This window comes from Stenotrophomonas sp. GD04054 (genome assembly GCF_029836955.1).
In the GTDB taxonomy this organism is placed as follows: Bacteria; Pseudomonadota; Gammaproteobacteria; order Xanthomonadales; family Xanthomonadaceae; genus Stenotrophomonas; species Stenotrophomonas maltophilia_A.
Genome location: NZ_JAOECR010000016.1, coordinates 1 through 54,806, shown reverse-complemented (window position 1 = coordinate 54,806; position 54,806 = coordinate 1). Strand labels below are relative to the sequence as shown.

The 54,806-nt window shown below is 65.7% G+C and carries 56 protein-coding genes and 7 tRNA genes (1 of these 63 running past the window's edge); 36 read left to right on the top strand and 27 right to left on the bottom strand.

Annotation, left to right across the window (positions count from 1 at the left end; translation table 11 throughout):
• From N7573_RS09935 to N7573_RS09825, 23 genes are all read left to right on the top strand, one after another.
• Nucleotides 1-292: the 3' portion of a hypothetical protein gene (locus N7573_RS09935; protein WP_279912427.1), read on the top strand. 134 nt of this gene lie to the left of the window's left edge; only the last 292 of its 426 coding nucleotides appear in the window; its start codon lies off the left edge, out of view; it ends in the stop codon at nt 290-292.
• Nucleotides 225-1,973 carry a terminase TerL endonuclease subunit gene (locus N7573_RS09930; protein ID WP_279912428.1) on the top strand — a complete coding sequence of 583 codons (1,749 nt, stop codon included), beginning with the start codon at nt 225-227 and terminating at the stop codon, nt 1,971-1,973. The genes N7573_RS09935 and N7573_RS09930 overlap by 68 nt, the downstream gene beginning before the upstream one ends.
• A complete protein-coding gene (locus N7573_RS09925; protein ID WP_279912429.1) occupies nt 1,970-3,259 on the top strand; it encodes a phage portal protein in 1,290 nt (429 codons plus the stop codon). Before N7573_RS09930 ends, N7573_RS09925 begins: the two co-directional genes overlap by 4 nt.
• Before the next feature lie 3 nt (nt 3,260-3,262).
• A complete protein-coding gene (locus N7573_RS09920) occupies nt 3,263-4,129 on the top strand; it encodes a head maturation protease, ClpP-related (protein WP_279912430.1) in 867 nt (288 codons plus the stop codon).
• A gap of 11 nt (nt 4,130-4,140) precedes the next feature.
• Nucleotides 4,141-5,352, top strand: a complete 1,212-nt coding sequence (locus N7573_RS09915) for a phage major capsid protein (RefSeq protein WP_279943143.1) — start codon at nt 4,141-4,143, stop codon at nt 5,350-5,352.
• A gap of 54 nt (nt 5,353-5,406) precedes the next feature.
• On the top strand, nt 5,407-5,766 hold the full coding sequence (locus tag N7573_RS09910) for a hypothetical protein (RefSeq protein ID WP_279943142.1): 360 nt from the start codon (nt 5,407-5,409) through the stop codon (nt 5,764-5,766).
• Between the two features lie 3 nt (nt 5,767-5,769).
• A complete protein-coding gene (locus N7573_RS09905; RefSeq protein WP_279912181.1) occupies nt 5,770-6,114 on the top strand; it encodes a head-tail connector protein in 345 nt (114 codons plus the stop codon).
• 1 nt (nt 6,115) lies between these two features.
• Nucleotides 6,116-6,454: a phage head closure protein gene (locus tag N7573_RS09900; protein ID WP_279912182.1), complete on the top strand. Its 339-nt coding sequence runs from the start codon at nt 6,116-6,118 to the stop codon at nt 6,452-6,454.
• A 5-nt stretch (nt 6,455-6,459) separates the two neighbouring features.
• A complete protein-coding gene (locus tag N7573_RS09895) occupies nt 6,460-6,951 on the top strand; it encodes a hypothetical protein (protein ID WP_279912183.1) in 492 nt (163 codons plus the stop codon).
• Nucleotides 6,951-7,304, top strand: a complete 354-nt coding sequence (locus N7573_RS09890; protein ID WP_279912184.1) for a DUF3168 domain-containing protein — start codon at nt 6,951-6,953, stop codon at nt 7,302-7,304. Before N7573_RS09895 ends, N7573_RS09890 begins: the two co-directional genes overlap by 1 nt.
• Before the next feature lie 52 nt (nt 7,305-7,356).
• Nucleotides 7,357-7,854 (top strand): phage tail tube protein, encoded by a 498-nt coding sequence (locus N7573_RS09885; protein WP_279912185.1) that lies wholly within the window; start codon nt 7,357-7,359, stop codon nt 7,852-7,854.
• Nucleotides 7,855-7,917: 63 nt separating this feature from the next.
• Entirely contained in the window at nt 7,918-8,307 is a 390-nt protein-coding gene (locus tag N7573_RS09880) for a phage tail assembly chaperone family protein, TAC (protein ID WP_279912186.1), read from the top strand.
• On the top strand, nt 8,304-8,546 hold the full coding sequence (locus tag N7573_RS09875; RefSeq protein ID WP_279912187.1) for a hypothetical protein: 243 nt from the start codon (nt 8,304-8,306) through the stop codon (nt 8,544-8,546). The genes N7573_RS09880 and N7573_RS09875 overlap by 4 nt, the downstream gene beginning before the upstream one ends.
• 17 nt (nt 8,547-8,563) lie before the next feature.
• Nucleotides 8,564-10,723, top strand: a complete 2,160-nt coding sequence (locus N7573_RS09870; RefSeq protein ID WP_279912188.1) for a hypothetical protein — start codon at nt 8,564-8,566, stop codon at nt 10,721-10,723.
• Nucleotides 10,716-11,051, top strand: coding sequence for a phage tail protein (locus N7573_RS09865; protein ID WP_279912189.1), 336 nt, complete (start codon nt 10,716-10,718; stop codon nt 11,049-11,051). The genes N7573_RS09870 and N7573_RS09865 overlap by 8 nt, the downstream gene beginning before the upstream one ends.
• Nucleotides 11,052-11,060: 9 nt before the next feature.
• Entirely contained in the window at nt 11,061-11,972 is a 912-nt protein-coding gene (locus tag N7573_RS09860; RefSeq protein ID WP_279912190.1) for a hypothetical protein, read from the top strand.
• 1 nt (nt 11,973) lies between these two features.
• Nucleotides 11,974-12,435 carry a hypothetical protein gene (locus tag N7573_RS09855; protein WP_279912191.1) on the top strand — a complete coding sequence of 154 codons (462 nt, stop codon included), beginning with the start codon at nt 11,974-11,976 and terminating at the stop codon, nt 12,433-12,435.
• Nucleotides 12,432-13,682 carry a phage minor tail protein L gene (locus N7573_RS09850; protein ID WP_279912192.1) on the top strand — a complete coding sequence of 417 codons (1,251 nt, stop codon included), beginning with the start codon at nt 12,432-12,434 and terminating at the stop codon, nt 13,680-13,682. The genes N7573_RS09855 and N7573_RS09850 overlap by 4 nt, the downstream gene beginning before the upstream one ends.
• Before the next feature lie 62 nt (nt 13,683-13,744).
• A complete protein-coding gene (locus tag N7573_RS09845) occupies nt 13,745-14,485 on the top strand; it encodes a C40 family peptidase (protein WP_279912193.1) in 741 nt (246 codons plus the stop codon).
• Entirely contained in the window at nt 14,478-15,062 is a 585-nt protein-coding gene (locus N7573_RS09840) for a tail assembly protein (RefSeq protein ID WP_279912194.1), read from the top strand. The genes N7573_RS09845 and N7573_RS09840 overlap by 8 nt, the downstream gene beginning before the upstream one ends.
• Complete coding sequence (locus N7573_RS09835; protein ID WP_279912195.1) at nt 15,059-18,574, top strand: host specificity protein J; 3,516 nt, start codon at nt 15,059-15,061, stop codon at nt 18,572-18,574. Before N7573_RS09840 ends, N7573_RS09835 begins: the two co-directional genes overlap by 4 nt.
• Entirely contained in the window at nt 18,571-18,960 is a 390-nt protein-coding gene (locus N7573_RS09830) for a hypothetical protein (protein ID WP_279912196.1), read from the top strand. Before N7573_RS09835 ends, N7573_RS09830 begins: the two co-directional genes overlap by 4 nt.
• On the top strand, nt 18,960-19,697 hold the full coding sequence (locus N7573_RS09825; protein WP_279912197.1) for a hypothetical protein: 738 nt from the start codon (nt 18,960-18,962) through the stop codon (nt 19,695-19,697). Before N7573_RS09830 ends, N7573_RS09825 begins: the two co-directional genes overlap by 1 nt.
• 18 nt (nt 19,698-19,715) lie before the next feature.
• Here the strand turns inward: N7573_RS09825 and N7573_RS09820 are convergent, their stop codons facing one another.
• Together N7573_RS09820 and N7573_RS09815 are read right to left on the bottom strand one after the other, a co-directional pair.
• Nucleotides 19,716-20,801, bottom strand: coding sequence for an acyltransferase (locus N7573_RS09820; RefSeq protein WP_279912198.1), 1,086 nt, complete (start codon nt 20,799-20,801; stop codon nt 19,716-19,718).
• A 62-nt stretch (nt 20,802-20,863) separates the two neighbouring features.
• Nucleotides 20,864-21,529 carry an SOS response-associated peptidase gene (locus N7573_RS09815; RefSeq protein WP_279912199.1) on the bottom strand — a complete coding sequence of 222 codons (666 nt, stop codon included), beginning with the start codon at nt 21,527-21,529 and terminating at the stop codon, nt 20,864-20,866.
• A gap of 244 nt (nt 21,530-21,773) precedes the next feature.
• Between N7573_RS09815 and N7573_RS09810 the strand changes: the two genes are divergently transcribed.
• A complete protein-coding gene (locus tag N7573_RS09810; protein ID WP_279912200.1) occupies nt 21,774-22,274 on the top strand; it encodes a hypothetical protein in 501 nt (166 codons plus the stop codon).
• A gap of 89 nt (nt 22,275-22,363) precedes the next feature.
• On the opposite strand, the gene N7573_RS09805 is transcribed toward N7573_RS09810, so the two are convergent.
• Nucleotides 22,364-22,449, bottom strand: a tRNA-Leu gene (locus N7573_RS09805).
• A gap of 132 nt (nt 22,450-22,581) precedes the next feature.
• On the opposite strand from N7573_RS09805, the gene N7573_RS09800 reads away from it, so the two are divergent.
• Complete coding sequence (locus N7573_RS09800; RefSeq protein ID WP_032129385.1) at nt 22,582-22,962, top strand: response regulator; 381 nt, start codon at nt 22,582-22,584, stop codon at nt 22,960-22,962.
• Between the two features lie 69 nt (nt 22,963-23,031).
• Nucleotides 23,032-23,229, top strand: coding sequence for a hypothetical protein (locus N7573_RS09795; protein ID WP_010484956.1), 198 nt, complete (start codon nt 23,032-23,034; stop codon nt 23,227-23,229).
• A 45-nt stretch (nt 23,230-23,274) separates the two neighbouring features.
• On the opposite strand, the gene N7573_RS09790 is transcribed toward N7573_RS09795, so the two are convergent.
• Entirely contained in the window at nt 23,275-24,231 is a 957-nt protein-coding gene (locus tag N7573_RS09790; RefSeq protein ID WP_279912201.1) for an SOS response-associated peptidase family protein, read from the bottom strand.
• 77 nt (nt 24,232-24,308) lie between these two features.
• Here N7573_RS09790 and N7573_RS09785 point away from each other — a divergent pair, with 77 nt between their 5' ends.
• Nucleotides 24,309-24,725, top strand: a complete 417-nt coding sequence (locus N7573_RS09785) for a GNAT family N-acetyltransferase (protein WP_010484960.1) — start codon at nt 24,309-24,311, stop codon at nt 24,723-24,725.
• A 165-nt stretch (nt 24,726-24,890) separates the two neighbouring features.
• Here the strand turns inward: N7573_RS09785 and N7573_RS09780 are convergent.
• From N7573_RS09780 to N7573_RS09750, 7 genes are all read right to left on the bottom strand, one after another.
• A tRNA-Glu gene (locus N7573_RS09780) sits at nt 24,891-24,966 on the bottom strand.
• 47 nt (nt 24,967-25,013) lie between these two features.
• Nucleotides 25,014-25,089: transfer RNA gene (locus N7573_RS09775), tRNA-Ala, on the bottom strand.
• Nucleotides 25,090-25,135: 46 nt separating this feature from the next.
• A tRNA-Glu gene (locus N7573_RS09770) sits at nt 25,136-25,211 on the bottom strand.
• Between the two features lie 49 nt (nt 25,212-25,260).
• Nucleotides 25,261-25,336, bottom strand: a tRNA-Ala gene (locus tag N7573_RS09765).
• A 184-nt stretch (nt 25,337-25,520) separates the two neighbouring features.
• Nucleotides 25,521-25,596 (bottom strand) — tRNA-Glu (locus tag N7573_RS09760).
• Between the two features lie 54 nt (nt 25,597-25,650).
• Nucleotides 25,651-25,726, bottom strand: a tRNA-Ala gene (locus tag N7573_RS09755).
• A gap of 89 nt (nt 25,727-25,815) precedes the next feature.
• Nucleotides 25,816-26,229 (bottom strand): heavy metal-responsive transcriptional regulator, encoded by a 414-nt coding sequence (locus N7573_RS09750; RefSeq protein ID WP_032129382.1) that lies wholly within the window; start codon nt 26,227-26,229, stop codon nt 25,816-25,818.
• Nucleotides 26,230-26,415: 186 nt separating this feature from the next.
• On the opposite strand from N7573_RS09750, the gene N7573_RS09745 reads away from it, so the two are divergent.
• From N7573_RS09745 to N7573_RS09710, 8 genes are all read left to right on the top strand, one after another.
• Entirely contained in the window at nt 26,416-27,483 is a 1,068-nt protein-coding gene (locus N7573_RS09745) for a helix-turn-helix domain-containing protein (protein WP_032129381.1), read from the top strand.
• An 80-nt stretch (nt 27,484-27,563) separates the two neighbouring features.
• Nucleotides 27,564-28,367 carry a TlpA disulfide reductase family protein gene (locus tag N7573_RS09740; protein WP_279912202.1) on the top strand — a complete coding sequence of 268 codons (804 nt, stop codon included), beginning with the start codon at nt 27,564-27,566 and terminating at the stop codon, nt 28,365-28,367.
• 30 nt (nt 28,368-28,397) lie between these two features.
• Entirely contained in the window at nt 28,398-29,240 is an 843-nt protein-coding gene (gene dsbG, locus N7573_RS09735; protein WP_032129379.1) for a thiol:disulfide interchange protein DsbG, read from the top strand.
• Nucleotides 29,241-29,757: 517 nt separating this feature from the next.
• Nucleotides 29,758-31,191 carry a DcaP family trimeric outer membrane transporter gene (locus N7573_RS09730; RefSeq protein WP_279912203.1) on the top strand — a complete coding sequence of 478 codons (1,434 nt, stop codon included), beginning with the start codon at nt 29,758-29,760 and terminating at the stop codon, nt 31,189-31,191.
• A gap of 76 nt (nt 31,192-31,267) precedes the next feature.
• Nucleotides 31,268-32,620 (top strand): arginine/agmatine antiporter, encoded by a 1,353-nt coding sequence (gene adiC / locus N7573_RS09725; RefSeq protein WP_006461445.1) that lies wholly within the window; start codon nt 31,268-31,270, stop codon nt 32,618-32,620.
• 20 nt (nt 32,621-32,640) lie between these two features.
• Nucleotides 32,641-34,929, top strand: coding sequence for an Orn/Lys/Arg decarboxylase N-terminal domain-containing protein (locus tag N7573_RS09720; RefSeq protein WP_279912205.1), 2,289 nt, complete (start codon nt 32,641-32,643; stop codon nt 34,927-34,929).
• Nucleotides 34,930-34,957: 28 nt separating this feature from the next.
• Complete coding sequence (locus tag N7573_RS09715; protein WP_279912206.1) at nt 34,958-35,860, top strand: cation diffusion facilitator family transporter; 903 nt, start codon at nt 34,958-34,960, stop codon at nt 35,858-35,860.
• Between the two features lie 180 nt (nt 35,861-36,040).
• On the top strand, nt 36,041-36,475 hold the full coding sequence (locus tag N7573_RS09710) for a RidA family protein (RefSeq protein ID WP_107432351.1): 435 nt from the start codon (nt 36,041-36,043) through the stop codon (nt 36,473-36,475).
• Here the strand turns inward: N7573_RS09710 and N7573_RS09705 are convergent.
• The 9 genes from N7573_RS09705 to N7573_RS09665 all read right to left on the bottom strand — a co-directional run bounded on the left by N7573_RS09705 (nt 36,472) and on the right by N7573_RS09665 (nt 44,358).
• Entirely contained in the window at nt 36,472-37,185 is a 714-nt protein-coding gene (locus tag N7573_RS09705; RefSeq protein ID WP_277778532.1) for an energy transducer TonB, read from the bottom strand. The genes N7573_RS09710 and N7573_RS09705 overlap by 4 nt on opposite strands.
• Complete coding sequence (locus tag N7573_RS09700; RefSeq protein ID WP_279912207.1) at nt 37,178-37,978, bottom strand: ChaN family lipoprotein; 801 nt, start codon at nt 37,976-37,978, stop codon at nt 37,178-37,180. Before N7573_RS09700 ends, N7573_RS09705 begins: the two co-directional genes overlap by 8 nt.
• Nucleotides 37,965-40,436 (bottom strand): TonB-dependent receptor, encoded by a 2,472-nt coding sequence (locus N7573_RS09695; protein WP_253145304.1) that lies wholly within the window; start codon nt 40,434-40,436, stop codon nt 37,965-37,967. Before N7573_RS09695 ends, N7573_RS09700 begins: the two co-directional genes overlap by 14 nt.
• A 64-nt stretch (nt 40,437-40,500) precedes the next feature.
• The gene (locus tag N7573_RS09690; protein ID WP_279912208.1) at nt 40,501-41,427 is read right to left on the bottom strand and encodes a FecR domain-containing protein; all 927 of its coding nucleotides are present in this window, start codon (nt 41,425-41,427) and stop codon (nt 40,501-40,503) included.
• Entirely contained in the window at nt 41,424-41,933 is a 510-nt protein-coding gene (locus N7573_RS09685) for an RNA polymerase sigma factor (RefSeq protein ID WP_032129371.1), read from the bottom strand. The genes N7573_RS09690 and N7573_RS09685 overlap by 4 nt, the downstream gene beginning before the upstream one ends.
• A 127-nt stretch (nt 41,934-42,060) precedes the next feature.
• Complete coding sequence (locus N7573_RS09680; protein ID WP_279912209.1) at nt 42,061-42,567, bottom strand: hypothetical protein; 507 nt, start codon at nt 42,565-42,567, stop codon at nt 42,061-42,063.
• Nucleotides 42,568-42,665: 98 nt separating this feature from the next.
• Nucleotides 42,666-42,890: a hypothetical protein gene (locus N7573_RS09675; protein ID WP_279912210.1), complete on the bottom strand. Its 225-nt coding sequence runs from the start codon at nt 42,888-42,890 to the stop codon at nt 42,666-42,668.
• On the bottom strand, nt 42,887-43,588 hold the full coding sequence (locus N7573_RS09670) for a glutamine amidotransferase (RefSeq protein WP_279912211.1): 702 nt from the start codon (nt 43,586-43,588) through the stop codon (nt 42,887-42,889). Before N7573_RS09670 ends, N7573_RS09675 begins: the two co-directional genes overlap by 4 nt.
• Nucleotides 43,585-44,358 carry a YggS family pyridoxal phosphate-dependent enzyme gene (locus tag N7573_RS09665; RefSeq protein ID WP_121503549.1) on the bottom strand — a complete coding sequence of 258 codons (774 nt, stop codon included), beginning with the start codon at nt 44,356-44,358 and terminating at the stop codon, nt 43,585-43,587. Before N7573_RS09665 ends, N7573_RS09670 begins: the two co-directional genes overlap by 4 nt.
• 76 nt (nt 44,359-44,434) lie before the next feature.
• On the opposite strand from N7573_RS09665, the gene ptsJ reads away from it, so the two are divergent.
• Nucleotides 44,435-45,721: a transcriptional regulator PtsJ gene (ptsJ, locus tag N7573_RS09660; protein ID WP_279912212.1), complete on the top strand. Its 1,287-nt coding sequence runs from the start codon at nt 44,435-44,437 to the stop codon at nt 45,719-45,721.
• 135 nt (nt 45,722-45,856) lie between these two features.
• Here the strand turns inward: ptsJ and N7573_RS09655 are convergent, their stop codons facing one another.
• From N7573_RS09655 to N7573_RS09625, 7 genes are all read right to left on the bottom strand, one after another.
• Nucleotides 45,857-46,363 carry a hypothetical protein gene (locus N7573_RS09655; RefSeq protein ID WP_006373615.1) on the bottom strand — a complete coding sequence of 169 codons (507 nt, stop codon included), beginning with the start codon at nt 46,361-46,363 and terminating at the stop codon, nt 45,857-45,859.
• Between the two features lie 81 nt (nt 46,364-46,444).
• Nucleotides 46,445-49,555, bottom strand: coding sequence for an error-prone DNA polymerase (locus N7573_RS09650; RefSeq protein ID WP_279912213.1), 3,111 nt, complete (start codon nt 49,553-49,555; stop codon nt 46,445-46,447).
• Between the two features lie 6 nt (nt 49,556-49,561).
• The gene (locus tag N7573_RS09645; protein WP_279912214.1) at nt 49,562-50,971 is read right to left on the bottom strand and encodes a DNA polymerase Y family protein; all 1,410 of its coding nucleotides are present in this window, start codon (nt 50,969-50,971) and stop codon (nt 49,562-49,564) included.
• A gap of 9 nt (nt 50,972-50,980) precedes the next feature.
• Nucleotides 50,981-51,595, bottom strand: coding sequence for a translesion DNA synthesis-associated protein ImuA (imuA, locus tag N7573_RS09640; RefSeq protein ID WP_279912215.1), 615 nt, complete (start codon nt 51,593-51,595; stop codon nt 50,981-50,983).
• Nucleotides 51,596-51,891: 296 nt separating this feature from the next.
• On the bottom strand, nt 51,892-52,899 hold the full coding sequence (locus tag N7573_RS09635) for a cyclase family protein (protein WP_279912216.1): 1,008 nt from the start codon (nt 52,897-52,899) through the stop codon (nt 51,892-51,894).
• Between the two features lie 35 nt (nt 52,900-52,934).
• The gene (locus N7573_RS09630; protein WP_121503545.1) at nt 52,935-53,585 is read right to left on the bottom strand and encodes a DsbA family protein; all 651 of its coding nucleotides are present in this window, start codon (nt 53,583-53,585) and stop codon (nt 52,935-52,937) included.
• 92 nt (nt 53,586-53,677) lie between these two features.
• Nucleotides 53,678-54,628 (bottom strand): LysR family transcriptional regulator, encoded by a 951-nt coding sequence (locus N7573_RS09625; protein ID WP_279912217.1) that lies wholly within the window; start codon nt 54,626-54,628, stop codon nt 53,678-53,680.
• Nucleotides 54,629-54,806: the final 178 nt, after the last annotated feature.

Sequence of the window (54,806 nt, the reverse complement as noted above, 5' to 3'; positions counted from 1 at the left end):
ACACGCACGTAAGGAATGGGAGCGCTTAGCCCCAATCCTCCACGCAAACAAGCTCCTGACCGAGGCTGGCCTGTCGGCGCTCGGCCAGCTCTGCGCTCTTCATGGAAAGACCGTCCAGCTATACGCCGCCGGCGAGGCGCCGGTTGCATCGATGGTTGCCCAGCTGCGTGGACTGATGAACGACTTCGGCCTGACGCCAGTGGCGCAGGGAAAGGTGAAACCGAATGGCGACACGGAAAAGCCGGGCAACGCGTTCGCCGCGCTCGGAAAGCCCCGCGCCGCCGGAAAATGACTACGTCGATGTCGCGATCGGGTATGCGAAGGCGGCTGCGGCAGATAGGGGAGGGAGGTTCGGCCGGCTGATCAAGCTGGCAGCGAAACGGTTCCTGGACGATCTGAAGCGCGCAAAGAAGAAGGGGTCGCCGTTCTCCTTCTCGCGGGATCACGCCAATCACGCCTGCAGCTGGATCGAACTGCTCCCGCACGTGGAAGGCAAGTGGGAGACGCCGGAGATCCGGCTTCACCCGTCGCACGTCTGGTTCGTGGTTCAGCTATTCGGGTTCCGAAAGCCCGATGGAACCCGCCGCTTCACGTCCGCACTGTTCGCGGTCGCGCGCAAGAACGCGAAGTCGACGCTGTCGGCCGCGATCTTGCTGTACTGCGAATGCTGTGAAGAGGAAGAGGGTGCGCAGGTCATTTCCGCGGCTACCACTGGCAGCCAGGCGCGCATCATCTTCAACGTGGCCAAGCGGATGGCCGAGAAGAAAGCCGATCTTCGGGAGGCCTACGGGCTGGAGTGCTGGGCCAATGCGATCAGCCGGGTCGAGACCGGCGCGACGTTCAAGCCGATCAACGCGAAGGCATCGACGCAGGACGGTCTGAACCCATCCCACGTCGGTCTCGACGAGATCCATGCGCACAAGACCCCCGATCTGCTGAACGTGTTGCAGTCGGCGGCCGGTGCGCGCCGGAATCCTCTGTGGTTGTTCACGACCACAGAGGGGTACGCGAACCCCGGCCCTTGGTCGGAAATTCGGCAGTTCGCCACGCAGCTGTTGGAGGGGGTGTTCGGCGACGCCGCCGACCACTTCCTAGCGATCTTCTTCGCAGTGGACAAGGACGACGGGGACTTCGACGAGAGGGCCTGGCACAAGGCCAACCCGTTGATGGACGTTAACCCCCACCTGCTGGCGGCGATCAGGAAGGAATCGATCGAAGCGAAGGCAATGCCTTCGAAGCTCGCTGAGTTCCAGATCAAGCGGCTGAACCGACCTGCTGCAGCGGCAAACGGCTTCCTCCTGCTGCCAAAGTGGAATGCCTGCCATGGCGTGGTCGATCTGGACGCGCTGAAGGACGTTCCCTGCTGGGGTGGGCTTGACCTGGCCAGCACGCGCGACCTTGCATCGCTGCGGCTGGTCTGGCGCTTGGGCGACAAGATCATCACTTGGGGACGGCGCTGGGTTCCCGAGTCCGCGGTGGCACAGCGAACCGAGCGCGGCACCGTCCCGTATGCGGGCTGGGTCGCGGCCGGGCTGCTGGAGCAGACCGAAGGCGAGGTCACCGACTACGCGGTGATTGAGCAGGCGGTTCTGGACGTGCATGAGCGCTTCAACCTGCAGTCGCTTGCTTTTGATCGCTGGAATGCGACCGAGATGGTCAGCCGGCTGGTTGCCGCAGAGGTTCCGCTGGTTGAGTTCATCCAAGGCACGAAGTCCTACCACCCTGCGATGGTCGAGCTGGAGCGCGCCTACATCGGCAAGCGGTTGGTGCACGACGGCGACCCTGTGCTGGCTTGGTGCGCGGCAAACCTGGTCGCTCGCAAAGACGTGAACCTGAACATGGCGCCGGACAAGCGCCGGTCCGCCGACAAGATCGACGACATGACCGCATTGCTGATGGCCATCGGGGTGAGTTTGACCACCAGCACAGAGCAGTCGATTGATGATTTTCTCAATAGCCCGGTGATCGGATGAAAATGATGAATAAGCCGGGGCGCCTGCGCGCTGCTGCGCTCAAGTGGCTCGGCGTTCCGATCCACCTCACCGATGGCGACTTCTGGGCGGAGTTCTTTAGATCGAGTTCGGCCGCCGGTGTGCCGGTAAATCATCAGACTGTGTTGAAGCTGTCGGCCGTCTGGTCATGCGTTCGGTTGATATCTGAGACCATTTCGACTCTTCCGCTCTCCATGTACGAGAAGACGAGCAGCGGCAAGAGGGTGGCAAGCCAACACCCGCTGCAGTTCATCCTGCACGATCAACCAAACGCCGACACGACAGCCGCTGTCCACTGGGAAGCGAGCGTGGCGGCGATGTTGCTTCGTGGAAATGCGCGCTGCGAGAAGCTGATGATCGGCGGACGGGTGGTTGGCCTGCAGTTCCTGCACCCGGACCGGCTGACCTCGTTCCGCCGCGACGGGGTGAAGGTCTGGAGGTACACGGACGAGAACGGCCTGCAGCGGGAGATTCCAAACGACCGGGTGTGGGGCATCCCTGGCTTCTCGCTCGACGGGAAGGAGGGCGTCTCGGTGATCGGCTACGGTGCCGAGGTGTTCGGCGCCGCGATTGGCGCTGACATGGCAGCAAGTTCCACTTTCTCCAGGGGGTTGATGCCGACCACGGCGATCTCTTACCCCAGCACCTTGAAACCGGATCAGCGTAACGAAGCACGGCAGACCCTGGAGACACTGAGCGGCGCCGTAAATGCTGGACGACCAGTGATCTTGGAGGCGGGCTCAGAAATAAAGACCATCGGCATCAACCCGGCTGATGCCCAGCTGCTCGAATCACGCGCTTTCTCGGTAGAGGAGATCTGCCGCTGGTTTCGTGTACCGCCGTTCATGGTTGGCCACGCCGAGAAATCGACCAGCTGGGGGACCGGGATCGAGCAGCAGATGATCGGCTTCCTTACGTTCACCCTTGGACCATGGCTTCGCCGCATTGAACAGGCAATCAGCAAGGATCTGCTGACCCCGGCTGAGCGAACCCGGTACTACCCGAAGTTCGCGGTTGAAGGGCTGCTGCGCTCGGACAGCGCAGGGCGCGCCTCCTTCTACGCGGCCATGGTCAACAACGGAATCCTGACCCGCGACGAAGTGCGCGAGCTCGAGGACCGCGAACCAATGGGTGGCAATGCGGCGGTGCTAACGGTACAGACCGCGCTGGCGCCGCTGGACAAGCTTGGCCAGGCCGAAGACGGCAATGCCGCTCGCGCCTCGTTGCGGGCATTTCTTGGCGTTTCCGACGCCACCACCAGGGAGTAACCAATGACCATCCGTGCAACTCCGGGCGTTCCAAGCGGACGGCCGCAGATGGATGTGCGCAGCTACATCGCACCGTCCGCGTTTGAGCGCTGGGATTCCAGCATCCGGGCTGCGGCCGACGATCAGGAAGACCGGACCATCGGCATTTACGACGTGATCGGCGAGGACTGGTGGACCGGTGGCGGTTTCACTGCGAAGCGAATGTCTGCGGCATTGCGCTCGCTGGGCAAGGGGCCGGTCACCGTCGCCATCAATTCGCCGGGCGGCGACATGTTTGAAGGCTTGGCGATGTACTCGATGCTCCGCGAGCATCCTGGAGAGGTCACCGTAAAGGTGATGGGCATTGCGGCCTCTGCCGCCTCCATCATCGCGATGGCCGGTGACAGCGTCCAGATTGCACGAGCTGGCTTCCTGATGATTCACAACTGCTGGCTCCTGGCCGCCGGCAACCGCCACGAGCTGCGCGAGATTGCTGACCAGCTGGAGCCGTTCGACCAGGCCATGGCCGACGTGTACGCGGCCAGAACCGGCGAAGACCTCAAGGCGATGCAGAAGCTCATGGATCGCGAATCCTACATCGGCGGCAGCGCTGCCGTTTCCCAGGGATTCGCAGATTCGCTGCTCGATTCCGACGAGATCGGCAAGGCCGATGACAGCAAGAACGCCTCTGCGGTGCGCCGTATGGAGGCCGCTCTGCGGGCTTCTGGCATGCCGAAGTCCGAGGCCATGCGGCTGATCAGTCAATTCAAGTCCAGCGCGGGTGATCCCGCTGGCAGCGGTGAGGGCGAGCCCACCGAACACGGCCAGCGTAATGCTGCCGGCTTCACGACCACTGCGGCGATGGCCGCCAACCTCACCACCATCCTGTAAGGAGAGCCTCAATGGCCCAGATCGACGACGACATCAAGAACATCAACTCCAGCCTGGAGAAGGTGAACGAGCAGCTGAAGAAGCACGCGGAGCAGGCGAAGGCCGATATCAGCGCGCATGCGCAGCTGTCCGAAGAAACCAAGGCCAAGGTCGACCAGCTGCTGGTCACCCAGGGCGAGCTGCAGGCCAACCTGCAGGCTGCCCAGCAGGTCATTGCCAGGCTGGAGCAGGGCGGCGGCGCCCCGGCCAAGGCTCTGACCATCGGCGAAGTGGTGGCCGCGTCCGATGCCTGCAAGAACTTCAACCCGGGTATGCAGGGCAGCTTCACGGTCAAGGCGGCTATCACCCGCGAAGACGCCTCGGCCGGCACCCTGATCCAGCCGCAGCGCGTGCCCGGCGTGGTTGCAACGCCGAACCAGCGTCTTTTCATCCGCGATCTTCTGACTTGGGGGCCCACCTCCTCGGACAGCATCGAGTACGTCCGCGAGACCGGCTTCACCAACAACGCGGACGTGGTGGCCGAAAACCCGACCAATCCGAAGCCGGAGTCGGATCTGGCGTTCGAGCTGGACTCGGCCAAGATCGCCACCATCGCCCACTGGATCCGCGCGTCGAAGCAGGTCCTGCGTGATGCCAGCATGCTGCAGGCCTACATCAACGGCCGCCTGATGTACGGCCTGAAGCTGAAAGAAGAAGCGCAGCTGCTGAAGGGTTCGGGCGTCGGCCTGAACATCAACGGCCTCTACACCCAGGCCACGAACTATGCGAACCCCGGCGTGACCGTGCAGAACGAGACGGCCATCGATCGTCTGCGCATTGCCATGCTGCAGGTGACCCTGGCCGAGTACGAAGCCGATGGCATCGTGCTGAACCCCATCGACTGGACCACCATCGAGCTGTCGAAGACCACCGAGAACGCCTACCTGTTCGCCACGCCGCGTGGCCTGGCCGTCCCGGGTCTGTGGGCGCGCCCAGTCGTGGCAACCAAGGCCATGGATCTGGGCGACTTCCTGACCGGTGCCTTCAAGATGGGTGCCCAGGGCTGGGACCGCGAGCAGGCGAACATCACCGTCTCCAACCAGGACCGCGACAACTTCGTCAAGAACATGGTCACCATCCTCTGCGAAGAGGATGTGGGCCTGACCGTCTTCCGCCCCGAGGCCTTCGTGAAGGGTGGCTTCGACGGTCTGCCGGTCACCGACGGCGCTGGCGCCGGCGGCTGACACCACGTGGCGCCCGGCTGTGCCGGGCGCTGCCCATGACGAAGGAACCAGATAATGGCCAAGGTCATTGCACTCACCTCGTTCGAACACCACGGAAGCCGTAGCCGCGGCGCGGAGTTCGATGTATCCAACCAACACGCGGACTTGCTGGTCAAGCGTGGCCTCGTGAAGCTGGCTGGTGAGGCAGCGGCCGCCGGCGGTTGCCCGGCTGCTCCGACTGGTGCGGCCAATGATGGCGCTCAGCTCGTCCGCCAGAAGGCTGCCGACGCGATCGCCGCGATCGCGTCGGTGACCGATCTTGCGTTGCTGGACGCTGCGCTGAAAGCGGAGACTGCCAAGGGCGAGAAAGCCCGCGCCACGGTGATCGAGGCCATCGAAACCGCTATCAAGGCGGCGCCGCCGGCCCAGGCCTGAGCCATGCAGCTGATCACCATCGAGCAGGCCCGGCAGCATTGCCGGGCCGATAGCGCCGACGACGCCATGCTGGAGTTGTATGGTGGCGCTGCCGAGGGCGCTGCACAGCAGTTCCTCAACCGCCGTGTTTTCCCTGACGCCGGCTCCATGGCTGCTGCCGTGCTGGCCGGCACCGCCGGGATCGACCCCATCCTGGTCAACGACTCTATCCGCGCCGCCATTCTTCTGATGCTGGGGCACTTGTACCGGACAAGGGAAGACGTGCAGGGCGGTGACGGTGCGACGATCCAAGTCCCGATGGGCGCACACAGCCTGCTATGGCCGTATCGCATCGGCCTGGGGGTCTGATATGAGCCTGCCGGCAGGAAAGCTCCGCCACCGCGTGTTGATCCAGCAGCAGATGACCACCAAGGACGAAGACGGCGTGCAGACCACGACGTGGGTCGACATGGCCACGGTGTGGGCTTCGGTTGAGCCGCTCTCGGCCCGCGAATTCATCCAGTCCGGCCAGACCCAATCGGCGGTCGCGGCACGCATCACCATGCGCTACCGCGACGGCCTGTCGCCTTCGATGCGCCTGATCCACCGCGGCGAGATCTTCAACATTGCGGGCCTGTTGCCTGACAAGGTGTCTGGGCTGGAGTACATCACGATCCCGGTTTCGGCCGGCGTCAACGACGGGCAGTAGGGGATATGAAGGTTGAACTTCAGATCCACGGGATCGATGGTGTCCTTGCGACGCTGCAGGCGTTGCCAGCTGAGGTCGTCAGCAAGCGTGGTGGTCCGGTCAAGCTCGCATTGGCCAAGGGCGCCAGGTTGCTCCGCGACCAAGCAAAGGACAACTTCCGCCGTTCCGCAGCTATTGGTGGCACCGACAGCACAGACACCACCGTCAACAGCATCATCGCCAGCCGTGGTAAGGCGCCCGTAGGAACCAAGGGCGAGCGTCAGCTGGTGCGTGTGAAGCGCAAGGCATTCGTCAACGCGCATGGTTCGAAGACGACCACCCGGAAGGCTGCCCAGCTCATGGAATACGGGTCCAGTACCCAACCCGCCTATCCGTGGTTGCGTCCGGCCGTCCAGCGCCGTGCCAGCCAGATCATCGACGTGGTCAGCGAAGACCTGCTGAAGCGCCTGGATCAGATCACCAAGCGCCTCGCCGCGCAGAATGGAGGGCGCCGCTGATGTTCCCGAAGGTGTATCGAACCATCCGTTCTGCAGCGGTATCTGCGATCGTCGACGACCGCATAGGGCGGCACGGTGAAGTGGCGCAGACAGAGACCCGCCCCTACATCGCCTGGCAGATCGTGACCGGTTCCGCGTTCGACAACCTGAGCGCAGCTCCAGGCGGCGATTTCACCACTGTGCAAATCGACTGCTACCACGCGACCGACGCAGGTGTGGAGCAGCTCGCAAAGGCAGTTCGCGCTGCGCTGGATGGGGTGCTGATCGTCAACCGTGTCGTGGTCAACAACCGCGACCCAGATACCAAGCTGTACCGCGTCGGCCTCGAAGCCGACTTCATCGACCAGCGTTGATAACTGGTCACCCGTAATGCCGCCCTCGCGCGGCCCTTCAGAGGAAACTGCCATGACCGAGGGCGTCGTCAAGACCCAGGGCACCCATCTGTTCTTCGTCAACCCGAACGCGGCCGGTGGCCCGGCGATCGTGAAGTTCGCCTGCCCGACCGGTGCGTCCGGGCTGGGCGGAGCTGCCGATCAGATCGAATCCACCTGCCTGGATGCAACGGTGGACAAGGAGTACCAGCGCGGGTTGGGCAACCCGGGCCAGGTGTCCATCCCGTTCAACTACATCCCCAGCGACGCATCGCATGACGCGCTGTTCAAGCTGAAGGATACCGGCGAGAACGTGAGCTGGTACATCGGCCTGAGCGACGGCACCGCAGCGCCCACGCTCGACACTGAGGACGAGCTGGTTCCTCCGCTGGCCACTGCCCGGTCCGGCTTCCTGTTCATCGGCTACGTCGCCGACGTGAACATCGACATCGCCACCAACGAGATCGTGCGAGGCACCGTTACCGTGCAGCGCAGCGGCGGCGTTACCCGCTACGGCAAGCCACTGTCCTGATCCCATCCAAACGCCCGGCGCCCCTCGCGGCGCCGCGGCGCACCATTCCTACGGAAGAGCCCCATGACCGAGACCACCAATGCTGCAGTGCCGCTGCTGGATCCCTCTCTCTTCATCTCCGATGATGTGCACGAGCGGCTGGTGAAGCTGCCCGACGGCAAAGAACACGTGTTTTACATCCGCGAGCAGGAGGCTGGCGTCCTGCGCGGGTTCTTCACCGGGCAGACCAGCGAGGACCCAGAAAAGCAGGCTGAATCAATGGCTCGCCTCATCGCGAAGGCCATTTGCGATCCCGAGGGGAAACCGGCTCTTTCGCTGGCGCAGGCCAAGCGCCTGAAATTTGCGGTGCAGATCGCGCTGACCAAGGCCATCAGCGAGGTGCACAGTTACCAGGGAAAGGAGAGCTTGCCCGGCGAGGAAGCGGCGAGTGGTTCCGATATCAGCTCGCTTTGACCCTGGGCAAGACACTCGGCGAGATCGATGCGATGCCGGCAGCTGAGCTGGACGGCTGGCGCGCGTTCTACGAACTGCATCCATTTGACGATCTGCACCGGTTCCACCGACCCGCTGCAGTGATCGGAACCGCTTTCGGCGGCAAGTACGAAAGCATCATCGGTTTCCTCGCCCCGAGCCCGGACGACCCGGTTCTGAGCGACGCCGATCGCGATGTATCCAAGGCCCTCGGCTTCTAACCTGACTGGACCTAATCATGGCCACTGCCGGCTCAATCGTTGTCGACCTACTGATGCGCACGGGGTCGTTCGAGACCGACGCGAACCGTGCCTCCAAGCAGATGAAGAAGCTGGGCAAGGACTCCACCGACGCAGCTGCTGACATTGGGAAGGCGTTCGGCAAGATTGCTGGAACCTCTGTGGGCGGCTTGGCGGTCGCCGGAACGGCAGTGCTGAACTGGACCCGACAGCTCGTTGATGCGTCGGCAGAGCTTGAGAAGTTCTCGCGCCTTTCCGGAACCAACGAGCAGGTGTTTCAGCGCATGGCGGCCGGCGCTGCCACTGTCGGGATCCAGCAGGACAAGCTGGCCGACATTTTCAAGGACACCCAGGACAAGTTGGGCGACTTCTTGCAGACCGGCGGCGGCGCGATGAAGGACTTCTTCGAGCAGATCGCGCCTCGAATCGGCCTGACTGCGAAGGAGCTGCAGCATCTGAGCGGCCCGGAGGTTCTACAGCGGTACTACAGCGCCCTGGAGCAAGCAGGCGCAAGCCAGGCTGAGATGGTTTTCTACATGGAGGCCATTGCCAGCGACTCATCGATGCTGGCCCCGCTGCTGGCCCGGAATGGTGAGGGCTTCCGAAAGTGGGGCGATGAAGCGGAACGGTTGGGGGCGGTGCTTGACACCGATACCTTGACGGCGATGAAGGAAGTGAAGGAGCAGTCTAACCTCATCCAGCTGGCGTTCCAGGGCCTGAAGAACGAGGTTGCTGCCGAGCTTCTGCCGGAGTTCAAGGAGCTGACGACGTTCCTTGGCTCCGACCAAACAAAGGGCGCGTTCGTAACCATCACGAAGTGGGTGGGTGACCTTGCCGCTGAGATGGCCAACGGCACCGTGCTGCTGGTGAACTTCATCGACAAGGTCATCCAACTGCGGAACTTGGATGCCGGCGGAGCGGTAGGCGACGCCGGCGAAGACGCCTTGAACACCCAGATGGCGCGGCTGACTGACCAGATCAACTACGCCAAGAAGAACACCTCGGGCTTGTTCGGCCTTCCTCTGACCGACGGTCAGGAGGAAGCCCGGCTGAAGCGCATCAATGATCTGGAAGCCAAGCGGCTCGACATCCAGCGGGAGCTGACGAAGAGGTACAGGTCGGATGCCGCGGGCGAGAGTTTCAAGGGAGTGACGGGTTCGGTCGATAGCACAGCCCGGATTCCTGGGAGCGGCCCACCCACCGGGTCAGGCGCTGCTGGCGAGTCCGACCGACGCAAGGGCGCTTTGACGAAAGAGAAGTCGCTACTTGAGCAGATCCAGGAGGATTACGAGGCGCTGTATGGAGCTGGCAGCGAGCGTGCAGACGATCAGATCGCCAAACTCGAGCGCGAGATTGCCCTGCATGGGGATCTCAGTGAGGCGGCCAAGGTCAACTACGACATCCAGACCAACGCCTACGGCGCGCTTAGCGAGGCGCAGGCCGAGGTGCTTCGCAATCTGGCGGCGGTGAAGGACGCACAGGACGATTTCGCCGCGCTATATGGGGATGGGCTGCAGGACCTGGCCAGCAAAACCCAGGACGCAAACAGCCAGATGAGCACCTTTGCCGACCAGGGCGCCCGCAACATTCAGGACGCCTTCGCTGACTTCCTGTTCGATCCGTTCTCGGAGGGCTTGGGCGGGATGGTTCAGAGCTTCGCGAAGACGCTGCAGAAGATGGCTGCCCAGGCGGCAGCCTCGCAGATCTTCAAGATGATAGGGAATTGGGCGAACAGCTACAGCGGCACAGGGTCGAGCTGGATCAACGCGGTCGGTAGTGCGATCGGCGGCATGGCTGGCGGCCGCGCCGGTGGCGGGCCGGTTGCCGCCGGTAGCATGTATCGGGTGGGCGAGGGCGGTCGGCCCGAACTGTTCGACCAGGGCGGGAAGACCTATTTGATCCCCGGCGACGCTGGGTCGGTTCGTCCGATCACCGCAGGCATGCCTGCATCCGCCATCGGCGGTGGTGGCGGGATCACCAACAACTTCAACACCACGATGAACATCTCGTCCGACGGCACCAGCACCACCCAACAGGGCGATGGCAGCGAGGACGCTCGCCGGCTCAATCAGTTCTTCACTTCCAAGATGAACGAGTGGGCCACCCAACAGTCGCGGCCCGGCGGCTACTTCCATCAGATGAGGGTGAGCAATGGCTGAGGTCTTCACCTGGTGCGTGCGCACCGAGATCACCGGCACCGGTGACTTTCTTGTCCGGGAGGCGCAGTTCGGCGACGGTTACAAGCAGACCGCGTCCGATGGCCTGAACAACGAGACCCAGCAGTGGCCGATATCCATCGTCGGCCGCTCGTCGAAGGTGGGTGCTGCACTGGCCTTCCTGCGCGCACGGAAGGGAGCGGTTTCGTTCCTGTGGACGCCACCGCTTGGAGTGCAGGGCCTGTACCTCTGCAAGTCCTACACCCTCACCCCACATGGCAATGGCGTCTACACGCTCAATGCCACATTCGAACAGACGTTCCAGCCGTAAGGGATCACCATGGCACGCCAAGTAATCGACACCACGACCGACCACGGTTCCTACAAGGGCGACCCCGCAAAGGTTGCATTCGACAAGGCGAACGCGAACTTCGCTGAGCTGTACGCACTGACGTCTCTGGCTGGCGACAATCTACTGATCAACTGCGGCGTGCCGATCAACCAGCGCGGCTTCGCTGGCGGTTCTCTGGCGGCGGGCGCATATGGCTATGACCGTTGGAAGGCCGGTTCGGGCGGCTGCAATGTCACGATCAATGCAGGCACCGGTGTATTCACCCACACCAGTGGACCTTTGCAGCAAGTGGTTGAGGCGCCACAGTTGGCGTGGGGACAAGCCCTGACCTTCAGCGTGGAAAGCCCTAGCGGCTCCATCTCGGTGAGCGTTGGAGGGGCCACTGGAACCATTACCGCTGGATCTGGCCGCCGCGGTGTGACGTTGACGCCGTCTGGCAGTGGCCACATGACTGTGCAGATAACCGCAACAGGCGTGACGTACAGCCGGCCGAAGCTGGAACGAGGTTCGTCGGCCACCGCTTTCGAGGTACGGCCCTGGGCGGTGGAGTTCGCGCTGTGCCAGCGATACTTCGAAAAGAGCTACAACGGCAACATGGCGCCTGGTACTGCAGACCGGACGGGCAGTTACCGCTGCAGCATCTTGAATGGGTTCTTTCTAACTGCCGGGGCAGTGCCATTCTCGGTGCAGAAGCGAGGGGCGACAGCTATCACCCTGTACGCCGCGCGTGATGGCTCGGTTGGGAACGGATCGGAGGTGAACAACCAGGGCGTATTCATTGCAAACCGATCGCTGAGTGCATCGGCACAAGGAACGTCCCAGTTCCAGGTGGGAGGGGTCAACACGTTGACCGCCGGAAGCATTATCGAATTCCACTGGACAGCGGACGCGGAGCTTTGACATGTACCAGCTGACCGATGACAAAGATGTTCTGAAGTGCCTCCAAACCGGAGCTTTCATTCCGCGAGGCAGCTATCTGTGGCCAACCGAATGGCTTGAGTCCAACGACCCGGCACCAATGCCACCGCCGTACGTCCTGCACAGCCCTGAGCACTACCAGGCGATCCGCGCGGCTGCTTGGGACTGGATGACGGCATGGGTGAAGGAGCGGCGCTACGACACAATCGAGACGTGCTGCAGCTACTTCAACAGCAGCGTGCCGCGCTACCGTGACGAAGCCCGTGCGATGGTCGCGTGGCGCGATGCTGTGAATCAGGAGCTGGAGTCACTGGTGCTGGCCGCGCCTGCCGGCATCGAGACCTGGGAGCAGGTTCGGGCACTGCTGCCGCAGCCGGAGACCTTCGACTGGCCCGGCGAGGTGTCGCTGCCGCTGGGCACGGGTGAAACGGCGGTGCTGGAATGATCACCGCCGATGCCCAGCAGCTTGAACCGGGCGGCCGCGTCACGGTCTACGAGCTGGACGCCAGCAGCTTCGGCGCCGACCAGCTGTTCTTCCACGCGCACCTGCAGTCGGGCGTGATTTGGTGGCAGGGGCAGGAGTACGGCGCCTGGCCGATTGAGGCGACCGGCTTCGAGCGCACCAGCGACCAGCCGCCGAACCCGCGCCTGAAGGTCGGCAACCTGGACGGCCGGATCGCGGCCATGTGCATGCTCTACGGCGACATGGTCGGGGCCAAGGTGATCCGCCGGCAGACGCTGGTGAAGTACCTGGACGGGGCGAACTTCCCGCAGATCGTCAACCTTCTCAACAACAGCAATGCACCCATGGGGAGTAACTGGGGGAACTCAGGGACAACCGCGACGGGCTTGGCGCCTACCCATGCAGACGGGATCCTGTTCACGCCCTGCGCGATCGCCAGCGGTGGGGCAACTTCACACAACCGACGCGGCAGTCTTCGCCCGGCTCTTGTTCCCAATGGGCAAGTGGCCGTCGCTACGTTCTACTTCAAGTTCGGAACGTCGCAGAAGGTCCGACTTGTGATCTCCAACACGGTTGGTGGTGCCTACCGAGAATCGCTACTGAACATCAACGCCGATGGGAGCGTTGCCAGCTCATCATCCAATGCCGGCCAGCTTGAGCGCTTGGCGTACAGCGACGTTGGCGACGGAGTGATGCGGGCGGTAATCCGCATCACGTTCAACGGGGCGAGTTCTTCGAACCCATCTGTTCTGGTGGGCCCCAATTCAGCAGTTGTCGGTCAGAGCGTGATCCTCTATGGAGCGCAGTTCGAACTCGGCTCTTCGCCCAGCCCATTTCAGGTCACCACGACGGATCCTGTGAAAGATAGAAACCCGACCGCCGACCCGAACGAGCATTTCCTGGACGAGATCTGGTTCATCGAGCGCAAGGTCTCTGAGACGAAGGAAGTGGTCGAGTTCGAGCTGACCACTGCGATCGACCTCAACGGCGAGCAGCTGCCCGGTCGTCAGATCATCTCGGGCGTGTGCGGGTGGCTGATCAGGGGTGGCTACCGCGGCCCGTTCTGCGGCTACACCGGGCCGGCCGTGGCTGACGCCAACGATGTGCCGACCACCGACCCCGCGCGGGACCAGTGCGGGGGCAGGGTGGGGAGCTGCAAGCTGCGCTTCGGCGCCGACAAGCCGCTGCCCTATGGCGGGTTCCCTGCATCCGGCCTGCTACGCACCTGATTCGCGCCACCATCGAGCAACCATCCAGCCCGCCATGTGCGGGCTTTTTCATGGGCGAGACCATGCAACAGAGCACCCTGCAGGCCATCCAGGCGCACGCCGTGGCCGAGTACCCGCGCGAGTGCTGCGGCTTGATCGTGGCCGGCGCCAATGGCGAGGCCTACATTCCCTGCCGCAACGTGGCCACCACGCCCAGCGAGCACTTCCGGCTGCCGGCCGAGGACTACGCAGACGCGGAGGACCAGGGCGAGGTGCTGGCCGTCGTGCACAGCCACCCGAACGCCTCTGCGGCTGCGTCCGACGCTGACCGGGTCATGTGCGAGGCCAGCGGCCTACCGTGGCACATCGTGAGCGTGGGCCAGTGCACTGGCGCAGATCCTGAGTGTGGCGACCTGCAGACCATCGAGCCCTGTGGCTACGAGGCGCCGCTGGTTGGCCGCCAATTCGCCCATGGGGTGCTGGACTGCTACACCCTGGTGCGCGACTTCTATGCCCGCGAGCTGGGCATCCAGCTCAGCCAGTACGAGCGCGAGGACGACTGGTGGGAGAAGGGCCAGGACCTCTACAGCCTGGACCGGCTGCGTGCCGAAGGCTTCGAGCTGATCGATGGCGAGCCCCAGCGCGGCGACATGGTGCTGATGCAGATCCGCTCGCCCGTGCCGAACCACGCCGGCGTCTACCTGGGCTACGGCCAGATGCTGCACCACATGCACGGCCGCCTGTCGGAGACGGTGGTCTACGGCGGCATGTGGGCCGAGCGCACTCGCTATATCGTCCGGCACAAGGGGGCCCGTCATGGCTGAGCGCCTGCGCACCATCCGCCTATACGGCTTGCTGGGTGCTCGCTTCGGGCGCAAGTTCCGCCTGGCCGTCAGCAACCCCGCCGAGGCCGTGCGCGCGCTGTGCGTGCTGCTGCCGGGCTTCCAGCAATACCTCATGGGCGCAAAGGCCAAGGGCATGGAGTTCGCCGTGTTCGTCGGGCGGCAGAACCTGTCCAAGGAACAGCTGCACGATCCGCCCGGCGCTGACGACATTCGGATCGCTCCGGTGCTGGTGGGCTCGAAGCGCGGAGGCGTCCTGCAGACGATTCTCGGCATCGTGCTCATCGTGGTCGGCGTCTGGACCCAGAACTACCAGCTCGTCTTCCAGGGCGGCGTCATGGTGCTGGGGGGCGTTTCCCAGATGCTCGCACCACAGCCGAAAGGGCTTGGCGCCAAAGACAGTGCCGAGAACACCCCGAGCTACAGCATGAACGGCGCCGTCAACACGCAGGCGCAGGGCAACCCTGTGTCTGTCGCCTATGGCGGCCACGACACCAAGGGAATGTTCGTGGGCTCGGCAGTGATCAGTGGCGGCATCTACGCAGAGGATCAGCAGTGAACGTAGCCATCAAGTATCAGCCCACGCAGCTGGCGCGTGCCTGCTCGCCGGCGGCGATTGCCGGTGCTGGCGGCAAGGGCGGCGGGAACGCCCGCACGCCGGTCGAGACACCCGATAGCCTGCACTCGATCTCCTACGCCAAGATCATTGACCTGATCAGCGAGGGCGAAATCCGGGGCTTGGTCGCGGGCAATCAGTCCGTCTACCTCAACCAGGTTCCGATCCAGAACAGCGACGGCACCCTTAACTTTGCCGGCGTGCGCGTGGAAACCCGTGCGGGCACGCAGGACCAGGAGTACATCGCCGGATTCCCATCGGTCGAGAACGAGGTCCCGGTCGGGGTCGAGCTGCGCAGTAACGCACCTGTGGTCCGCACGGTCTCTGGCGCTGACCTGTCCGCAGTGCGCATTCGATTCAGCGTTCCTGCGCTGCAGCGGCAGAACACGGAAAACGGCGATACCGAAGGCTACGCGATCGAGTATGCGATCGATCTGTCGGTGAACGGCGGCGCGTTCAGCACGGTGCTCTCCAATGCGTTCCGTGGCAAGACCACCAGCGAGTACCAGCGCAGCCACCGCATTGATCTGCCGGCCGGCACCCAATGGCAGGTGCGCGTGCGCCGCCTGACGCCGAACGCGAACAGCTCGACCGTCGCCGACATCGTCATGGTCCAGTCGCTGACCGAGATCATCGACGCCAAGCTGCGGTATCCCAACTGTGCCCTCGCAGCGGTGCAGGTGGACGCGAGCGCCTTCCAGAACGTCCCCTCGCGTGCGTTCCAGATATGGGGTCGCATCATCCGTGTGCCGAGCAACTACGACCCGCGCACGCGTTCCTACAGCGGTGTCTGGGACGGCACCTTCAAGTCGGCATGGACCAACAACCCGGCCTGGGTGTTCTTCGACATTGTCACCAACGACCGTTTCGGCCTCGGCAATCGGATCCCGCTGGATTGGGTGGACAAGTGGCGGCTGTACGAGATCGCGCAGTACTGCGATCAGCTGGTCAGCGATGGTATGGGTGGGCAGGAGCCGCGCTTCACCTGCAGCCTGTACCTGCAGACCAGAGCCGATGCGTACAAGGTCCTGCAGGACATGGCCAGCATGTTCCGGGGCATCAGCTTCTATGCCGCTGGCCAGGTGATGGCCTCGGCGGACAAGCCGAAGGACCCGGTCTATACCTACAGCCAGGCCAATGTGGTCGATGGCCGGTTCACCTACGAGGGAAGTGCTCGCAAGGTCCGTCACACCGTGGCCTTGGTGTCCTGGACCGACCCGGACGACTTTGGCCGGCAGAAGGTTGAGCCGGTGCAGCTTCTGGATGGCATCGCCCGCTATGGCGTGAACCAGATCGAGGTCACCGCGTTGGGCTGCCATTCGAAGTCGCAGGCTCAGCGGGTGGGGAACCACATCCTCTACAGCGAGAACCTGGAGACGGAGACGGTCACCTTCGCGGTGGGCCTGGACGCGCTGAATTGCATGCCGGGCGACGTGATTCAGGTGGCTGACGCCAACCGCGCAGGCCGCCGGAATTCCGGCCGCGTCAGCGCCGCCACTGCCAACAGCCTGACGCTGGACGTGGTGCCGCCGACCATGGCCGTTGGCGACCTCCTGCGCGCCACGCTGCCGAGCGGCAAGACTGAGGCGCGCACCATCAATGGGATCAACCCGACTACGCGCGTGGTGACCGTCTCCGCGCCGTGGAGTGCGGTGCCGGTGTCGCAGTCGATCTGGGCGACCGAGTCGACCGACCTAGTGCTGCAGCAGTTTCGTGTTCTAGGCATCGCAGAGGAAGAGGGCCTGACCTACCGCATCACTGCGCTGCAGCACCGCCCGGACAAGTTCGCAGCGATCGATGACGGCACCCGCCTGGAGCCGCCGCCGATCAGCGTCATTCCGCCCAGCGTGCAGCCGCCACCGGCCAACGTCCGCATGTCCTCCCATGTGGTGATCGACCAGGGCATCGCCACGCCGGTGCTGACCATCGAGTGGGATGCGGCCGACAAGGCCATTGCCTATGACGTGGAGTGGCGCCGGGACGACCTGAACTGGGTACGTGCGGGCAGGGTAGGGACCACCAGCTGCGAGGTGCGGGGCATCTATGCCGGCAAGTACCTGGCCAGGGTGCGCGCGGTTAATGCGCTCAACGCGGTTTCGCAGCCGACGCTGAGCATGCTCACGGACATCAAGGGCAAGACCGAGCCGCCGCCGGCGCTGACCTCGCTGACCGCCACGCCGGTGGTGTTCGGCATCCAGCTGGCGTGGGGCTTCCCGCCCGGCGCCACCGACACCGAGCGGACCGAGATCTGGCGCAGTGCCGGGCCGGACCGTGCCAGCGCCACGAAGTTCGCGGACTTCGCCTATCCGCAGAACCGCTACCAACTCGACGGCCTGGCCGCCGGTGCGCGGTTCTACTTCTGGGGTCGCCTGGTGGATAAGAGCGGCAACATCGGGCCGTGGTATCCGGCCGGTGCTGGCGTCATGGGCGAGGCGAGCACCAACCAGTCGGACTACGACGCGTACTTCTCGGGGAAGATCAGCGAGAGCGCGTTGGGCCAAGACCTGCTGGCCAAGATTGAAAGCATCGACCAGATCGTGCCACTGATCTGGGAGGCGGGTGCCACCTACGAGCCCGGCGAGACTGTTGTCTACAACGGCAAGATCTGGTTGTGGAACGACAACGCGCCGGGCAATGAGGAGCCGCCGGGCACGAAGTGGAAGGACGTGGGCGACGCGATCGCTCAGGCGGGCGCGGTGGTTGGCCGGGTGAACACCCTGGAGCTGCAGGTCAACGATCCGGAGACCGGTCTGCAGGCCATTGGCCAGAAGACAGATGGCCTGTTCGCGCAACTTGACGTCCATGCTGCCGGTGACAGCGACTGGGGTGCAGGTGACTCCACGGTGTTCGCTGGCACGCTCACCATCCAGACGGTCATTGCAGAGGGTGACTACGCCCTGGCGCGCCGGCAGGACACAGTCGAGGCGAGCGTTGGCGAAACCCAGGCGTTGGGGCAGCAGACGTTCCAGGCGCTGGTCGACCTGGACGGCAAGATCAGCGTCTCGTACAGCCTGAAGTTGCAGATCGCCGCCAATGGCCAGTACTACGCGGCTGGCATGGGCATCGGCATCGAGAACCAGCCGGACGGCAGCTACCAGAGCCAGATTCTGTTCCAAGCCGACCGTCTGGCGCTAATCAACCTGGTGAACGGCCAGGTGACCACGCCTTTCGTGATCCAGGGCGGCCAGACGTTCATCAGCCAGGCGCTGATCGGAACGGCGTGGATCAATACGGCCAACATCGCTGATGCGGCGATCACCAACGCAAAGATCGGTGGCGTCATCCAGTCGGACAACTATGTTCCAGGGCAAACCGGCTGGCGAATCAGCAAGGACGGTGGATTCGAACTGAACGGGAACACGCCTGATGGCTACAAGACGCGCGTGGTTAATGGTGGCGTCTACGTCTATCACCCGAACGGCACTGCCGTTGTTGAAGTGGGAGTTCTGCTATGAGCCTCGTCGGGCTCCGCGTACGACGCCCAGATGGCTACGTGGAGACCACGGTCACCACCAAGCTGTCGAAGATGATCGGGTCCTACAGGTTCCCGCTCTACAACCCGGTCAACTCCAACAACAAGTGGGTGGCGCCGCCTGAAGCGAACGGAGGGCTCGTCGTCAACGACTTCTCTGGCGGCGAGCCCTGGTACTACTTCACTTGTGAGGACCAGCGGTCGGTGTACGGGATGCTGGTCCCATCAGTCACCATCTCGGGCAACAGCATCACTTGGGCATGGGATCCTGACGTAGTGAATTTCCACGTCAGGATGGAGATGTTCCCGAGCAAACCCACTACGGAAACTGTCGGCGGCATCACCCTTCACTATGGAATCTACAGCTGATGGCCGTAGGACTTCGCGTGCGCAACCAAGGGACCGGACAGATCCAGATCGCCTCTGGCTATCGAAATCTGCAGCTGGCCAAATCAGGCACGCTCAACACTGGTTCGTTTGCCGGTGGATCGACTGGTGGATCACCACCGTTTGCCTCATGGTCTCCGAGTGGTGTGTTGGCATCGACGAAAGGGACGACAAACCTTCACGTCTGCCGATACATCAATGACTCCGTATCAACAAATACCGGATTCACTCTGGTCCAGAGCGGCGTGACGTGCGATGTCTACGCCTCCAGTGCCGCGCCGAATAAGGTGCTGGAGTACTACACGTTCAATGCTTCTGAGCGAGAAGGTACTGGTCCAGTCGGGTTGCGCCTGCGCAACGCAGACGGCACGGTCTTCTACGACTCCAGACGCAAGGGCCTGCGTGTTCTCCAAGTGGTGGCGCTGCCAACGGTCCCGGGGCCTCCCGTTGAAATCGGCCAGTTCTTCCCGGGAGTCAAGATCGGCATTGCCATCCCGTCACCGCGCTTCTACTACTTCGCGCAATCGCAGGATCGTTGCACCATGAGCGCCGATTATTTCCACATGACCAGCGACAACCGGATCTTCCTTTCGCGGTTGCAGGTGACTCAACAGACCCTGATCACCAACACCTTCCCGGTGGGCGGCGTGACGATGGGGCCGCAGAACGCCACAATTTTCATCGTGGACCTGACCGAGGTTCCGCTGGGATTCGGTTGAGGGCGGTGTGCTGAAGGGTCAGGGCGAGGCTGCCGCGCGTTGCGGCACCTTTCCTTCAGCCGCTTTATGCCGTTGGAAGCGATTCTCGATGTGCTTGTAGGACAGGCTGGACAAGAAGCCAATCAGCATGACGGCCGCGATCATGGCCAACGCCACATTTGCGGGAGTCGCTTCCGTCATCCCTGCCCGTGTCAGGACTTCACGCACAATCAGGATTGAAGGCAAATGGCAGAGGTAGATGGAGTATGAGCGTTCTCCGATCCACCTTACGGGTGCACTCATCTTGCCTGAGTAGAGGTTCCCCCCCAAGGAGGATAGAAGGCACAGCGCACCGCCGATGGAGATAGCAGGGATGACGAAAGGTTGTGGAAGATTCGCTGGTGCTGCAAGCGCTAGGGTCAAGCCAGCACCGAGCATGCCCCTTCCCAGCACCTTGGATGGCGCCCAGGTTGATGTTTCGGTGAGCATGGCAATCAGCGCCCCGAGCATGAAGCCCATCGGACGGAATGCCCATGGAATCGACCATGACGGTGCGGGGAAACTGGCCATGACAAGCGCAATGGCCAGGAGTAGAAGGACTGCCCTGCGCTTACCGATGGCAAGCATTGCGAGAGACAGGGCCGCATAGAACTGCCATTCCGCCGACAGAGACCATGTGACGCCATTGAAATCTGCGTTGCCACAGGCGACATAGTCGGGAACGCAGAGGACGTAGTAGAGGTTCGACCAGCCGGTCAGGCCCGCAAAGCCGCTTTTGATAATGGGCCAGGGATCGGGATTTGGTGCCGTGGTGAGCACGAACGCTAGGCCGATGGAGATTAGAACCCATGCCGCACAGGCTGGATACAACCTGCGGAATCGTCTGATCGCAAATCCTTGCAGGGCCGATCCCTTAGTCGGTTCGACGCGCAGGTCCCTGGAGAAGGCGCGATAGATCAGGTAGCCCGAGATGGCGAAGAAGATGTCCACACCACCCCAAAACGCGACATGCGTGAACATCGCCTTGTACCAATCGGGCGTCGGCAGCCGGCTGTTGTAGTGCTGCAGCACTACAAAAATGATGGCAAGCCCCCGTAGGACCTGAATGTCTTCGTTCTTTTTCACAGGCACCGCCTCCATGCTCGGAATTCTCCCATGGATCAGCCTGGTGTGTAGGGTGGCGCGCCTCACGCTACCTGCAGCAGCAGGTCCTCGCGGTTGTTCCGTGGCGTGTTCACTGCGCGGCTGACGCGGTAGGCCTCCATCGCCGGCGGCTCACTTGCCAGCAGCATCGCCATGGCATCGTCCGGGCCAGCTGCCATCCACCCATCGATCTGGCCAGCCTGCAGCCACACCGGCATGCGGTCGTGGATGTCGGCCGAGACGCCACTGCTGTCGCCTGTGATGATGGTGAAGGTGCCCAGATTGCCGTCTGGCAGCAGGGGACTGGTGTCCTCCCACAGGCCGGCGGCCAGCAGCGGCCCGGTGGCGTGAATGAACCACGGGTCTTTCTTCTCGTCGATCGGGCTCACCGACCATTCGAAGTAGCCGGCCATGGGGATCACACAGCGGCGCTTCTTGAACGCCGCCCGGAAGGCGGGCTTGGTGGCCACTGTCTCGATGCGCGCATTGATGGTCGAGCCCTGCAGGCCCTTGGCCTTCGCCCAGAACGGCAGCAGGCCCCACGCCAGCCGGGTAACCTGCCGTCCTTCGCCGCGGTCCAGAATCACCGACGCCCGCTGCGTCGGCGCCAAGTTGTAGCTGGGCTGGATCTCGGCCAGGCCGGGGGCAAGGTCAGCCAGCCCCGGCTGGCCGAAGTTGATCACGGGGAGCTGGACGAATCGGCCGCACATGGCAGGAGGGTAGCCCTGCTACCCGTGCCCGGGGTGTGTAGGGACAGCCCGACCCGACAGTGCGAGGTTGCCCGATGGTGCCGGGCGCGCGGTGAAGGCATTCTGGACTTGCCGGATCCGGGGCCGCAGGCAGCTCAACCCGGGGGCGCTTGAGCAGCGCCGCGCCGGCACCCATCCCGAACGATTCAGGCAGGTCGCTGCTGCGTTCGCAGGATCTGCGACGGCTGGTCGTATCCTCCCGGCCATGCATTCCTCCCACGGCTTCCGCACCGCCCCGATCCCCTCTGGCTGGGTCCAGACGGGTGAGCGCTGGGCGCTCTGGTACAACGGCCGCGAGACGGCCAGCGTTACGCCCGATGGCGGTCCTGGGGTCCGGCTATGGATGGAAGGCCAGAAGATGTGGGACGTGAAGGAAGTCCGCGCCGCCAACGTCCGGCAGGCGAAGCGCTACGCCGAGCGCTGGTGCGCGGCCAGGCTGTATCCCGATCTGCCCCTTCGTGAAGCCGTCGCCCGGTTGACAGACAGCACCCCGATCCAGCCGCCGCCGCCACTGCCCGGCCTGCCGCCAACCCGCGAGCAGCAGCAACAGGCCCGGCGCTTGGCCGAGGCTGGAGCGAAGGAGATCGAGCGAATCAAGGAAGCGCTGGAGCCGCGCCGACCGCCGAAGGAGACCAAACCTCGCCCGAAGGACGCCCGCAAGGCGTGGATGAGGGCAGGGCTGCAGCAGATGCGCCGCGGTGTGTAGCGAGAGAGGATGAAGAAAAAAGGCGGAGCCGGAAGATTCACGACTCCATTACGCCATTTTCTTGGAAACCCTTATGCCGCAAGGGTCTTTGGTGCCGGTGAAAGGACTCGAACCTTCATGGGGTCACCCCCGGCTGATTTTGAGTCAGCTGCGTATACCATTCCGCCACACCGGCAGGCAGCGTGTGAGTGTAACCGAGGTCGGCACGGCTTTCATAGTGGGGAGGCCGATCGGGGCGCGTCCTGTCGGCTTCGGCCCTGTCATGGCTATACTGCGGCGGCTTGAATGCCTCCAGGAGCGGTAGCCGATGACAGTGTTGCAGGACCTGAGGGTGCTGGTGGTCGAGAACGACGAGATGAGTGCCGCACTGCTGCAGATGCAGCTGGTGCATGCCGGTGCGACGGTGGTGGGGCTGGCCGCGAGCGTGGCTGAAGCGCTGCGCCTGCTGCAGGCGTCGACCCCGGACGTGGCCCTGCTCGATTACCGCCTGGCCCGCAATGAGACCAGCGAGCCGGTGGCTGCGGCACTGTCGGCGCGCGGAGTGCCGTTCGTGCTGGCCACCGGGATGCAGGCCGAGCAGCTGCCCGAGCCGATGCTGGCCGGCGTGCTGCTGGTCAAGCCCTATCTCTCGGCAGATCTGAGCCAGGCGCTGGTACGCGCAGTGGGCCGCGCCAGCGCCAGCGCCTGATTGGCGCGTGCTGAAGCGGTGGGCGTATCCTGCCCGGGCCTGAATGCTCAGGCCTACAAGGAGAGTGGCATGAAGAAGTGGATCAAGCGCATGGTTGCTGCGGGTGTCCTTTCGATGGCGGTCTTCGGTGGTACGGCCTCTGCCGCGTGGTGTGGCCAGCCCTGTTTCCAGCTCTACAAGAGCTGCATCGCGCGGGGTGGAGAGGTTGAACAGTGCCTGCAGGAACAGGCCTTCTGCGAAGAGGCGATGTGCGGCGGCAATCCCTGATCCATGAACCCCGCCCAGGCGGGGTTTTTCATCTGTGCGCGGTGTTCAGCCCGCTTCTTCGTATACGTAGCGGATCTCCTCGCGGTCGTCGAGGATGCGGTACTGCCGCGCCAGGTCATCCGGATCGGGATTGAGCCAGGCATCGAGGTGTTCCTTGCGGATGGGAACGACGCCGCGGTCATGGCCCGCAGCGGCGACGTCGTGCGGAGGCGTGTCGGTGATCGTGGCAAATGACAGGAGGCGACCTTCCGGTCCTTCCCATTCCGCCCACAGGCAGGCCAGCAGCAGGTCGCGCGGGGGATCGGGCCGGAACTCCAGCACCACGTCCTGATCCTTCTCATCGGCACCCAGCGTACGGCAGGCGATGGCATGGCGTGGCACGTGCTCATAGAACGCCTGCACCACCACCACGCCGTGGCGCAGCCCGAACGCACCGCGCCAATAGCCTTCCAGGCTGTCGCGCCGCGCGTTGTAGGTGCCCGGATATAGCACGTCGTTGCGCGCAGGCTTGTCCGGCAGCCGGCACTGGTAGCGCATCGGCTTGATCACGCGTTTGCCGCCCTCGCTGACCATCACCGGTGCGTAGGTACCGGGGAAAATACGGTTGTCGCGCGGCAGCAACTGCACCCGGTGCAGATCTTCCAGCCGAGCCTGCGCACGATCGATGCGGTTGCCGGCCACGCGCAGGTCGTTGCGTGCCTTCTGGGTGGGGCGGGTCGCCAGCGTGGCATTGGCAATATCGCGTCGCTCGCGCTGGCGGGCCAGCTCCGCTTCCAGATCCTGGCGTTCCTGCGCATGCCACTGCTGGATTTTCGCGACGATGTCGCGGCCCTGCTCGGTGCGCGCGCCGGCGAAGCCGTCATCCATCGCCTTGGGAGTTCTGGGGCGCTTCTTGCCAGGATCGTGCGCGTACAGCTCCGCGAATTCTTCCAACGACAGGATGGCGCCGAACTCGCGCACCAGCTTGGCGTAGTCGGCGCGGATGAGGGCGGAATAGCACATGGGAACTCTGCGGGCGTGGGTCGCAGCAGCTGCGACATGGATGAGGCAGGATAGCCCGACCTACAGGGAGATAGCGCATGAATGATTCCGTCGCCTGCCAGTTCCGCGACGCCGTGCCCACGGTCGAAGACTATTGCCAGCTGCGTGTGCTGGCGGGCCTCAGTGCCAAGAGCCAGGAGGCGGCGGCACGCGCGCTGCCCAATACCCTGTATGGCGTGTGTGCCTACCAGGGTAACGAGCTGGTGGCGATGGGGCGCATCGTCGGCGATGGGGGCTGCCACCTGCAGGTCTGCGATATCGCTGTGTTGCCGCGCCTGCAGGGGCAGGGCCTGGGCAAGGAAGTGATGCGTCGCCTGGAGGGCTGGATGCAGGCGAACCTGCCGCCGTCGGCATACGTCAGCCTTCTGGCGGATGGTGAAGCGCACCGGTTGTACGCGCAGTTTGGTTTCGCACCCACCGCACCTGCATCGATCGGGATGTATCGCCGGTTCTGAGGTGTGGCCGAGTTGAAGCCATCCACGCATGGCGTGGATCTACTGGGCCAACCGGCCGCCGGATCCATCCCGGCCCTGCAGTAGATCCGCGCCATGCGTGGATAGGGCCTTCCCAGGAATCACAGGCAAAGAAAAACCCCGGCCGAAGCCGGGGTTTTAAAGAATTGGCGTCCCCACGGGGATTCGAACCCCGGTCGCCACCGTGAAAGGGTGATGTCCTAGGCCTCTAGACGATGGGGACGCACGAAAACTTCAAGTTGTAGATCCTTCGACGGCCTAATGTCGAAGTGGTGGAGCCAAGCGGGATCGAACCGCTGACCTCCTGCATGCCATGCAGGCGCTCTCCCAGCTGAGCTATGGCCCCAATGAAACTCCGGATGATCTGCCGGGAGCAGAGTCCGTTTTGAAACTGGCGTCCCCACGGGGATTCGAACCCCGGTCGCCACCGTGAAAGGGTGATGTCCTAGGCCTCTAGACGATGGGGACGCACGAAAAACTTCAAGTTGTAGAACTTTCGACGGCCTAATGTCGAAAGTGGTGGAGCCAAGCGGGATCGAACCGCTGACCTCCTGCATGCCATGCAGGCGCTCTCCCAGCTGAGCTATGGCCCCGTGTTACCGAGCCGCCTATCATACCTGCGTGTTCACGTTTGTGGAAGCTTTTTTTGAGCTTTTTTCGTTCCGGTTCAACCGCGACCACGAGGGCAGGGGAATCGCAACGCCACAACCTGAATGCCGGTAGGCGGTGAACAAAAAAGACCCGGTTATCGGCCGGGTCCTCATTGTTCGTGATGAGTGGCGTCCCCACGGGGATTCGAACCCCGGTCGCCACCGTGAAAGGGTGATGTCCTAGGCCTCTAGACGATGGGGACGCAATTCTCATCAATGTTCTTTAGCGACCTTTCGACGGCCTAATGCCGAAAGATTGGTGGAGCCAAGCGGGATCGAACCGCTGACCTCCTGCATGCCATGCAGGCGCTCTCCCAGCTGAGCTATGGCCCCACGTCGCTGAGGAGCGAAATAATAGCCTTGCCCCAGGGGGTTGGCAAGCATTTGTTGCACTTTTCTTCACGTGCGTTGCGAAGCCGATGTCAGTCGCCTTTCGCCTGTGCAGCGTCGTCGGTCAGTGCCGCCAGGATCGGGCACTGGTCCAGCGCGCCGTGACCTGGGCAGGCGTCGACCAGCAGCGAAAGTGCAGTGTGCATGCGTTGCAGCTCCGCCATCCGCTGTGCGATGTCCTGCAGGCGCGCCTGCGCGGTGTCGCGCACGCTGCCCATGTCCTGCGAATGGCGATCGCTCAATGCGAGCAGCTCGCCGATCTCTTCAAGGCTGAAGCCCAGCGCCTTGGCGCGGCGGATGAATCGCAGCCGGCGCAGGTCCTGCTCGCCGAAGATGCGGTAGCCACCCGCCGAGCGGGCCGCGGTCGGCAGCAGCTGCTGTCGTTCGTAGTAGCGCACCGTATCGATCGGTACGCCCGCCTGGCGGGCCAGTTGTCCAATGTTCATGGCGGATTCCTGCAGGGGCTGCCGACCATTGTGAAGCCTGGAGTCTGGTCGAGAGTCAAGGCTTGGCCCGGGTGCGCGCATTCAGCGCACTTTGCAACTTTCTTCATAGCCCCGCCGATGGACCAGTTCCTACCCTTCGCCTGAACCGGCCGTTCGATGGCCTGCAACGAACCGAGGAGGTGGTCTGTGGAAGGATTCAGGAACGAAGGATTCGTCGAGATCGCGGTGGTTGAATACCCGGGAGGTGATCCGTCTGCCGCCTCCGTACTGGCCGAAATGGCGCACGTTGCCAATCGCCTTGCCCAGCAGCAGCGTCGGCCGTTCAAGCGGGTGCTGGTCACCCGCTGGATCGTGCCGGCCAGCCAGACCGGGGTGCATCGTATTGCGGGTGCGGAAATGCTCGATGCGGCCATCCCGGCTGTGATCGCGGTTCCCGGCCAGATCAGTGCCGGCGCGTGCCTGCGCGCGGACGAGGTCCTGCTGGACTGGCTGCGCGCGCACTATGACGGCGGCAGTCTGCTGGCCGCCGCCAGTGATGGCGTCAGCGTGCTGGCACGTGCCGGGTTGCTGGCCGGGCGTACGGTCAGTGGCCCCGATCTCGGGCGCCATCCAGGCCTGCAGGCGCAGGCCGCGAGCTGGGTGCCGAGCGAGCGGGCGCTGGTGGATGACGGTGACCTGCTGACGGTCGGCGGGGCCCAGGCCTGGCGCTTCCTTGGCCTGCGATTGTTGTACCGGCTGCACGGGCAGGGCGTGGCCAGTGCGGTCGCACAGCAACTGGGCATCACCGTGCCCGCCACGATCCAGCAGGACCTGGAGCGCTTCAGCGCCAACTTCGCACATGGCGATCGTGATGTGCTGAAGGCACAGCGCTGGCTGCACACCACGGCGGCACGCGGCGCCACCCTTGCCGCGATCTGCGAGGTCTCCGGGCTGGAGCCGCGCACACTGCAGCGGCGGTTCCTCAAGGCCACCGGCCTGCGGCCGATCGAATACTGCCAACGGCTGCGCATCGCCAAGGCGCAGACCCTGCTGCAGCAGGGGGCGGGTATCGATGAGGTGGCGTGGGGTGTCGGCTACGCTGATCAGAGTGCTTTCCGCCGGTTGTTCCTGCGCATCGTTGGCATGACGCCGGCCAACTATCGGCGTCACGTCAGCAGCAAGCGTCGCGAGCGGCCCTTGATGCCGTCGGTGGCAGGCAGCCTGCGCGGGCTGCAATCGCCGTCGGTGATGCAACTGGGGCGCAGCGCGGCCTGATGTCGGCGGCATCGTCGCGCTTGCAACCGGAGCGCGACACTTCGACCATGCAGTCAGTGGACGATTGAACAGGTGGTCTGATGTCGAGCGTTGGGCCGGTGCCGATGCCGGTGGTGTTGATTCTCGTGTGCGTAGTGATTGCCATGGCCGTGGCACGTCTATGGCCACGCAGGAAGGACGGCGTGCCGCTGCCTTCTGCACCCAGCATGGTTCTGGACATGCTGCTGGTGGGCCTGCTGTGTGGTCGCATCAGCTTCGTGGCCTTGAACTTCGCGCTGTATCGCGAGGCGCCGTGGAGCATTCTGCAGATTGCCGATGGTGGCTACCACCTGGTGGTTGTCCTGGTTGCGGGATCGGCATGGGGGCTGTGGCGGGTGCGCCCATGGCGGGCGTTGCGCGCCCCGGTGCTGGGCGCAGCGTTGGCGGGTGTGCTGCTATGGGCGGGCGGCAGTCAGCTGCTGTCCGCATGGCAGGAGCGGCAGATGCCCTTGCCGGTACTGCAGGTTGCTGATCTGCAGGGGGGCAGGGTTGATCTGCAGCAGTTCCGGGGAAAACCGCTGGTGCTGAATCTCTGGGCGACCTGGTGCGGGCCCTGCCGGCGCGAGATGCCGGTCCTGGCTGCGGCGCAGCAGGCGCATGCGGACGTGCAGTTCGTGTTCCTCAACCAGGGTGAAGCCCTTGAGGAGGTCCAGGGTTTCGTTGCGCGCGAACGGCTCCTGCTGCACAACGTATTGCTCGATGATGACGCTGCGGCATCCACGGTGCTGGGCGTGCAGGCCTATCCCTCGACCCTGTTCTTCGACGCCGAAGGGCGCCTGCGTGAACTGCACCTGGGCGAACTGACGGCAGCCGGTCTTGAACACAAACTGCGCCGGCTGCGGTAGCCTGCGCGGGCATCTCACTACGGAGTTCCCATGTTGTCGACTTCCCTGCGCACCGCCCCTGCGGTGCTGTTGCTGCCGGTCCTGCTGGCATTGGCCGCCTGCAGCCAGGCACAGACGCCACCGGGCAAGACAGCCGCGGCACCGGCAGCGAGCGCCACAGCCACGGCCAACAAGGGCGATCGTCCTGCGGTGCTGAAGGGCATCGAGAAGCATGGTTTCGAGGTCGTCGCAGAATTCGATGCCCCCGGTGGCCTGCGGGGCTTCGCCGGCGTGGTCGGCGGCCAGCAGCCGGCAGCGGCCTATGTCACTGCTGACGGCAAGAACGTACTGGTCGGCAGCCTGTTCGATGCGGAGGGCAACGATGTAGCCGCTGAGGCCGTTGAGAAGCTGGTGGCTTCGCCGATGTCGGCCAAGATGTGGACCAAGCTGGAAGCCAGCGCCTGGGTGCGTGATGGCAAGGCCGATGCGCCGCGCGTGGTCTACACCTTCAGCGATGCCAACTGCCCGTACTGCCACAAGTTCTGGGAAGCGGCACGGCCGTGGGTCGATGCCGGCAAGGTGCAGCTGCGTCACATCATGGTCGGCGTGATCCGCGAGGACAGCCCGGCCAAGGCCGCGGCGATCCTTGCCGCGCGTGACCCGAGCGCAGCGCTGCTGCAGAACGAGCACGATTTTGATCGCGGTGGCATCAAGGCGCTGCCGAACATCAGCCGCGAGATCGCTGGCAAGCTCGACGCCAATCAGGTGCTGATGATCGAGATGGGCTTCCAGGGCACACCGGGCATCCTGTTCCAGGACGCACAGGGCCAGGTGCAGCGTCGTGCGGGTCTGCCGCAGGGTGCCGATCTGCAGACGGTGCTTGGCCCGCGCTGAGTGGCGCCAGCCCCATGAAACATTGCGCAGGCCCGCATGGCAGCATGCGGGCCTGTCGCATTCCATGGCGGGCATTGCGGTTGCGGGCCCGCGCAACAGTGGTTCATCGTCACGTCTGAATCGTGACTGACATCAAGCATCCCGCCTTGATTCCAATCAAGGCCAAAAACGACAGGCGGATTAGCCTGTGACGCATGGAATACAGCGTCAATGCGCGATGGATGCCGCGCTCGCCACGCCCTGATCAGGGTCGGCTGGCACAGCCATTCACGACACTCTCACTCCGTGCTTGTTACCCAGACCGCTGCGGTCGCCACCTCTCTGGCAGCGCGGCCTTGATGGCGTCGACATCGGTGCGGGCAGGGCAGTGTCATCGTCCTGTTGCCTGCCATGCGCAGGCTGGCCGGTGTCGTCGACGCAGTATCCGCATTTCCAGCAACGGCAGCACGAGGCCGGAGTGGCGCATGCGTGCGTCCCGTCTGCGTGCTGCGAACAGGGGTCGTCCAGGGAGGATGCAATGCGCGTGGCGGTACTGAGCCTGGCCTGTGTGACAGCACTGGCGATCACGCCGGCGTATGCACAGGTGGATGACAAGGAGGACGCGCAGGCGCTGCGTCGTGAGATTGCGGCCATGCGGCAGGCGCTGGAGGGCATGCAGCAGCGTTTGGACCGCCTTGAGCAGCGCGACGCAACCGTTGCGCCTGCTACTGCACAGGCACCCGCCGCCGTGATCGCGCCTGCCAGCACTGCCAACCTGCTGCACCCCACCCAGGTGCCGGGCGTGGCACAGCCGGTGCTGCCGCAGCGCGAATCGGTGGCCGATCCGTCCACCGCCGCGTCGCGACCGGGCAGTGCGGCCGGCCCGACCGACCCGGATCTGAAAGGCTTCTTCGCCATTCCCGGCACCGATACGGTGATCCGTATCGGCGGCTACGCCAAGCTCGATGCCATCGCCGATTCGCGTGCAGCGGGGGATGAGGATCAGTTCATTCCTTCGTCGATGCCGGTCGGCGGCAGTCATCGTGATGTCTCGAACTTCAACATCCATGCCAAGCAGACCCGCTTCAGTTTCGAGGCGCGACGTCCGACCACGCACGGCAACCTGCGCTTCTATCTGGAGAACGACTTCTTCGGCAGTAGTGACGGCTACGAATTCCGGCTGCGCCATGCCTATGGCCAGCTCGGCAATACCTATGCCGGTTACGGCTACTCCAGCTTCATGGATCCGGACAGCCTGCCCGACACATTGGATTTCGAAGGTCCCGGCGGTGCCGGCTACCTGCTGGTGGCAGGCATCCACCACAGTTTCGCGATGGGCAAGGGCAACACCCTGACCGTCGCCGCCGAAGATCCGAAGACCGAACTGGCCGGCGCCAGCGATGAGCGAGCGGCAGTGAACCGCCTGCCCGACGTGACGGTGACCGCGCGCATGGAGCGCGACTGGGGCCACCTGCAGCTGGGCGCGGTGGCACGCAGCCTGGCCTATGACGGCGATGGCGAGCGCGACCGGCGTATGGCCGGTGGCCTGCAACTCAGCGGTTCGGCCTCGGTGGGCGAGCGCGACCTGCTGCTGTTCGGTGCCCTCGGCGGGCGCGGCCTCAGCCGTTACACCGCCGACCTGACCGGCTCCGGACTGGACGCGGTGGTCAGTGCCGATGGCCGTCTAGACGCGCTGGACCTGCACGGCGGTTTCGTCGGCTACACCCATTACTGGTCCGAGCTGTGGCGTTCGAACCTGATCTTCGGCCAGCTGACCTTGGAGCGGAATGCTGCATTGGCGGCCGACGCATTCCGGCAGAGCCGCTACGGCGTGTTCAACCTGATCTGGAGCCCGGCGCCTTCGTGGACGATGGGCATGGAGCTGCTGTACGGCCGCCTGGAACAGCAGGGCGGCGCGCGCGGCGACACGGTCCGGGTGCAGGGCAGCCTGCAATACAACTTCATCAAATAGGCGCCAGCGGTCGTACGCCAGCGTAACCGTCCCCACGCCCGGTTGTACCGGGCTCATGCCAGTACAGGAGATTGTCATGGCAGAAGCAAAGAAAATCGGGGTGGTCGGAGCCACCTTCCTCGTCGCCGGCAACATGATGGGCTCAGGGGTGTTCCTGTTGCCATCCAGTCTGGCCAAGATCGGCACCGCCTCGATCTGGGGCTGGCTGATCACCACCGCCGGTGCGCTGCTGCTGGCCTTCGTGTTCGCCAAGCTGGGCAAGCTGGCACCCAAGGCGGGCGGCCCCTATGCCTATGCGCGTGACTGGTTCGGGCCCTACATGGGCTTCCAGACCAATACCATCTACTGGTTCGCCAACTGGATCGGCAACGTCGCCATTCCTATCGCGGCGGTGGGCTACTTCAGCTACTTCTTCCCGATCCTGTCCGAGCCGCTGGTGCGCTGCATCGCGGTGCTTGTGCTGGTGTGGGCGCTGAGCTTCGCCAACATGATCGGCCCGGCCTTCGTCAGCCGCGTGCAGACGGTCACCACCAGCTTCGCGCTGGTGCCGATCCTGGGTATCGCCATCTTCGGCTGGTTCTTCTTCGATGCCGACATCTTCAAGGGCGCCTACAACGTGTCCGGTGAATCCAACTTCGGCGCGATCTCCAGTGCCGCGGCACTGACCCTGTGGGCCTTCATCGGCGTCGAATCTGCCTCGGTCACTGCCGGCGTGGTGGAGAATCCGGAAAAGAACGTGGCCCGCGCCACCCTGGCGGGCGTGTTCCTGGCTGCCATCGCCTACATCGCCAGTTCGTCGGTGATCATGGGCATGGTGCCCAATGGCGAGCTGCAGACCTCCGATGCTCCGTTCGCACTGGCTGCCGCCAAGGCCGTCGGTGGCTGGGGCGGCGCGCTGGTGAGCCTGTGTGCCTTCATCGGCGCTGCCGGTTCGCTGGGCGGCTGGATCCTGCTGACCGCACAGAGTGCCAAGGCGGCCTCCGATGATGGCCTGTTCCCGAGCATCTTCAGCAAGACCAACAAGGACGACGTGCCGGTCAAGGGCGTGCTGATCGTGGCGGTGCTGATGACCCTGGCGGTGCTGGTCACCTCCACCTCGGAAACCGCGTCGGCCCAGTTCGACGTGATCACGTCGGCGGCGGTGGTGCTGACCCTGCTGCCCTACATCTACTCGTGCGTGGCCTGCTACTTCGTGGTCGAGCGTTCGCACACCCTGGTTCACACCGGTGCGTTCTGGACACTGACCAGCCTGACCGTCGTGTACTGCCTGTGGGCGATCTACGGCTCGTCGGGAACCATCGTGCAGTACGCCTTCCTGTTCGTGCTGTTCATCACCGTGTTCTATCCCTTCTTCAGCGAGGAGCGCCGCCAGCAGCGGCAGCGCGCCCGCGAGGCATCGGCCATCAGCGCCGGCGCCCAGCGTTCCTGAGTTAGACAAGGAGAATCAACGTGTACTTCAAGTCCCTGGACTATCCGGTCATTGTCATCGACAACGACTACGAGTCGCCGCGCATCGGCGGCATCCTGATCCGCGCCCTGGTGGAGGAGCTGCGCAGCAACGACCAGCGCGTGCTGTGCGGCCTGAACCTGGATGATGCCCGCGCCGGTGCCCGCACCTACGTGGCGGCCTCGGCGGTGCTGATCTCGATCGACGGCAGTGAAGAGGTGGATGGCGAGTTCCAGCGCCTGACCGCCTTCCTGCGCGAGCAGAGCGCACGCCGCGCCAATCTGCCGGTGTTCCTGTACGGCGAGCGCCGCACCATCGAGAAGGTGCCGAGCAAGCTGCTCAAGTACATCCACGGTTTCATCTTCCTGTTCGAAGATACCAAGAGCTTCATCTCGCGGCAGGTGATGCGCGCGGCCGAAGACTACATGAAGAACCTGCTGCCGCCGTTCTTCAAGGCATTGATCCACCATGCGGCCGAGTCGAACTACTCCTGGCACACGCCCGGCCATGCCGGCGGCGTGGCGTTCACCAAGTCGCCGGTCGGTCGTGCATTCCATCAGTTCTACGGCGAGAACACCCTGCGCAGCGATCTGTCGATCTCGGTGCCGGAACTGGGTTCGCTGCTCGATCACACCGGCCCGATCAAGGACGCCGAGAACGAGGCCGCACGCAACTTCGGTGCCGACCATACCTTCTTCGTCACCAACGGCACCTCCACCGCCAACAAGATCGTCTGGCACGGTACGGTGGCCCGCGGCGACGTGGTGTTCGTCGACCGCAACTGCCACAAGTCGCTGCTGCACGCGCTGATCATGACCGGTGCGGTGCCGGTGTACTTCACCCCCAGCCGCAACGCGCACGGCATCATCGGCCCGATCAGCCTGGACCAGTTCACGCCGGAGTCGCTGCAGCAGCGCATCGCTGCCAACCCGCTGGCCAGCCAGGCCTACAAGGCCGGCTCCAAGCCGCGCATCGCGGTGGTCACCAACTCGACCTACGACGGCCTGTGCTACAACGCCGAGAAGATCGCCGACGAGATCGGCAGCGCGGTCGACTTCCTGCATTTCGACGAAGCGTGGTACGCCTATGCTGCGTTCCATCCGTTCTACGAGAACCATTACGGCATGGCCAAGGGCAAGCCGCGTGAGCAGGATGCGATCATCTTCACCACGCATTCCACCCACAAGCTGCTGGCGGCGTTCTCGCAGGCGTCGATGATCCACGTACGCAACTCGGCGCAACGCAACCTGGATGCCGAGCGTTTCAATGAGTCGTTCATGATGCACACCTCGACCAGCCCGCACTACGGGGTGATCGCGGCCTGTGACGTGGCCTCGAAGATGATGGAAGGCGATGCGGGCCGTTCGCTGGTACAGGAAATGCACGACGAGGCCATTGCCTTCCGCCGCGCGATGCTGCACGTACGCGATGACCTTGGGCGCGACGACTGGTGGTTCAGCGTGTGGCAGCCGACCCAGGTCGAGCGCAGCCTGGACAAGGGCGACACGCCAGCGCCGCTGGTGGCCAAGCGCGAGGAGTGGTACCTGCAGCCGGATGCGCACTGGCACGGCTTCGAGAACCTGGTCGACGACTATGTGCTGATCGACCCGATCAAGGTGACCCTGCTGACCCCCGGCCTGGCGATGGACGGCAGCATGGGCAAGCTGGGCATTCCGGCAGCGGTGCTGAGCAAGTTCCTGTGGGGCCGCGGCATCACCGTGGAAAAGACCAATCTGTATTCGGTGCTGTTCCTGTTCTCGATGGGCATCACCAAGGGCAAGTGGAGCACCCTGGTCACCGAGCTGATGGCGTTCAAGGAACTCTACGACCGCAATGCGCCGCTGAGCCAGGCACTGCCGACGCTGGCTGCCGACTATCCGAATGCCTACGCCGGTTGGGGCCTGCGTGACCTGTGCGATGCGCTGCATGCATTCAACCAGGAATTTGCCGTGGCCAAGGTGATGCGTGAGATGTACGTGGATCTGCCGGCGCCGGTGATGACCCCGGCCGATGCCTACAACCACCTTGTGAAGGGCGAGATCGAGCGGGTCGACATCGAGCAGATCAGTGGCCGCATTGCGGCGACCATGCTGGTGCCGTACCCGCCGGGCATCCCGACCATCATGCCGGGTGAGCGTTTCGGTGACAGCGACGAGCCGATCATCCAGTCGCTGCGCATCGCCCGCGAGCAGAACGCCCGTTTCCCGGGCTTCGAGTCGGACGTGCACGGGCTCATCATCGAGCAGGAGGGTGATGCGGTTTCGTACAAGGTGGAGGTGCTGAAGGCCTGACCGGCAACGGTCGGCCCCTCGGCGAACGATGGATACTGCGCGCGAGCAACGCATCCTGAAGTTCTCGATCGGGGTCACCCTGGCGGTGAGCGCGGTCGGCTTCATCGGTGGCCTGCTGGTGGGATCGCAGGCCATCCTGTTCGACGGCGTGTACAGCCTGGTCGACGTCGCCCTGACCCTGGTGTCGTTGTCGGTGCTGCGGCTGGTGGCGCGGGAACAGAGCCCGCGCTTCCAGTACGGCTACTGGCATCTGGAGCCGATGGTCGAGGCGCTGGGCGGGGTGATCCTGTCGCTGGCCTGCGTGTACGCGCTGGCCAACGCCGTGATCGGTTTGACCACGGGCGGGCACGAAGTGAAATTCGGGCCCGCGCTGTGGTGGGCGGCATTGCTGAGTGCCAGCAACCTGGCGATGGCGGCGTTCGTCGCGCAGCGGGCGCGGCATCTGCGCTCCGCGCTGTTGTGGCTGGATGTGCGCGGCTGGCTGCTGGGCGGGTTGATGAGCCTGGCGGTGGTGCTGGCCTTCGTGTTGGCGCTGGTCCTGCACGGTGGCGAGTGGCACCACTGGGTGCCGTACCTGGATTCGATCGTGCTGGCGTTGATCAGCCTGGCGGTGTTGCCGGTGCCGGCGCGGGGTGCCTGGAAGGCCATGCGCGAAGTGCTGCAGGTGGCACCGGATGATCTGGACCGGCGCGTGCAGCGGGTGATGCAGGCGTTCGTCGCCGAGCGTGGCTATGCCGGTTTCACCAGCCATGTGGCGAAGATGTGGCGGATGCGCTTCATCGAGATCCACGTGCTGGCCGACCCGGCCACGCCGCTGGGTTCAGTGGGCGAGGTCGATGCGATGCGTGACGAGATTGCGGTACGGCTGGATGCGCGGGGCAGCACGTTCTGGTTGACCATTGATTTCACCGCAGACCCAGCGTGGACGTGACCACGCTTCTGTAGAGTCGAGCTTGCTCGACTGCTTCTGGTCGGTGGAAGTCGAGCAGGCTCGAGTCCACGGGAACGCGCGATCGTTGCGCATGGCGGACTACTCTGTTGCACAGGACCCATTTGACCTCAACCGGAGTTGAGGTCACAGACTGCCGGCATCCCCCACGAGGCGCGCGGCATGAACCTGCTGACCACACCGGACCTCAGCCATGGCCTGCTGGAACTGTTCAATCCACCGGGCCTCTACGATCCTTCGGCCAACGGCTACTCACACGTGGCGGTGGTGCGCCTGCCGGCGCGGGTGATCCATGTCGCAGGGCAGGGCGGCGAGGATGCCCAGGGCCGCCTCTCGCCCAGCTTCGAAGAACAGGTCGGGCAGGCGCTGGACAACCTGCAGACCGCGCTGCGATCGGCGCAGGCAAGTCTGGCCGATGTGGCGCGGCTGCGCATCCTGGTGGTCGGCCACGATGAGGACCGGCTGGGCATCATTGCCCACCAGGTGCGACGGCGCTGGCCGAACCGCGCGGCGCCCACCTGCACGCTGATCCCGGTGCCGCGACTGGCGTTGGACGGCATGCTGTTCGAGATCGAGGCGGAGGCCTACGCCGCCTAGCGCAGGTAGTACTCCACCGGCACCACCAGTTCCTGCGGTGCCTTCAGTTCATCGGGAATGGGCGGCAGCGGCTGCGCGCGACGGAAGGTCTGCAGCGCAGCGTCATCGAGCATCGGCTGGCCACTGGACTGCTCCAGCCGCAGCGCCAGCAGGCGACCTTCGCGGTCGATGCTGGCCCTGACCCAGGCAGTGCCCTGCTGCCGGCGCGAGCGCGCGGCGGCAGGGTAATAGCGGTAACGCTCCAGCCGCGCCATCAGGCGGGCTTCCCACTGGTCGCTGGCGGCGCCGGCCTGGAAGTCCGCCGGTGGCGCGTCTGGAGCGGGCGGCGCGGCCGTGATCGATGCCGGTGCGGGACTTGCATCGGTCGCGGCCGCAGGCGGGGCGACCGGCAGCGGCTTTCGACCCGTCCCGCCCGTTTCGCTGGCGGCCAACTCGCCCTCGCGCGCGGCGGTGGGCTTCGGTGGTGGCGGCGACTTTGTCGGTTGCGATGCACGCGCCTGCTGCGCCTGGCTGGGGGTATCGGCCTGGCGCTCCTCTACGGGCTGTGGCGGCGTGGCCGGTGCCAGCAGGCGCAGGCTGATGCGCATGTCCTGCTCCGGCGGTGGCAGCATCGGCGGCATTGCAACCCAGTGCACCAACAGCAGCAGGGGCAGCAGGTGCAGGACGACGGTGATCACGATCGCCTGCCAGTGTTGGCCGCGCTCACTCATCGTCCAGCACCCACAGCAGATCGGCATCAGCAGCACCGACGGTTTCACCCGGCGAGGCCAATGCGATCACCAGCGCAGGCGTATCCGGTGGCAGGTAGCCCGGCACCCCGGTGCCGCGCAGCACATGCCAGCGACCGGCTACCAGCAGCGCGGGTGCGGGTGCTGCGGTCAGCACCTGTGCCATGCGCGTGTCGCGGGCCTGTTGCACGGCCAGCATCCCTTCCAGCATCGGTGCCGCGTCTGCGTGCTGGGCCAGAACCACATCCGACAGGCGTTGGCGGGCGGCGGGCACCGGGAACCGCACTGCATCAGCGGACGCCAGGTGGGCGTTGACCTCGACGCGCGCGAGATTGCCGCCGAACAAGGGGATGCCGGCAGCGGTGGCGTCCTGCATCAGCCCGCCGTAGGCGGTCCACGGCCATCGTGTATCCCAGCCCAGCAGCTCCTGCAGGCGTGCACCGTCGGCATGGTTGCCCTTGGCCAGCCAGCGCTGCACCCGCTGCAGGCGCGGCTGGCGTTCGCTGGCAATCATCTCCAGCACCAGCGCGCCTTGTGGACGCTGCTGCTGCAGCGCGTGCAGCAGCCAGCGCTGGGCAGCGTGGTCACCGGCCAGGTCGTGGCGTTCGCCCAGCAGCAGTCGCGGAGCGTTCGCTGCGCGCTTCACGAACGCAGCTTCGTCCAGGGTCTGGCCGCTGGCGAGGTCCAGCACCTTGCCGGGCATCGGCTGCGCGCTGGCCATCGACGCGAGCGCGAGCAGGCACAGCGGCAGCCAGTGGCGGCTAGAACGCCACATTGACGCCCATCGAGACGGTGCGGCCACGGCCGTTGCCGCGGTCCAGGATCGGACTGAAGATGCTGTCGATCGAGGCATTGTTGTCATAGGCCTTGTTCTGCAGGTTTTCGATGTTCAGCCACAGCGTGGTGTTGGCCTGCGGCTTGAAGCTGGCGTAGAAGTCCAGCAGCACGCCGGTGCCGCCGGTCTTGCGGGTCTGGAAGAAGTCGTAGCCTTCCTCGGTCGGACCGGAGTACTCGGCGCGCAGGCCGGCCTGCACGCGCTGCTGCCACCAGCGGCCGCCCACGTCCAGCGTCCAGTAGCGGTCGGGCAGGGCGGTGATGTCTTCCAGGTTGACGAACTCGATGGCCGGCGCGCTGGTGCGCGAGCGGGTCCAGCTCAGCGTGGCGTGGTAGTGCTCGCTGGCGTAATGGGCTTCCAGTTCGATGCCGCGCATGCGCACCACGCCGGGGTGGTTCATCCAGCGCGTGGTGGCGCTGAAGTCGTCGGCGTCCAGCACATCGGTCCAGGCATTGAGCTGCGGATCGCTGTCGATCGGCACCACGAACGGTTCCACTTCCGGCGGATGCACGATCAGCAGGTACTGCGGCTTGATGTAGTCGCGGATGCGGTTGTCGAAGCGGGTGACCCGCAGTTGTGCCAGGTCACCGTCGACCAGCAGCGAGTCGGTGCTGAGGTTGGCGCCGAACTGCAGGTTGCGCGAGCGCTCGCGGCGCAGGAACGGATTGGCGCCGATGCCGTCGGCGACGCTGGCGTCCTCCAGCGGGATCTTCTCGAAGAACATTTCCTGCACGCGCGGCGGCCGCGACGTGCGCGAGACCTCGGCGAACAGCTGCAGCCAGTCGGTGGCCTGCAGTGAAACCGCCAGGCTCGGGCTGAGTGCGCGCTCTGTGCGACGCACGTCGATGTCGCCGCCATTGATCTCCGCGCACTGGCCGGGCACATCCGAGCACACCGGGATGTGACCACGGATGCCGAAGCGGTCCTGGCGCAGTCCTGCGGTCAGGGCATAGATGTCGTACTGCAGCTCCAGCGTACTGAACACACTGTCCAGCTGGCTGCGACCCTGCGGGTTGGCACCGCGCAGGATGGGCGTATCGGCCACATAGATGTCCGATTGGTGCTTGATGCCGGTGTTCCAGCGCGCCTGCAGTGCACCGATGTCGAAGCGGCTGGTGTTGTCCACGGTCCAGCTGCTCAGGCTGCTGTGGGTGCGGCGGCCGATGTAGCTGGAGTCCTCCACCGGCGGATAGAACAGCCGGGTCTTGTTGCTGGCGAAGGTCGCACGCAGGTCGATCCACGGCGAATAGGGTGTGTAGTGGTAACTGGCGCGCTGGTTGCGCGCGGAAATCTGCCACGGATAGTTGTGGTAGAAGTCGTTTTCGTAACGCATGTGGCTCAGGTCCAGCCGATGCTGGTCGCTGGGCTGCAGGCGCGCCTTCAACAGCCAGCTGCTGGGTTGCTGGCTGCCCGGATCGGCGTTGTTCTTCTGCCCGCGTGCGGTCGCGTATTCGCTGCTGCGGCTGCTGCTGGCGGCGGCCAGCAGGCCGAACTGGCGGTCGCCACCCTCTTCGCTGTGGCGCCAGGCACCGGCGAAGGTACGGCCACTGCCGTAGCCGTTGTTGCCGTGGCGGTAGCCCGCACGCAGGCCCCAGTCGCGCCCCTCGCCGAGCAGATCGTCGATGTCCAGCGTGCGGAAGTTGGCACTGCCGGCCAGCGTGCCGGCGCCATCACCACCGGCGACCGCACCGCGCTGCACGTCCACACCGGCCAGCAGGAAGGGATCGACATAGGCGAACGGGCCGCCCGAGCCGTGCCCGGCATTGTTGCGGAAGGTCTGGGTGACACCGTCGATCATGGTGTTGACCCGGCCGGCACCGGTCATGCCGCGGATGTTGACCTGCAGGCCCGGCTGGCTGCGCGAATGGAAGCTGTGGGTGCCGGGCATCGAGCGCAGCAGGCTGTTGCCTTCCTGGCGTTCGGCCATCGCCACGCGCTCGCTGCCCACCGGGGGCGCAAAGCCATCGCGGGTGGCCGGTACATATTGACTGGCGCCGGCACCCGGTGCCTGACCGTGTGCGGTAGTACCCTGCACCCGCAGCGGGCCAGTGCGACGGCTGCCATCGGCGCGTTCAGCCGGCGCCGGCTCCAGGGCGGCACGACGCGCATCGACGAAGCGCGGGCGCAGGCCGCTGCCTGCCAACAGGCGCGACAGGGCCTGCGCATCGTCGAAGTCACCGCGCAGCGCAGGCGCCGAATGGCCCGCGGGCAGCGCTGCGCCGATCACCAGATCGACGCCGGTCAGCCGGCTGTAGGCGTCCAGCGCGGCCGCCAGCGGTTGTGCGGGCAGATTGTAGGTACGGGTGGCGGTCTGTGCGTGGGCACTGCCGGGCAGCAGCGGAAGGGCACTGGTACAGGCCAGCGACAGGGCGAGGACAAGGGGGCGGGGGCACAGCATCGGGGGCTCCAGGGGCTGACGCAGAGCGTCGTCATCCTGGGTAGACGCAGCCGCAGGCCGGATGTCAGGGTCCATCACGCTGTTCCCTGCGTGGCGGCAGCCACACCTGTATGCCCGCGCCGAGGCGCAGCACGCGCACCTGCAACTGAGTGGCCAACTGGTCGCGGTTGCCGGCCGCACCGTCGGCACTGCCAAGCAGGGTGACCGGCTGCTGGCGCAGCTGCTCGCCGACGACCCACGTGTGCCCGCCATGCCAGCGGTCCAGGCCCTGCGTGACGTCGGCCAGTGGGGCCGAGACCCAATGCAGGCGCCGCTCGCGCCAGGCCAATGCTCCGGGGGCGGTCGTTGTTGCATGGGCTGTTGCCTGCCCATCGAAGCGCAGCTGTTCGCCGTGGTCAGCCAGCATGCTGACGTTGCCGCTGTCCACGCGCACGCGATGCTCGGTAACGGTGACCACGCTGCTGTTGCCCTGCACGGCAAGATCGAATGCGGTCCCCAGTGCAGTGACGGTGCCCTGTGGGGTATGCACCTGGAAGGGCCGGTCGGCATCGGCGGCGACCTGGAACCAGGCCTGGCCGCGCTGCAGCTGGAGCTGGCGGCGCTGCCCATCGATGCGCACCTTCACTTCGCTGCCGGGTGACAGCAGGACATGCGAGCCATCCCGAAGGGTCTCCTCGCGGATCTCGCCAGCGGCCGTTCGCAGGATCTGCGCTACGGGCGGCGACACATGGCGGCTGTAGAGACCCAGCGCGCACAGCAACAGAACCGCAATGCCGGCTTCGCGCAGGCGACGGCGTTGCCTGCGCTGCTGTTGCCGCTGCAGGCTGGGCAGCGTCGCACCGGCCTGCCACAGGTGTTGCAGATGCTGGTACTGCGCAGCATGGCGGGGGTCGGCCTGGTACCACTGCTCGAACGCGTTCTCGTCGCGGCCACCGTCGTGCCCGTCCAGCCACCAGCGTGCAGCTTCGCGCGCGATCGCGTCCAGGCTCATGCGCCGGGCACCTGCTGCAGGGCGACCAGTGCGCGCAGCAGATGGCCATGCGCGGTCTGCCGGCTGATGCCGAGCTGGCGCCCGATCTCGGCCAGCGCCAACTGTTCAACCCGCGCCAGCAGGAACACCTGGCGCGAGCGCGGTGGCAGCGCGGCGATGATCGCGTCGAGGTGGCGCAGCTGTTCGGCGTCGAGCAGTCGCTGCTCGGGCAGCGGCGCAGGATCGGCGATGGCATGCAACTGCGTGTCATCCAGCGCTTCTTCGCGACGGCGCTGGCGTTGCCGGTAATGGTCGGCAATCAGGTTGTGGGCAACACGGTACAGGTACGCGCGGCCATTGCTCAGCAGGCCACTGGCGGCGACCTTGACGACACGCAGCCAGGTTTCCTGGACGACGTCATCGGCGTCGCTGCGTTGCGGGAGTTTGCGGCGGACATGGGCGTGCAGCGGCCGGTAATGGGCCGCGCACAGCTGCGCGACATCCGTCGGTTCGACAGGCGTGGACACGGGGCGGGCGACAACTGGGAAAGGGAACAGCCCGCGGCGGCAAGGGCAGCGGCTGCACCTTACAGCAAAAGAGAATCATTTGCATCAGCGAGGCGAGCGGCGGACGATGCGCAGCCAGCCGCGGGGGTCATCGTGGGGGGTAATCGCAGTGGATCTGCAGCGCTTCGGTGGGGTTGTGATGCAGCTCGAAGCCGCAGTGCTGCAGGCTGCGCTTCGCTCGTGCGACCGGCTCGGCATACCGGGCGACGCGGCGGTGCTGCCAGCGCGGCGGGGTGAACACGCCCAGGGGCAGCAGCCGCAGCCGCTTGCCGTGCAGTACCAGTGAGACATCGACATGACGGCCATCGATGTCGTGGCCGTTGGCACCGAAGATGGCGTCGACTTCATCCTGGCGCTGCGGATAACAGGCACGGAAGAGGGTGATGCCGAGCCCACGCACCAGGCGGCGGAAGCCACCGAGACGGCTGTGGCTGGGTTCGAAGCCACGGGTGAGCAGTAGCCGCAGCCCCACAGGCAGCATTGCCTGCGCGTCGAGCAGGCGTTGCAGTACCTCTTCTTCCAGTTGGATGCGGGTGGAGGGCCAGCGCGGGGCGATGAGCAGTCCGTGGTGGTTGCCGCGTTGCAGGGTCAGCATCGGTGAAGCTTCGCACGCGGCCGAACAGCCGGGGTAGTGCCGGCCGCTGGCCGGTAGATTCGAATGCCGGCCAGCGGCCGGCACTACCGTGACGATCGTCAGAGGTCGCGGTACTGGATCTGCGAAGCCAGTACGCGCAGGCCGTCGGCATTGCTGGACAGGATGCGCTCTTCGCCAACACCTTTCTGCCGTTTCAGCTGGAAGCCCTGATCCGCAGGCAGTTGTGCGGCGATGGCGTCCATGCGCTGCAGGGCATCAGGGCCGCTGCAGTCGAAGTGGCCCCAATAGACGCCTTCGCGGTGGATCTGCAATCGATAGTTCATCGCGGTGTCTCCGGCAGGTCCTGCAGCCAATGGTCGAACATCGCGGTGGCGGCCGCGGCCAGTGGTGCGCCATAGCGACGCGCCTGCGCGCGCAGATCATTCGGATCGATGTCGGCCTGGGCCAGCTCCAGCGTGTGACCAATCAGCCAACGCTCGAACTGGCGCGCGTCCAGTTCCGGATGGCATTGCAGGGCCAGCGCGTGATGGCCGATGGCGAAGGCCTGGTGACGGCAGGCCGGCGTGCTGGCCAGGCGGCGTGCGCCGGCCGGAAGTTCGAAGGCCTCACCATGCCAATGCAGCACCGGAATGCCCTGCAGGGCCTGCAGCGGCGAGCGCTGGCCTTCATCGGTCAGCAGCAGTGGCGCAAAGCCGATCTCCTTGCCGCCACTGGGAGCGACACTGGCACCGAGTGCACGGGCCATCAGCTGTGCACCCAGGCAGATGCCCAGGGTTGGCCGCTGCTGCTGCAGCCGGCGCTGCAGCAGGGCGATGCTGTCGGTGACGAAGGGGTAGGTCGCTGTGTCATTGGCACTGATCGGGCCGCCCAGCACCACCAGCAGGTCGGCTGCTTCGGCGGAGTCCAGCGCGTCGATACCGGCCTGCAGCACCTGCAGCTGCCAGCCCTGGGCCAGCAGCAACGGTTGCAGGGTGCCGAGGTCTTCAAAGGCAACGTGTTGCAGGACAACCGCGTGCTTCATGCCGGGGCTCCGCTGTTCGGCCAGTAGAAGCTGTCCGGGGTGGCGCGGGCGCCGAAGATGGCCTGGCCGACGCGGACCACGGTGGCACCTTCCTCGATGGCCACTTCGAAATCACCGGACATGCCCATCGACAGCTGCGACAGGTCAAGGCCGGGCGGGGCGGTGCGTTGCAGTTGGTCGCGCAGTTCGCGCAGGCGCACGAAGCAGGCGCGCACGCGCTCGACGTCGGGGGTGAAGATGGCCAGGGTCATCAGGCCGCGCACACGCAGGCGATCGAAGGCCGGCAGCTGCTGCACGAAGGCCTCGACCGCGTCGGGTTCCAGTCCGTACTTGCTCGGCTCGGCCGAGGTGTTGACCTGCACGAACACATCCAGCGTGCGGTCTTCCAGTTGCAGGCGCTGCTGCAGGGCCTCGGCCACGCGCAGGCTGTCCAGCGCCTGGAACTCGCTGGCAAAGCGCGCCACGTAGCGCGCCTTGTTGGTCTGCAGATGGCCGATCACCGACCAGTGCACGCCCAGGTCGGCCATCGTTTCGGCCTTGCGCTGTGCTTCCTGCACCTTGTTCTCGCCCAGTTCATGGCAACCGGCAGCCACGGCCATGCGGATGCGGGCGTCATCGACGGTCTTGCTGACCGGCAGCAGGCGCACGCTGGCCGGGTCCCGGCCGACGCGCGCGCAGGCATCGGTGATGCGTTGGCGCACCGTGACCAGGTTGGCGGCGATCTGTTCAACGGACTGGGCGACGGGCCAGTCGGCAGCGGCAAGGGGCATGCGGGCACCTCCAATGCAGGATGGCCAGGGTGGGATACACTGGCACAGGACAAGAGATATTTTGGCATAGGACAAAATGAAAATCACCGGGCATAGCGCCGAGTCGATCTTCGACAGCATCCGCGACGGCATCGGCAAGGGCCGCCTGCCGGCCGGCAGCGTGCTGCCGCCGGTGCGTGAACTGGCCGAGCAACTGGGCGTGAACCGCAACACCGTGGCCGCTGCCTACAAGCGCCTGGATGCGGCGGGCCTGGCCAGCACGGCGGGCCGCCGTGGCACGGTGGTGCGCGGATTGCCGCCGACGCTGGCGCGCGAGGGCAGTACGCCCGGGCTGGCGCTGCAGGACCTGGCCGGTGGCAATCCGGATCCGCGCCTGCTGCCGAACCTGCGCCTGGCCCCGGCCGCGCCGCGTTTGTACGGCGTAGGCACGGTCGACCGGAGGTTGCAGGCGCTGGCGCGCGCCTCGCTGGATGCGGACTGCCCGGAGGGCTATGCGCTGGAGCTGACCCATGGCGCGGTTGATGGCATCGAGCGCCTGCTGGCGGCGTGGTTGCTGCCAGGAGACCGCATCGCGGTGGAGGATCCATGCTTCCTCGGTAGCCTCAATGTGCTCAATGCTGTGGGCCACGCGCCGTTGCCGGTGGCGGTGGACGCGCATGGCATGCAGGTCGATTCGCTGCGGCAGGCGCTGGAGGCCGGTGCACGCGCGGTGCTGCTGACGCCGCGCGCGCACAACCCGACCGGGGCCAGCCTGGATGCGAAGCGGGCGCGGGCGTTGCGGCAGTTGCTGGCAGCCTACCCGCAGGTGGCGGTGCTGATCGACGATCACTACGCACTGCTCTCGCAGCAGGCCTATCACTCGGTACTGCCGCTGGATGGCCGGCGCTGGGCGCTGCTGCGTTCGTTGTCCAAACCACTGGGTCCGGACCTGCGGCTGGCCTGGCTGGCCTGCGATGAGGAGACCGCATCGCGGTTGCGGCTGCGATTGGCGTCCGGCACCGGCTGGGTCAGCCACCTGCTGCAGGATGCAGCGACTTCGGTGCTGGCGTCGGCAACGCAGCGGGCGAAGATCGCCTCGGCGGGTGAGCGTTACCAGCAGCGCCTGCAGTCGCTGCAGGAGCTGCTGCGCGCGCGAGGCATGCCGACGCCGCAGCCGATGGAAGGATTGAACCTGTGGTTGCCGTTGCCGGCCGACAGCCACCCACAGGTGCTGGCACTGGCCTCGCGCGGATGGCATGTGCGCGCCGGCGAAGTGTTCGCGGTGGCGGCACCGGGCCATGGTCTGCGCATTACGTGTTCGGCGCTGGGACCGGCGCAGCTGCGGCAGCTGGCCGATGACCTGGCGGCGGTGTGTGGTCTGTAGAGTCGAGCCATGCTCGACTTTGCTTCGCTTTTGTAGAGCCGAGCCATGCTCGGCTGCTGTTGTGTAGAAGCAGTCGAGCATGGCTCGACTCTACATGACCGGTAGTCGAGCATGGTTCGACGCTACAGAAGCAGATCAAGGCGCGGCGTTGGCGCCGGGGCGCACGTAGTAGGACTGGCCGCTGTCATCGACGAACATCAGCTCCGGCTTGCCCTGCCAGGAGGTGAGCATGGCGCCGGTGTTGTTCTGGTGCTTGACCATCAGGCTGGCGCCACGGTCCGGATTGGCGACGACCTTGAACACTTCGGTGGTGCCGGTGGCATCGTCCAGGGTCAGCAGGGCTTCGCCGCCGCGGTCGCTGGTGCCGTAGCCGCCGCGTTCGGAGCCGTCGGGGCCGAGCAGGATCAGGCCGGACAGGGCGGTGGCGCGCGGCCCCTGGGTGCGGCCCTGGCTGAGCGGATCGGGAACCGGTGCGCCGAGGATCACCCGCGGCTGGCCGCTTGCATCGTGGATGATCAGCCCGCGTGCCTCGATGATGCGCTGTGGCGATTGGCTGCGATGCAGGCTCCAGGCGGTCCAGCCGGAAACAAGCAGGGCGAGGGTCGAGACCACCAGGGTGGTCAGCAGCAGCGCACGGGACATCGGGTCGTCCTTCCTTGGATGTGCCGACGATAGCGGATGCGGACCGGCAATGGCCAGTTCGTTGTGTGACGTTGTGTATCGTCAGTGGAAATCGCGACTGTGGCTGCGCAGTCCCTGCAGCAGTTCATCCAGGCAGTGCATGCGCTGCACGATGACGTGCTGCACGCCATCGACGCGTTCCAGGCGGCCATCGATCTGCATCAGCTGGGTATCGACCAGCACCCGGTGCTGGCGATCGGCCAGGTGCCGCCAGACCACGGCGTTGACCATGCCGGTCTCGTCCTCGAGCGTGAGGAAGGTGACGCCGCTGGCGGTCTGCGGGCGCTGGCGCATGCGCACCAGGCCGGCGATGCGCACGCGCCGGCCATGGCCGTGGGCAGCCAGTTGTGCGGCATCCAGGCAGCCACGGCTGCGCAGTTGCGCGCGCAGGAACGAGATCGGATGGCGGCCCAGCGTGGTGCCGGTGCTGCGGTAATCGGCCTGCATGTCTTCCCAGGCGCTGGGCAGGGGCAGTGGCACGCGGGCTTCGGTGGTGGCGCGGGCCTGGTCGAACAGCGGCAACCGGTTTTCCACACCGGAGATATCCCAGCGCGCACGATGGCGATGGCCGCTGAGCCCACGCAGCGCCCCGGCATCGGCCAGCAGGCCCTGCTGGCGGCGGTCCAGAGCGGTACGCTGGCACAGGTCACCCACATCGTCGAACGGGCGCCGCGCACGTTCACGCATGATGGCCTGCACGGCGGGCTCGTTGCAGCCATCGACCAGGCGCAGGCCGAGCCGGATCGCGGCCGGCCCCTTGCTGAAATCCAGCGTGCAGTCCCAGTCGCTGTGGCGCACGTCCACCGGCAACACGCGGATGCCATGCCGGCGCGCATCCTGCAGCAGCTGGTCGGGGCTGTAGAAACCCAATGGCTGGCTGTTGATCAGGCTGGCGGTGAACGCGGCCGGGTGATGGCACTTCAGCCAGCAACTGTTATAGGTCAGCAGGGCGAAACTGGCGGCGTGACTTTCCGGAAAACCGTAGTCACCGAAGCCCTTGATCTGTTCGAACAGGTGCTCGCCGTACTCGCGGCTGAAGCCGTTCTTGAGCATGCCGGCCAGCAGCTTCTCGCGATGCGGTTCCAGGCCGCCACGGCGCTTCCACGCCGCCATCGAGCGGCGCAGGGCATCGGCCTGGCCCGGCGTGTAGCCGGCCGCTTCCACCGCCAACTGCATGACCTGTTCCTGGAACAGTGGCACGCCGAGGGTGCGCGCGAACACGCGTTCCAGCCGCGCTGGATAGAGTGGATTGTCTGGATCGTTCAACGCGTCAGGACCCTGCTCGCGCAGGATCCTTCGCCGTTCCAGGTAGGGGTGCACCATGTCACCCTGGATCGGGCCAGGGCGCACGATCGCCACCTCGATCACCAGGTCGTAGAAGGTGCGCGGCTGCAGGCGCGGCAGCATCGCCATCTGCGCGCGCGACTCGATCTGGAATACGCCGATGGTGTCGGCGGCGCAGATCATGTCGTAGGTCTTCGTATCCTTGGGAGGAATCGCATCCATGCGTCCTTCGTGCAGGCCATGCTGCTGCAGCATCGCCAGGCACTTGCGGATGGCGGTGAGCATGCCCAGCGCCAGGCAGTCGACCTTCATCAGGCCGGTGGCATCCAGATCGTCCTTGTCCCACTGGATGACGGTGCGGTCGGCCATCGCCGCGTTCTCCACCGGCACCAGGGTTGACAGCGGATGCTCGGAAATCACGAAGCCGCCCGGGTGCTGCGACAGGTGGCGGGGGAAGTCGATCAGTTCGGTGGTCAGCGCCAGCAACCGCCGCATCAGCGGGGTTTCCGGATCGAAGCCGCGCTCGCGCAGGGTCTCCGGCAGCGGCACATGGCCGCCCCAGTGGTCCATCGCCGCGCCCAGTTCGTTGACCTGGTCCATCGGCAGGCCAAGCGCACGGGCCACGTCGCGGATCGCGCTGCGGCCACGATAGCTGATCGCCACCGCGGTCAACGCAGCGCGCTCGCGGCCATAGCGCTTGAACACGTACTGCAGCACTTCCTCGCGGCGCTCGTGTTCGAAGTCGATGTCGATATCCGGTGGTTCGTCGCGCTCGGCGGAGATGAAGCGCTCGAACAGCAGGTTGCTGCGTGCCGGGTCGATCTCGGTCACGCCCAGTACGAAGCACACCGCGGAGTTGGCCGCCGAGCCACGACCCTGGCAGAGGATGTCCTGACTGCGCGCGAAGCGCACGATGTCCTGCACGGTGAGGAAGTACGAGGCGTAGTTCTTTTCCCGGATCAATGCCAGTTCGTGCTCGATCTGTTTGCGTTGTGCCGGTTCGATGCCGCCTTTCCAGCGCCACGGGATGCCGCGCTCGACCAGCACGCGCAGCCAGCTGTCCGGGTCGTGGCCCTCGGGTACCAGTTCACGTGGATAGGTGTACTGCAGCTGCTCCAGGGTGAAGTGGCAGCGCTCGGCGATGCGCAGGGTCTCGGCCAGCAGTTCGGGCGGATACAGCTGGGCCAGCGCGGTACGCGGGCGCAGGTGGCGCTCGCCGTTGGGAAACAGGCGCCAGCCGGCCTCGGCCACGCTGCAGCGGTGGCGGATGGCGGTCAGTGTGTCCTGCAGGGCGCGGCGGCGGCGCACGTGCATGTGCACATCACCACTGGCCACCAGCGGCAGGTGGTGGCGTTCGCCGAAGGCCTGCAGCTGCTGCAGGCGACGCGCGTCGTCATGCTCATGGTGCAGCTCCACCGCCAGCCACAGCCGATCATCGAAGCCGGCGCGCAGCAGTTCCAGATCGGTGGCCGCTGGTTGCCGGTCCAGCCATAGGCACAGCAGGCCGCCGGGCAGGCCGAGCAGGTCCTCGCGCAGGCAGCGGTATTCGCCCTTGGCCGCGCGCCGCCGGCAGGTGGTGATCAACTGGCACAAGCCGGCGTAGGCGGCCTGGTCGGTGCACAACAGGGCCAGCTTCGGCCCGTCCTCGATCTGGAATTCGGCGCCGACGATCAGCGCCACGCCATGCGTCTTGGCGGCCTGCCAGGCGCGCACGATGCCGGCCAGCGAGCATTCGTCGGTGATCGCCAACGCGCGGTAGCCCTGGCCGGCGGCGCGCGCGAACAGTTCCTCGGCGATCGAGGCGCCACGCTGGAAACTGAAGGCCGACAGGCAGTGCAGTTCGGCGTAGCCGGGCAGTTCGTTGTGCATGGCGGCTCAGCCGAACCAGCCGTGCAGCATCCACGGCGCATGCGGATCATTGCGCTCACGGAAAGCCCAGCCGCGCTGGCCATGCGCGGTTTCCACCACGTAGTAATCGCGGCGCGCATCGGCCTGGTCCCACCAGCCCGATTCGATCCGCTCCGGCCCGGTGACGATGCGCAGGCGGGGATCACGCAGCGGTTGCGGCGTGTCCAGCAGCCAGCCGGGGCGCAGCGGCCAGTACGACGGAGGCTTGACCGCGGGCTGGGTGCCACTGGCGCGTTCGGGGCGATGGTCGGCCTGCACCGCCAGCGGCTGCACGGCGTCATCGCCGAGCCGCGCACGCAGGCGCTCGCGCAGCTGCGTCCATGGCATCGCCTGTGCCGGTCGGGTATCGAACAGATCCCGCGCAGCGGGCACGAACGGTGGCAGCTGTTCGGCCTGCAGGCGCAGTGCGCGGCTGCCGGCCGGCAGGGCGAACGCTTCCATGCGGTTGCGTGCGATCTCGAACAACAGCGCGGGATCGCGCTCGGGTGCCAGCAGGCCGATGGTCAGCACGCTGGCCGGCAGCAGGTCATGCTCGAAATGCAGGTCGAAGCGCTGCACGCCGCCATCGCGCGAACACAGGAACGCGGCCAGGTCCAGCAGCAGGCGACGCAGCGGGAACAGCAGGGCCTGGCTGGATTCGATCTCGTATTCGAATTCGATGCGCGCATCGAAACGGTCCGGTGGCTGGTAGTAACGCAGTGGCGCGGTGGGCAGGCCGCGCAGCGCATCCAGCTGCTGCAGCACCTCGGGTGAGAAGCGCCGGGCCAGGCTGTCGCGAGGGAGTTCGAGCACCGCACCCAGCGTGCGCAGCCCGGAACGACCGAGCACGGTCACCGCTTCGCTGGGCAGGCCGCAGCGCGGCAACGGCAGCTGCGCCAGTGCCGCTGGCAGCTGCTGCGCATCGATGCCGAGGCCGTCGTGGACGTTGGCCAGCACGCGCGCGGCATGCGCGGTGGGCGCGGCCACCAGGCGGTGGCGGAAACCAAGCTCATGCAGTTCGCCGCGCAGGCGCTTTTCGATCGTCAACCAGTCACCGAACAGGGCACGGCTGGCGCCGATCTCCAGGACCAGCGCGTGCGGAAAATCGAGGCTGACCTGCGAGCTGTAGGCGTAGGCCCAACTGGCCAGCAGCTGCCGGGTGTGCTGTTCGGCGTTCGGGTCGTAGTCGTGCAGGTAGATGTCCTGCACCAGCACCTGTGCGGCCGACAGCAGCATGCCCGGGCGCAGTCCCGCTGCGCGTGCCGACGGGCTGACCGCACGCAGCACGCGACGCTGCGCCGGCCCCTGCAGCAGCACCAGTGGCCGCTGCGGGTCCGGCTGCAGGCGCAGCACGCTGTCCAGTGCCAGCTGCGGCAACAACAGGCAGGCCCAATGCATGACGCGGCCTCAGTGGGCGATGGCCAGTGGCAACGGCTGCGCCGGTGGCAGGCCGCCACGGCACTTCAGCACCCGCACCTGGCCGTGGTCGAGCTGCAGGCGCAGGCTGGCCGGGGAGGGGTTGCGCGCTGCCTGCGCCTCGCGGAACACGAAGCCCAGGCACTGGCCGCTGTCGGCAGCCACCTGCAGCCGGCGCAGTGAGCGGTCGTCGGCCTGGTGTGGCCAACACAGCACCGCCGCGCAGGCCGCAGAGCGCAGGCACTGTTCGGCGGCCCACAGCGCCTGTTTCGGTGCGGCGTGGATGATCTGCAGCTGGGCCAGGTCCAGCCCGGCAGCCGCCCAGGCCGGGGCATGCGGGCGGTAGGGCGGGGCGACCAGCACGATCGGGCGGTCGCGCTGGCTCAGCTTCGCCAGCGCCGGCCAGACCAGGGCCAGCTCGCCCACGCCGGGCGCGGCCTGCAGCACCTCGCACAGCCCGCTGGCCGGCCAGCCACCGCCGGGCAGGCGCGCATCCAGTACCGGGTGGCCGCTGGCCAGGTGATCGCTGGCCGGGCCCTGGCGGGCTGGGCCGCGCCACAGCTGGCGCCCGTCCAGCAGCCGGTCGAGGGCGACGACAGCACCCATCAGCCGGTCCTCCAAGGGAGGCGCCGAGCGGGCTGGAAGCGGCAGGAACGGGCGGAAACGGCGGGCATGGCGCGAGTATCGACGAGCCGGTATCAGGGGCTGAGACTGGACATGCTACTCGCCTTGTGAGTAGAATTACTAATGAAATCGGAAGGTCGGGTTTCAGGTTGCTGAAGGGCTAAAGCATCCACGCATGGCGTGGATCTACCAGGGTTCTCTCCAGTAGATCCACGCCATGCGTGGATGGGAAAACGGTGCCGACCAGGGTCGGCACCTACAGGCACGGGCACTCCCGGTTACGGGCGCACCGGCAGCGCCACCGGGCGCAGCGGCGCGGCATCGCCGCCGCGGATCTTCAGCGGGCCGCCGATGAAGGCGAACTCATAGACCTTGTCGCGGGCCAGTTCGTCCAGCGCCACCAGCTCGATGATCGGCGCGCCCTGCTGGGCCAGCAGGTAGGTGTGCAGCGGCACGTAGTCGTCGGACACCTCCGAGGGGAAGGTCTCGAAGCTGAGGTTGTCGGCGCCGACGATCATCGCGCCGCTGTCCTCCACCAGGAAGCGCGCCGCGTCCAGGCCCATGCCCGGCGGGTTGGCCATGTAGGCCTTGGGCTGTTCGAACAGGCGCATGCGGCCGGTGCGGATCAGCACGATGTCGCCCTGCTGCAGTTTCACCCGCTGGCGTGCCAGCGCATCCTTCAGGTCCTGGCGGGTGACGCGGTAGCTGTCCGGCAGCATGTCCACGCCCTTGGCGCCGGCCACGTCGATCAGCACGCCACGCGCGATCAGCGGCGGGAATTTCTCGATGCCGGTGACGTTCCAGCCACGGTCACCGAGGTGCTTGTCGGCCTCGAAGCCGTTCCAGACCTTTCCGTGGATGCCGAAGTGGTTCAGCGCATCGATGTGGGTGCCGGTGTGGCTGTACATCGAGAACGCGGTGCCGGTGTAGCTGCGGGTGAGGTTCATGGTTTCACCCACGCCCATCGGATCATCCATCACCGTGCCGCGCGGGGTGTGGGTCATCCAGAACTGGTAGTGCGGGTCGCCGGCATCCTGCCAGCTGGGCATGCCAACGTAGTATTCGGTGGCCAGATCATAGGCCTTGCCGCCGCTCACCCGCGACAGGATCGCCGCACGCGAGGCCTCGGTGATCAGGTTGAGGCGGCCGATCTCGTCCTTCGGCCCCCAGGGGCTGGTGCCGACCTGCTGGCCGGAGGGAACGCGTTCGTGCGCGGACACGGTGGTGGAAGCGGCGGTGCCGGCCAGCAGCAGGGCCAGCGCGGTGGCCAGGGTACGTGAGGTCATGGGGAATCTCCTTGCAGGGTGGGGGACGGTGCGGCTCAGGCCGCGACCAGGTGCGCCAGGGCTTGGCGCAGTTGCGGCAGCGGCAGGGTCTGCAGGCGCAGGCCGTTGCCGCCGATCACGGTGGGAATGGAGCGGATGCCGAGGGTCGCGGCTTCGGCACGGTCGGCCTGCACGCGCTGGCGCACTGCGTCGCTGCGCATGTGGTCAGCGAAGGCGCCACGCGGGTGGCCCAGTGCTTCGGCGATATCCAGCAGTACTTCGGCGTCGCCGATGTTGCGGTGCTGGTGCAGGTGCGCCCACTGCACGGCATCGAACATCGCGCCATGGGCGTCGTTGCCACCGAGCATGCCGGCGGCCTGGCAGGCCAGTGCGCCGAGCCAGCCGGACGGATACTCGAAGTCCTGTGCACGCATGCCTTCGATATCGATGCGCGCGGTGTCTTCATGCGCGGCGCAGTCGGTCCAGTGGCGCAGGATGATCGCCTTGGCGCGCTCCATCGAGCCGAACACCTCGACCATCTGCGCGCGCGAGTCCTGCAGCACGAAGCTGCGGTGGCGCACCTGGATGCCGAGTTCGGCCGAGACCTGCTGCAGGCGCGGGGCCAGCACGAAGCACCAGCCGCAGACCACGTCGTGGAAAAAATCGACCACCGGCGCTGCGGTGGCGGGGGAGGGAACGGAAGACATCTGCCTGCCATCGGTGAGAGGGGAGGCGGCAGGTTAGGCAGCGCGGCGTGGCTGAAACAGCACGCCGCGGGCAGCTCAGTTTTCGCTGGCGGTTACGAATCCAGGCCGGCGCAGCCTGGCAGCTCGGCGTGCAGGAAATCGATGAAGGCACGCACCTTGGGTTGCAGGTGGCGCGAGGTGGGGTAGACCGCATGCACGAAGCGCGGCGGATAGCGGTGGTCGGGCAGCACCTGCTGCAGTTCGCCACGGGCCAGCGCCGGTGCCGCCAGGAACGAGGGCAGGGCGCCGATGCCCATGCCGGACACCAGCAGGTCGCGCAGCAGCAGGCTGTTGTTGACGGTGACGCGCGCCGGCAGGGTGATCGTTACCTGGCCGTCGGGGCCGAGCAGCGGCCAGCTGCCGGGCGAGTCGGACAGGCTGTAGGCCAGCACGCTGTGCGCCTGCAGATCGTCCACCGCCTGCGGTGCCGGATGCTGCTGAAGGTAGGACGGAGCCGCGCACAGCACCTGCTGCAACGAGGCTAGCCGGCGCGCCACCAGTCGCGAGTCGTCCAGCTCGGCACGCAACCGCAGCGACACATCGAAACCTTCGCCCACCGCATCAAGCAGGCGGTCTTCCATCACAAGGTCCAGCGACAGCTGCGGGTGCTGCTGCAGGAAGCGTGGCAGCAGCGGCGACAGCGTGCTCAGCGCGAATGATTGCGGTGCATTGACGCGCAGGCGCCCGGCCACGTCGCCGCGCTGTTCGGCGATGCCGCGTTCCAGCGCCTCCAGCTCGTCGAGCAGGCGGCAGCATTCGCGGTAATAGGCGTGGCCGGTCTCGGTCAGGCTCATGCGCCGCGTGGTCCGCTGCAGCAGCACCACGCCCAGGTGCGCTTCCAGCGTGCGCAGCTGCTTGCTCAGCCCGGCCGGCGACATGCCCAGGTCTTCGGCGGCGCGGGCCAGCCCGCCGCGTTCGACGATGCGGCGGAAGGCGCGCATCAGGTTGAAGGAATCCATGCCGGTCCCGGGCGCGATGAGGGCGCCATTGTAGATCCACGCCATGCGTGGATGAATCTCCGTCGGAATGGAATATCTGGAGATCCGATCCCGTGCCGACCAACGGTCGGCACCCACCAACAGCAGCAGGTTCCAACAGCTCGCAGGAAACTGTCGAAGGCGGGGTGGGTCCGGTTGCGGGGGCGTGAGCCGCATGGATGCGGCGACCGAGGCTACATGGACG

Coding starts and splice junctions, on each gene's coding strand:
- N7573_RS09740 (WP_279912202.1), top strand. CDS start 27,564: ATGTCGAGCGTTGGGCCGGTGCCGATGCCGGTGGTGTTGATTCTCGTG.
- N7573_RS09800 (WP_032129385.1), top strand. CDS start 22,582: ATGACAGTGTTGCAGGACCTGAGGGTGCTGGTGGTCGAGAACGACGAG.
- ptsJ (WP_279912212.1), top strand. CDS start 44,435: ATGAAAATCACCGGGCATAGCGCCGAGTCGATCTTCGACAGCATCCGC.
- N7573_RS09905 (WP_279912181.1), top strand. CDS start 5,770: ATGCAGCTGATCACCATCGAGCAGGCCCGGCAGCATTGCCGGGCCGAT.
- N7573_RS09705 (WP_277778532.1), bottom strand. CDS start 37,185: ATGAGTGAGCGCGGCCAACACTGGCAGGCGATCGTGATCACCGTCGTC.
- N7573_RS09635 (WP_279912216.1), bottom strand. CDS start 52,899: ATGACCTCACGTACCCTGGCCACCGCGCTGGCCCTGCTGCTGGCCGGC.
- N7573_RS09700 (WP_279912207.1), bottom strand. CDS start 37,978: ATGTGGCGTTCTAGCCGCCACTGGCTGCCGCTGTGCCTGCTCGCGCTC.
- N7573_RS09825 (WP_279912197.1), top strand. CDS start 18,960: ATGGCCGTAGGACTTCGCGTGCGCAACCAAGGGACCGGACAGATCCAG.
- N7573_RS09665 (WP_121503549.1), bottom strand. CDS start 44,358: ATGCCCCTTGCCGCTGCCGACTGGCCCGTCGCCCAGTCCGTTGAACAG.
- N7573_RS09730 (WP_279912203.1), top strand. CDS start 29,758: ATGCGCGTGGCGGTACTGAGCCTGGCCTGTGTGACAGCACTGGCGATC.
- N7573_RS09900 (WP_279912182.1), top strand. CDS start 6,116: ATGAGCCTGCCGGCAGGAAAGCTCCGCCACCGCGTGTTGATCCAGCAG.
- N7573_RS09860 (WP_279912190.1), top strand. CDS start 11,061: ATGGCACGCCAAGTAATCGACACCACGACCGACCACGGTTCCTACAAG.
- N7573_RS09645 (WP_279912214.1), bottom strand. CDS start 50,971: ATGCATTGGGCCTGCCTGTTGTTGCCGCAGCTGGCACTGGACAGCGTG.
- N7573_RS09830 (WP_279912196.1), top strand. CDS start 18,571: ATGAGCCTCGTCGGGCTCCGCGTACGACGCCCAGATGGCTACGTGGAG.
- N7573_RS09655 (WP_006373615.1), bottom strand. CDS start 46,363: ATGTCCCGTGCGCTGCTGCTGACCACCCTGGTGGTCTCGACCCTCGCC.
- N7573_RS09865 (WP_279912189.1), top strand. CDS start 10,716: ATGGCTGAGGTCTTCACCTGGTGCGTGCGCACCGAGATCACCGGCACC.
- N7573_RS09880 (WP_279912186.1), top strand. CDS start 7,918: ATGACCGAGACCACCAATGCTGCAGTGCCGCTGCTGGATCCCTCTCTC.
- N7573_RS09845 (WP_279912193.1), top strand. CDS start 13,745: ATGCAACAGAGCACCCTGCAGGCCATCCAGGCGCACGCCGTGGCCGAG.
- N7573_RS09795 (WP_010484956.1), top strand. CDS start 23,032: ATGAAGAAGTGGATCAAGCGCATGGTTGCTGCGGGTGTCCTTTCGATG.
- N7573_RS09840 (WP_279912194.1), top strand. CDS start 14,478: ATGGCTGAGCGCCTGCGCACCATCCGCCTATACGGCTTGCTGGGTGCT.
- N7573_RS09925 (WP_279912429.1), top strand. CDS start 1,970: ATGAAAATGATGAATAAGCCGGGGCGCCTGCGCGCTGCTGCGCTCAAG.
- N7573_RS09790 (WP_279912201.1), bottom strand. CDS start 24,231: ATGTGCTATTCCGCCCTCATCCGCGCCGACTACGCCAAGCTGGTGCGC.
- N7573_RS09810 (WP_279912200.1), top strand. CDS start 21,774: ATGCATTCCTCCCACGGCTTCCGCACCGCCCCGATCCCCTCTGGCTGG.
- N7573_RS09910 (WP_279943142.1), top strand. CDS start 5,407: ATGGCCAAGGTCATTGCACTCACCTCGTTCGAACACCACGGAAGCCGT.
- N7573_RS09695 (WP_253145304.1), bottom strand. CDS start 40,436: ATGCTGTGCCCCCGCCCCCTTGTCCTCGCCCTGTCGCTGGCCTGTACC.
- N7573_RS09750 (WP_032129382.1), bottom strand. CDS start 26,229: ATGAACATTGGACAACTGGCCCGCCAGGCGGGCGTACCGATCGATACG.
- N7573_RS09650 (WP_279912213.1), bottom strand. CDS start 49,555: ATGCACAACGAACTGCCCGGCTACGCCGAACTGCACTGCCTGTCGGCC.
- N7573_RS09895 (WP_279912183.1), top strand. CDS start 6,460: ATGAAGGTTGAACTTCAGATCCACGGGATCGATGGTGTCCTTGCGACG.
- N7573_RS09885 (WP_279912185.1), top strand. CDS start 7,357: ATGACCGAGGGCGTCGTCAAGACCCAGGGCACCCATCTGTTCTTCGTC.
- N7573_RS09870 (WP_279912188.1), top strand. CDS start 8,564: ATGGCCACTGCCGGCTCAATCGTTGTCGACCTACTGATGCGCACGGGG.
- N7573_RS09890 (WP_279912184.1), top strand. CDS start 6,951: ATGTTCCCGAAGGTGTATCGAACCATCCGTTCTGCAGCGGTATCTGCG.
- N7573_RS09715 (WP_279912206.1), top strand. CDS start 34,958: ATGGATACTGCGCGCGAGCAACGCATCCTGAAGTTCTCGATCGGGGTC.
- N7573_RS09690 (WP_279912208.1), bottom strand. CDS start 41,427: ATGAGCCTGGACGCGATCGCGCGCGAAGCTGCACGCTGGTGGCTGGAC.
- N7573_RS09930 (WP_279912428.1), top strand. CDS start 225: ATGGCGACACGGAAAAGCCGGGCAACGCGTTCGCCGCGCTCGGAAAGC.
- N7573_RS09915 (WP_279943143.1), top strand. CDS start 4,141: ATGGCCCAGATCGACGACGACATCAAGAACATCAACTCCAGCCTGGAG.
- N7573_RS09630 (WP_121503545.1), bottom strand. CDS start 53,585: ATGTCTTCCGTTCCCTCCCCCGCCACCGCAGCGCCGGTGGTCGATTTT.
- N7573_RS09855 (WP_279912191.1), top strand. CDS start 11,974: ATGTACCAGCTGACCGATGACAAAGATGTTCTGAAGTGCCTCCAAACC.
- dsbG (WP_032129379.1), top strand. CDS start 28,398: ATGTTGTCGACTTCCCTGCGCACCGCCCCTGCGGTGCTGTTGCTGCCG.
- N7573_RS09680 (WP_279912209.1), bottom strand. CDS start 42,567: ATGCTGACCCTGCAACGCGGCAACCACCACGGACTGCTCATCGCCCCG.
- N7573_RS09625 (WP_279912217.1), bottom strand. CDS start 54,628: ATGGCGTGGATCTACAATGGCGCCCTCATCGCGCCCGGGACCGGCATG.
- N7573_RS09675 (WP_279912210.1), bottom strand. CDS start 42,890: ATGAACTATCGATTGCAGATCCACCGCGAAGGCGTCTATTGGGGCCAC.
- adiC (WP_006461445.1), top strand. CDS start 31,268: ATGGCAGAAGCAAAGAAAATCGGGGTGGTCGGAGCCACCTTCCTCGTC.
- N7573_RS09670 (WP_279912211.1), bottom strand. CDS start 43,588: ATGAAGCACGCGGTTGTCCTGCAACACGTTGCCTTTGAAGACCTCGGC.
- N7573_RS09920 (WP_279912430.1), top strand. CDS start 3,263: ATGACCATCCGTGCAACTCCGGGCGTTCCAAGCGGACGGCCGCAGATG.
- imuA (WP_279912215.1), bottom strand. CDS start 51,595: ATGGGTGCTGTCGTCGCCCTCGACCGGCTGCTGGACGGGCGCCAGCTG.
- N7573_RS09785 (WP_010484960.1), top strand. CDS start 24,309: ATGAATGATTCCGTCGCCTGCCAGTTCCGCGACGCCGTGCCCACGGTC.
- N7573_RS09850 (WP_279912192.1), top strand. CDS start 12,432: ATGATCACCGCCGATGCCCAGCAGCTTGAACCGGGCGGCCGCGTCACG.
- N7573_RS09710 (WP_107432351.1), top strand. CDS start 36,041: ATGAACCTGCTGACCACACCGGACCTCAGCCATGGCCTGCTGGAACTG.
- N7573_RS09815 (WP_279912199.1), bottom strand. CDS start 21,529: ATGTGCGGCCGATTCGTCCAGCTCCCCGTGATCAACTTCGGCCAGCCG.